We start from the raw sequence: 52,290 nt of genomic DNA, 5'->3' as shown, positions 1-52,290 counted from the left end.
AAATATAAATATTTTAACTTATAAAATTTGCTAATTAACATAGAATGTCAAGGTTTTAAACCTTGACAAGGATATTTCCTGTATGCTTTGTTTCGGGACATTATCAGACAAAGGAATGCTTTGTACAGAAAGCAGGGGGATCTTAATAATTTTCAATAACAAAGCCCTTTTGTATTCAAGTGAAAAGAATTAAATTGCAGTTTAAGTTTTTATTATGCTTACAAAAGAACAAATTGCTAAAAGGATTTCAAAAGAACTGAAAGACCGTTACTATGTAAACCTGGGAATTGGAATCCCTACTTTGGTCGCCAACTACGTTCCAGAAGGTATTTCCGTAGAATTCCAAAGTGAAAACGGAGTTCTAGGTATGGGACCTTTTCCTTTCGAAGGTGAAGAAGATGCAGATGTCATCAATGCTGGAAAACAGACGATCACTATTCTGCCTGGAGGTTCGTTTTTCGACTCAGCCTTCAGTTTTGGGATGATTCGCGGCCAGAAAGTAGATCTTACCATCCTTGGAGCTATGGAAGTTTCAGAGAACGGGGATATCGCCAACTGGAAAATTCCGGGAAAAATGGTAAAAGGAATGGGAGGTGCGATGGACCTGGTAGCTTCCGCAGAAAACATTATCGTTGCCATGATGCACGTGAACAAAGCTGGAGAAAGCAAAATCCTGAAAAAATGTACACTTCCGCTTACTGGCGTTAACTGCGTGAAAAGAGTAGTGACCGAGTTGGCAGTATTAGATGTGACTCCTGAAGGATTCAAACTGGTAGAAAGAGCGCCGGGCGTTTCAGTGGAACATATTGTACAGTCTACAGAAGCAGATCTTATCATTGAAGGAGAAATTCCTGAAATGCAATTCTAATATAATTGAAGATACTTTAAGAACGAAGTTCACGAAGCATATCATATAATTTTTGTTTCAAAACATAAAATAAAAAAGGCTGTCTCAATTTCTGAAACAGCCTTTTTTGTATTTTAAGCTCTACTAAATTTTAAACCTTCACTGGTAAGTCTAATATCTAGTGTCTTATATCTGACATCTATTTAGCATCCTGCGCCCCAAAAACCTTCTGTAAAATAGAAGTCGTTCTCATCGCTGGCGTATTTCTGATGCCGCTTTCTTTGTCTGCCACCATTTTAAAGACACCGTTGATGGTTTCTGTTGTAACATATTCATTAAGATCGGTCGTTACAGACTGTCCCGTAAACGTATTGTATTTGGAGATCAGATTTTTCCATACTGTATCCGCACCTACTTTTCCTAATGAAGCTTTCACTTTTGGCTGAAAGGCCGTAAACAGCTGACTTTGCGTCTTGGTCTGTAAATAATTGGTGGCTGCATTATCTGTGCTTAATAAAATATTTTTAGCATCCGTAATCGTCATGGAAGTAATCGCTTTGGTGAAAATAGGAGCAGCTTCCGTCACTGCATCTTCAGCAGCTCTGTTTAAGAGCTTTACCCCTTCATCAGCCAGACTTCCCATTCCCAGAGAACGAAGTGTGGTATCGATCTTTCTTAATTTTTCAGGCATTAAAATTTTTACCGCTTCATTTTTTAAGAATCCGTCTGTTAAAGCCAGTTTCTTTACCCCATCAGTTACCCCAAGGCTTAAAGCTTCTTTTAATCCCGAAGAAATCTGTGTTGAAGTAAGATTTCCCAGGTTGATAGGAGAAGTTTTGGCTGGAGCTGTCGTTGTGGTAGTCGTTGTTTGGGTTGTAGAATTTTTAGTTTGCGAAGGGTTATCAAGATCAACACCTGTTTTAGTTTTCACAGTAGACTTAATGATATCTAAGAGCTGTGCCTGCGAAGAAATTGAAAATAATAATCCTGCGGCTAGTAAAATGTTTTTTCTCATTGTATTTTTTTACAAATTTAGATGTTTTATTATTTAATAAGTTAAATAGGTAAAAGAGTTTTGGAAAATAATTATATTAGCTAAAACCTTAATCATACTCAGATGCAACGTTTTCTCTTTATATTTTCAACTCTTTTTTCCACAGTTTTTAATGCTCAGATGAAACCTAATTTAATTCCTTATCCTCAAAGTTTAACCCTGCAGGAAGGTAAATTTATCATTCCTGAAACCCTGATACTGAACGATAAACTTCCGAAAGAAGAGACAGAGTATTTCAAAAAACGTTTGGGTTCTCAGGTTAAATTTCAATCCATCAGCAGTACCGAGAAAGTCCATGTAATGTATATGCAGGTTCCACAGCCAAAAATTCCGGTTAATCCTGAAGGGAAGAAAGAAAGTTATTCTATTGACATTTCTCCAAAAGAAATTTTCATAAGTTCAGATACCAAACAGGGCTATTTTCTTGCCCTTCAAACCTTGATTCAGCTATTTGAAGAACATAAAGAAGACGGTGCTATTCCGGCTATGGAAATAAAAGACAGTCCAAAATTTGCCTGGCGCGGAATGCATTTAGATGTTTGCCGCCATTTCTTCAACGTTGATGAGGTTAAACAGTATATCGATTATCTTGCCATGTACAAGCTGAATACTTTCCATTGGCACCTTACAGACGATCAGGGCTGGAGAATTGAAATTAAAAAATATCCTAAACTGATCGGGATCGGTTCAAAACGTAAAGAATCAATGACTGGAGCTTACGTAGATAATACATTCGACGGAAAACCTTATGGTCCCTATTTTTATACCCAGGAGCAGATCAAAGATGTTGTTAAATATGCTCAGCAGAGACACATCACCGTTGTTCCTGAAATTGAAATGCCGGGACATGCTTTAGCTGCTTTATCAGCGTATCCGGAATTGGCCTGCACAAAAGGACCGTTTGAATCCGCCACAAAATGGGGAGTTTTTGACGATGTTTTCTGCCCGAAAGAGGAAACATTCACCTTCCTGGAAAACGTTTTGGATGAGGTTATGACATTATTTCCTTCCCAGTACATTCACATTGGTGGTGATGAATGCCCGAAAACAAGATGGAAAGAATGTGCCCATTGCCAGGAACTGATTAAGAAAAATAATCTGAAAGACGAGCATGGCTTGCAAAGCTATTTCATCCACAGAATTGAAAAATATGTCAATAGCAAAGGCAGAAAGATCATCGGTTGGGATGAAATTCTGGAAGGAGGTCTCGCACCCAATGCTGCCGTTATGAGCTGGACAGGCGTAAACGGGGGGATTGAAGCGGCAAAATCAGGGCATTTCGCAGTGATGACACCCGGTGCCTATTGTTATTTTGATCACTATCAGGGAGATCCGCAGTCAGAACCGAATGCTTTCGGAGGTTTTACCCCTTTAGAGAAAGTCTATTCCTATAATCCTGTTCCGGCAGAACTCAACGCAGAACAGGCAAAATATATACTGGGTGTTCAGGCCAATTTGTGGACAGAATATATCACAGATTTTAAGCAAGTGCAATACATGATTTTCCCAAGACTAATGGCGCTTTCCGAAGTGGGATGGGGAACATCAGACCCTAAAAATTATAAAGAATTTGAAAGCAGAGTAATTGGTAAGTTCAAGGTTTTGGATAAAATGGGAGTCAATTATGCCAGGAGTATTTACAATATCTCCGGAAAGGTTATTCCTGCCAGCAGCGCCATTGCTTATGAACTTACGGTATCACAGGATCCGAAAGGAATCCGGTATACAACAGACGGAACAGAACCCTCTCTGAACTCAAAAACTTATCAGGGGCCTGTCAATATTATTAAATCTATGACGGTTAAATCTGTCTATTTTGAAAACGGAAAGCTTAAAAGTGCTGTTTCTTCACAGGAATTTACAGTTTCGAAAACGACAGGAAAAAAAATCACATTAGACCAACAGCCAAGTGAAAACTATTCTTTTGGCGGAGCTTTTACTTTAGTGGACGGAATTATTGGAAATACAAGGCAGCTTGGCAAAACATGGCTTGGCTTTCAGGGAAAAGATGTTGTAGCAACCATTGATCTTGGGCAGAAGACAGGCTTTTCAGAAGTTTATTTTAATACCTTAGAAAACAAAGGAAGCTGGATTCATCTGGCGAAATCTGCACAGATTTTTGTTTCAGACGACGGTAAGAATTTTAAAATGATCAAAGAAATCGGAAAAGAAGAGATCCAGAGCTCAAAAGGGAAAATAAAATTGAACATAGGAAACCAGAACTCAAGATATATTAAGCTTAAAATAGAAAATGCAGGCATCATTCCTGCCGGAAATCCCGGAGCTGACTCAAAAGCCTGGCTTTTTGTGGATGAAATTGGCGTAAATTAGTCCTAAATCCGAAGGTATATCATGCAGAACGACATCCTCGCTTCAGAATTTGCCACGTCACCTGAACTTGTTGAAAAGCTCTATCAAAACGGGGTTGCTAAAACCTATAGAGAAGGAGATATTATTTTGGGCGAAAATGACTCCATCCGCTCCATTCCAATCATTATGAAGGGAATGATCAGAGTGATCAGAACAGACGAAGACGGGCGGGAAATTCTGCTGTATTACATCAAAGCCGGAGAAAGCTGCATCATGTCCTTTCTTGGTGGAATGCACAACGAAAAAAGCATCGTCAAAGCCGAAGTGGAAGAAGATACCGAAATCCTTTTCCTGCCTGTATACAAAGCTTCATTATTCATCAGAGAACATCCGGAATGGCTGGATTATATTTTTAAACTTTATCACAAACGCTTTGAAGAATTGTTGGAGATTATTAATGCCATTGCCTTTAAAAAAGTAGACGAAAGACTTTTGGACCTTCTGAATAAAAAATCTGAACTCACCAATTCTAGAACTATTGTCATCACCCATGAACAGCTAGCCAACGAACTGGGAACGGTGAGAGTGGTTGTATCAAGACTGCTTAAACAATTGGAAGAAGCCGGGAAACTGAAACTTGGCAGAAACAAGATTGCTCTTTTGTAAGATAACATCATCATTCTCATTCCGCCGGTATTCATTCCCCTCCTGTGGAGGGGTGGCGAAAATTCAAAGAATTTTTGACGGGGTGGTTAAAGAAGAAAATAATATTGAAATTAAATCATAAAATTTACAAAATCTATGATTGGTATTCTGTTTAACATCGAAAAACCTTTGATTTTCAAAAGACTTAAATGTATTTCTTTACGCTAATTTTTTACCTTTAAAAAAGTTTCCCCAAAAGCTCCTTGTGTAACAAAAGTAGCTGTAGTTCTCCTCAGCTATTCCCATTTTTACTAAGAATTAAATTAAGATAAAAAATGTTAGACCTTATAAAACAACCTTGGCCTTGGTATGTGGCTGGCCCTTTGATAGGACTTACCGTTCCTGCCTTATTGATTCTGGGGAATAAATCTTTCGGAATAAGTTCTTCATTAAGACATATTTGTGCGGCATGCATTCCGGCCGGAATCAACTTTTTCAAATACGACTGGAAGAAAGAAGCCTGGAACCTTTTTTTTGTTCTTGGAATCTTCTTTGGCGGAATGATCGCTTCCCACTTCCTGCTCAACACATCTGAAATTACCGTTAGTCCTAAGCTAAAAACAGAATTGGCAGGCTATGGTATTACAGATTATACCAACCTGGTCCCTGTACAACTGATGAATTTTGAAAGCCTTTTGACCCTTCGAGGATTTATCATGATGATTGTCGGAGGATTTTTAGTGGGCTTCGGAACAAGATACGCCGGAGGATGTACAAGTGGTCATGCAATTATGGGGCTTTCCAACCTGCAATGGCCATCATTAGTCGCTACAGTATGTTTTATGGCCGGAGGCTTTATAATGGCTAACCTTATTCTGCCGATCATCCTTTCTCTTTAACCCAACCTTTAAATAAAGATCAATCATGATAGAAAATACAGAATCCGATATCCGCCATCAGGATACAGCTTGTTCTAATGGAAGCAGCCTTCACCATCCCTGGTACTACAATTTGAAATATCTTTTGACAGGAATTATTTTCGGAATCATTTTCGTGAAAGCTGAGGTGATCAGCTGGTTCAGGATCCAGGAGATGTTCCGCCTGCAGTCTTTTCATATGTATGGAATCATTGGGAGTGCCATTGTGGTAGGAATGATCTCAGTTTGGCTGATCAAAAAATTCAATGTAAAAACCATATACGGGGAACCTATCAATATACCATCCAAAAAATTTAATAAAGGCCAGATTTATGGCGGATTGATCTTTGGTTTTGGCTGGGCTATTACAGGAGCATGCCCTGGACCTCTTTTTGCACAGATCGGAACCGGGGCATTGGCCGTAAGTGTCACCCTTCTCAGTGCTATTGCCGGAACCTGGGTATATGGTTATTTCAGAGATAAGTTGCCTCATTGATCATCAGAAAATAAGAAAAAGACCACGGGCTCGTTACCATGGTCTTTTTTCTTTTCTGATAGCCGGAAAATTGCTAATTTGGGAGTCAAATACATCCCACATGCAAAGTAGACGAAACTTCATTAAAAAAACGGCTGCCGCTTCTCTGGCACTTGCCGTAAATCCACTGGATCTGATGGCTAAGGAACGGCCAGATCATCATAATATAATAGGGAAACCTATCGTTCTTTCCACCTGGAATTTTGGTCTGAAAGCCAACGAAGAAGCCTGGACCATTCTGGGGAAAGGAGGAAAAGCGCTTGATGCCGTGGAAAAAGGAGTTCGTCTTGTAGAATTGGATCCCACTGAAAGAAGTGTCGGGTATGGCGGACGTCCGGACAGAGATGGAAGGGTGACCCTTGACGCCTGTATTATGGATGAAAACTATAATATTGGTTCTGTTGCATGTTTAGAGCATGTTAAAAATCCTATTTCTGTGGCAAGAGCCGTGATGGAAAAAACACCACACGTGATGTTGGTGGGAGATGGAGCGCTTCAGTTTGCATTATCGCAGGGATTTAAAAAAGAAAATCTTCTCACTCCGGAATCAGAAAAAGAGTGGAAAGAATGGCTGAAAACCAGCGAGTACAAGCCTGTTGCTAATATTGAAAATCATGATACCATAGGAATGATTGCTCTTGATGCCCAGGGAAACCTTTCCGGAGCCTGTACCACTAGCGGAATGGCTTTTAAAATGCATGGAAGAGTAGGAGATTCCCCAATCATTGGTGCCGGTTTATTTGTTGACAATGAAGTAGGAGCGGCCACAGCGACGGGTCAAGGTGAGGAGGTCATCCGCACAGTAGGAACACATCTTGTGGTTGAATTGATGAGACAGGGCAGAAACCCTCAACAGGCATGCAAGGAAGCGGTTGAAAGAATTGTCAATATTACTAAAAGAAGAAATAAAAATCTTAAAGATATTCAGGTTGGTTTTATTGCTTTGAATAAAAAAGGCGAGTACGGTTCTTATTGTATTCAAGACGGATTTAATTTTGCAGTATATGATCAGAAAGGAAACCGTCTTGAAAAACCGGAATTTGCCCTGAAATAAACCTAATTTTCTTACAATTTCAATCAAAAATAAATGTCAAAAATAGAAATAGCGTGTTTCAATCCCGAATCAGCAATCATAGCTTTTGAAAACAGAGCTGACAGAATAGAACTGTGTGATGAATTAAGCGAAGGGGGAACAACTCCGGATTTTGAAACAGTAAAAAGTCTCAGAACAAAAATAGATATTCCAATCTTTGTAATGATCAGGCCGCGAGGAGGAGATTTTACATATTCAGAGGCAGAGTTTGAGCAAATGAAAACAGATTTGACCTCTTTAAAATCTTTAAATGTTGATGGTTTTGTTTTTGGGATCTTAGACGAAAATGATGAAGTGAATGTAGAACAAAACAAAGCTCTGGTTAAATTGGCTGATCCTTTTCCATGTACCTTTCACCGCGCTTTTGACAGAGCGACCGATCTTGAAAGCTCTCTGGAAAAAGTAATTGATTGTGGTTTTAAGACCATCCTTACTTCAGGTCAGAAATCCAATGTTTCAGAAGGCAAAGAAAATTTGAAAAAGCTGGTTGAACTTTCCAATGGAAGGATCGAAATTCTGGTTGGAGGCGGTCTCCGGTCAACAAATATTGAAGAACTCAGAGAATGTACAAATGCAGGTTATTTTCATTCTTCAGCAATCACGGATGGAGGAGCTTTTGCCAGTGCAGATGAGGTGGCTGCTTTGAAAAACAAATAGAACGTGTACTTTTTAACGCAAAGGTTTATTTTGAAGAATGTTCAGTTTTAAGGAAGGCAAAGAATTCGACTACGTCGCTGATGAAGCTTTGTGGATCAAACGTTCGCTTAATCGGATCAATGCTAATTGATTCTTTCTCTGCAGACTTACAATATGCAGTATTGAAAATAAACCTTTGTGCTAAAATATGTAGAGTGTTTTTCAACGCAAAGGTTTATTTGGAAAATGTTCAGTTTGAGGAGAGCAAAGAATTCGACTGCGTCGCTGATGAAGCTGAATGAATAGAACGTTCGCTTAATCGAATCAATGCTAATTGATTCTGGCTTTGCAGACTTAAAACTGAACATTCTTCAAAATAAAACTTTGCGTTAAAAAATAATAAGTAATCTAATTATAAAACACAAATGAATGACGGAAAACGAACTATCCTATAAAATAATAGGAGCCGCCATAGAGGTTCACAGGAATCTTGGAGTCGGATTATTGGAAAACGCCTATGAAATAGCTTTGGCGTATGAATTGAAACAACTGGGAATGGATGTAAAACAACAGATTTCTTTACCTTTAAAGTATAAAGAAATTACTGTAGAAAATGCCTATAAAATTGACTTGATCATAGAAGATAAAGTTATCGTTGAAATAAAATCTGTTCTCGAACTGAATCCTGTTTTCTACTCCCAGGTATTGACCTATCTGAAACTCACCAATATTAAATTAGGACTTCTTATCAATTTCAATAGTGAGCTTATCAAATACGGGATTCACAGAATTGTAAACAAACTTATTAATGAATAAATCTATCCTTCTAGCTTTCCTTTTTATCCAAACAATTATGGCTGCACAGATAACAGGACGAAGTTTGTCTTCGGAGAAATGGCAGTTCAAAAACACGAAAGAACAAAACTGGCTGTCTGCAAAAATTCCGGGTACCGTTCATCTTGATCTGATGGATCATAAAATCATTCCGGACCCTTTCAAAGATGAAAATGAAAAAAAAGTACAATGGGTAGAAAATGAGAATTGGGAATATAAAACCAGTTTTAAAGTATCATCAAAAGAGCTTGGGAATAATCATGTAGATCTGATTTTTAATGGTCTTGATACTTTCTCAGAAATTTATCTGAATGGAAAGCTGCTGAAGAAAACAGACAATATGTTCCGGAAATGGGAGATTCCTGTAAAAAACTTTCTGAAAGAAGGAGATAACGAACTGAAAATTACATTCAAATCTGCAGTTGAAAAAGGAAAAGAACTGGCCAAGAAAGTTCCGTTTGCTATGCCGGAATCACCCAGGAGTTTTGTGAGAAAAGCTCAATATCAGTTTGGCTGGGATTGGGGACCAAGGCTCGTGACTGCTGGAGTATGGAAAGATATACAGTTGGAATTTTGGAATTTCGCGAAAATTGAGAATGTTAAATACCATCAGAACTTTTCCCCTGAAGTTTTGGATTTCAATTTTGAAGTAGAGATTAATGCGCAGGAGGCTGGTAATTATAGTTTGAAGATTAATGAATTGAACAAGACCATTTCTCTTAAAAAAGGAATGAATACAATTCGTGTTCCTTATGATATGAGTGGATTCAAACTTTGGCAACCCAACGGATGGGGAGCGGCGAATCTTCATGATTTTAAAATTGAACTTTTTAAAAATAATAAGGCTTTAGATCAAAAGAATATAAAAGTTGGTCTTAGAACGATCGAACTTGTTCAGGAAAAAGATGCAGCTGGAAAATCTTTCTATTTTAAGGTTAATGGAAAACCCTTGTATGCAAAAGGAACAAACTGGATTCCTGCCGACAGTTTTTCACCCAGAACATCCAAAGAAAAATACAGGAAACTGATCAAGGACGCCAAAGACGCCAATATGAATATGATTCGTGTCTGGGGTGGTGGTATCTATGAGGATGATGAATTCTACAAAGCCTGCGACGAAAATGGTATTTTAGTCTGGCAGGATTTTATGTTTGCGGGAAGTTTTTATCCGGCTGACGATGCTTTTTTAAACAATGTAAAAGAAGAAGTAAAAGATCAGGTCAACAGACTTCAGAATCATCCCTCCATTGCTTTGTGGTGTGGAAATAATGAGGTTGATGAAGCCATCGTTAACTGGGGTTATCAGAAGCAGTTCAAATATTCAAAAGATGATTCCCTTCAGGTTTGGAAAGATTATAAAAAGCTGTTTCATGAAGTGATTCCAAATGCATTACAGGAAAACCTGACTCCGGATAAAAATATCTACTGGCCGAGTTCGCCATCTATCGGTTGGGGGCATAAAGAAAGTCTCACAGAAGGAGATTCCCATTATTGGGGAGTCTGGTGGGGAGAGCAGCCTTTTGAAATCTATAATGAAAAAGTAGGCCGATTCATGTCCGAATATGGTTTTCAGGGAATGCCTAGCCTGGAAGCTGTGAAATCGATGTTTTCCGGAACCCCGGATCTGAACCTTCAGAATCCTACGGTCAAAGCTCACGAAAAGCATGGACGGGGTTGGGAGATCATCAATGAGTATATTAAAAGAGATTATCATCTTCCTGCAGATTTCGTGAAATACAATTACATTTCCCAATTGCTGCAGGCGCGGGGAATGAGAATCGCTGTTGAGGCTCATCGCCGGGCAAAACCTTATAACATGGGAACCCTATACTGGCAACTGAATGACTGTTGGCCGGTAGTTTCTTGGTCTTCCATAGATTATGCGGGAAACTGGAAGGCGCTTCAGTATCAAATGAAAAGAAGCTTTGAACAACAGGTTGTTTTGACTGAAGAAAAAGAGGGAATGCTAAATTTCTATGCGATTAATGATGGATTGAAGCATTTTAATGGTGTTAATGTAGAAATTAAAATACTAAGTTTTGACGGAAAGATTTTAAAAGAAACCAAAGCAACTTCAAAAGAGAAAATGTTGAAAAGTATTCTGAAATTTGATCCGGTTGAAATGAAAAATTTAATGACTGAATCCGATAAAAATAAAGTCTTTTTACAGCTTAGGCTAAGAGATGAGAATGGAAAAATCATTGCTGTCAATCATCATTTCTTTTCCAGGCCTAAAGATTTGCAATTGACAAAACCGAATATTAAGATTAAAAGAACTGCAACAGACGAGATTGAGATTTCCACAGATGTGTTAGCAAAAGATGTTTATCTGATAGGAGATGCTCACTGTAGTGATAATTTCTTTGACCTCCTTCCGAATACGTCAAAAAAAATCAAACTTTCAAAACCTTCGGAAAACATAGAAGTCATGAGCCTTTGGGATACCATGCAAGATAAGTAATAGAAGTAAAATTCAAAAGTATAAAATTTTATCTCCAATAAAATCCTTGCACCTTAAGAACATATAAGATTAAAAAATACACGTCTTTGTGTCATCCAATTATACAGAGTTCAATCTTCGCAAGCTTAAAAAATAAACCTGATACATCTAAAAAAGAAAAGCCTTCCACTACTACGGAAGGCTTCTCTTTATATAAAATGATGTGGTGTTATTTGATTATTGAACATACGCTACATAACTCTCATTAATCGCTCCGTTAGAAGTTTTTGCAAAGAATGTATAATCTATCCAGAAATGTCCGCTACTTCCCCAGGAAGATCCCCATGAGTTCTGAACCTTAAATGCCTGTTTGCTGTCATCATATCCGACAACGCAGATCGCATGTCCTCCATAGTTCTGACCGGAATGGGCTTTCCAGATCCATCCTGTGCTTCCCATATTGTAAAAACTGTCATCTACACTTACTGCAATGATCACTGGAAGATTCATACTCAGTAGATTTTTCACCCCTGCAATATCCGTTTTATTGACTGTTCCCCAACTGGTAAATTTATGCGTGCTTGCCGCATTTTTCTGTGTAGCATTAGGCTGGGTAGAACATCCTGCATCGGTGTAGGGCATTTCATTCCAGCTGCAGACCCCTTGATTTTTAATCAGATTAAGTCCTGCAGTAACATAAGCTCCCTGAGCGCAAGTACCTACTTTGATCTGGTTGTAGACATACTCAGGACTTCTGCTTTGCGTAACCCCCTTAAAGTTGCGTTCAAGTGAACTTGCTGCTGCATACGCCGTAGCCCAGGCAACACATGAACCTTCCGATCCCTGATTACCAACGGTTGAGCTCGGAATAGAGTAGCTGCTTGGAAGCGTAGTTTTAGCAGCCTCAGAACTTTTACCCTTAAATTTCAGCGTCAATGCATCTACATCTGCTTTTTGATAAGAGTTAAAAGTCTGTTCATCCACAAGTCTTGCTCCCAAAGCATATTGCTTCTGAGGAGTTTGCTCGGGATTTGAAGTTGTGATGTCCTCATTGGAATTACAAGAGGAGAGAAATAGCACACTTAGTGCTAAAGACATTAATTTACTTTTCATATTAAATATTTTTTGTGGTTTGTAAATATAATAATTTATTCAATATTTTGTGATTTATTTAGTAAAAAATATCAAAATTTAATATAAGGGTTTTAGTTTATTTGGTGATTAAAGTGGAATTAAGTATTATTAAAACGCGATATTCATTGAATTATATTGAGTATATTCTCTTTAAAATTATTTTAAATAAAAATTAGCTTTTTCAGTTTGTAAATAAAAAATCAACCGTAACTTCGTATTATATTTTAAAATAGTATGGTAAATTTTGTTCTGATTGCAGTGTGTATTATCGCAGGAATGGTATTCAAAGCAACAAAATCTATCCATCCCGATGCTCATAAAGGCATCAACACCTGGATTCTTTATCTTGCGCTGCCCGCAGTGTCTTTTAAATACCTGCCCAAAGTCAAATGGACAACAGAAATGCTGTTCCCGATTGCAGCTACCTTTCTCATCTCTGTTTTCTGTTTCTTCTTTATGATGTTTTACAGCAAAAGCAAAGGCTACTCAAGGCGTTCCAGAAGCACATTGGAACTAACGAGTGGATATAGCAATACTTCATTTATAGGTTTTCCGCTGATCAGTGCATTTTATGGCGAAAGTCTTTTAAGCATTGCCATTATTTGTGATCAGACCATGTTTTTTGCCCTTTCCACATTAGGAATCATTGCAGCAGTGAAAGGTGGAAGCAGATCCGGCAAAATAAGCGCTTTATTTATTCTGAAAAGACTGATTACCTTTCCACCCTTAGTAGGATGTATCGCAGCATTGGTATTATCGCAGTTTATTGATTTTACGCCGGCAGAACCGTTTTTTGATAAACTGGCCGCCACGGTAAGTCCATTGGCATTATTTTCGGTAGGGCTCCAGTTGAAATTCAATGGATGGAAAAAACTGATTCCACAGATGTCTGCTTCCATGTTATATAAGTTGATCTTAGCTCCGGCTATTGTTTTGGGATTGGCATTGCTTCTCAATATAAAAGGAGATGTAGCAAAAATTACCGTGTTTGAAGCCGCAATGCCTACCGTGGTCACCTCAAGTATTATTGCAGAACAGTTCAGACTCAATACCAAGCTTACCAATCTCATCATCGGTTTCAGTATTATTGTGGGATTCCTCACTTCTGCGGGTTGGTATCACATTACCGAATGGCTTTTCTAAAATTAATCCTCTACAGGTAGAATACTGTCATTCATAGCGAAGAAAAGGTTAATTTTAAAACCTTAAACAAAGAGAAAAATCAATGAGCATTGATTTGACTAGGTGAACGTTTTATCTATACATCTCATCATCGGCGCAGCCGGACTCTTTGCCTTCCTTAAAATCAAAAGCTCCAAATATCAGACTTTGCGTTAAAAAACTACATCGTATTACATTTGAAATAACCTCCCGCGGATTGTTAGTAAACCTTATTCAATAGGAAAGGGCTTTAGCCCGTTTAAATTATAATAATAAAGCAAACGGCTTTAGCCAAAATTTAAATTTCATCAGAGAAAAATCATTGTATTGATGGATAAATTGGTCTGAGTAAATAACCCATCACTTTATTTTAAGATTGCTACCGAGTGCCCCCTTGTAATGACGAAAGACAATCTCAATAAAAAATTGCAGTTCTCTAAAGAAAAATCTAATTTTACACTTTAAAAATTTCCCTTGCAATACGCCCAAATCGTTTTACCACTTAATTTAAAAGGATCTTTCACCTATAAAGTTCCTGAAGAACTAATGTCTGATATTCAGACGGGAATGCGAGTGTTGGTGCCGTTTGGCGGGAAGAAAATCTATACTGGGATTGTTTTTGAACTTCACGACAATGCCCCTGAAAATTTTGTGGCTAAGGAAGTCATCAGCATTTTGGATGACAAACCGATATTGCCTGAAGAACAGATCAATTTCTGGAACTGGCTTTCAGACTACTATCTGAGCAAATTGGGCGAGATTTACCGCTTCGCATTTCCTTCCTCTTTAAAACTGGAAAGCGAAACCTATTTAAAACTAAAACCGGGGATTACGGTTGATTTTGAAAACCTGGATGTCAATGAAATGTACCTTATTCAGGCTTTGGAAGTACGCCAGCTGATTAACCTGACCGATATTGAAGCATTCGTTCCTAAAAAAGATATCATCAAAACAATCAATTCACTCATCGATTTGCAGTATATTGAAATTGATGAAAAAATTGCTGAAAAATATAAAGCCAAAGAAGTAGCTTACGTAAAGATCAATGATGAGGTTTTGGGAAACCGGAACCTGACAGATATTCTTTTAAAACTGAACAAAGCTCCGAAGCAGAAAGACCTTTTCCTGGCAATTTTGGAAAAGCAGACGGAGCATCCCGATATTCCAATCAAAAAAGCAGAACTGTTTGAAGACGGATATTTCGGAAGTTCCCATTTTAAAGCCCTTGCAGATAAAAGTCTTGTTGAAGAATATTATATGCAGAAAGACAGGATCGAAAGCTACGAAGGCGAAATTGAAGCGCTTGAAGAACTTTCCGAACAGCAGAAGGAAGCTAGAGTTGAGATTGATGAAGCCTTTGAAGAAGGGAAAAATGTACTGCTTCACGGGGTGACTTCCTCTGGGAAGACCCATATTTATTTAGAGAAAATTGAAGAATGTATTGAAGAAGGGAAAAATGTTTTGTTCCTGCTTCCTGAAATTTCTCTGACTAAACAGATTACCCAAAGATTAGAAAAGAAATATGGCAGACAGCTTGGTTTCTATCACCAGAAACTGACGGATTTTGAACGTGTGGAAGTGTGGCGGAGAATCAAGCAGAATGATATTAAAATTCTTATCGGAACTCGGAATGCCTTATTTCTGCCTTATCAGAATCTGGGATTGATTGTAGTTGATGAAGAACATGATTCTGCTTACAGACCCAGAGAGGCTTCACCCAATTTCAATGCAAAAGATGCTGCGTTGGTCCTGGGAAATTTGTACGGTGCCGGAGTTATTCTGGGATCAGCCACACCTTCTGTAGAAAGCTATTATAACGCCAGAAAAGATAAAATAAAGTATATTTTCCTGAATGAAAGATTCGGAAATGTGAATTTACCCGAATACGAACTCATCAACTTTAAAGAGGCTCAGGATTCCAAAAAGGTGTCCGGGAATTTCTCTTTACAGCTGATTGATGAGATCAAAAAAACGCTTGATGAAAAAAATCAGGCCATCGTGCTTCATAACCGTCGTGGCTATGCCAATGTTATAGAATGTGAAAGTTGCGGCTATGTGAATTACTGCTCGAATTGCGATGTGGTGATGACGTATCATAAGGCGGCCAATGAAATGAAATGCCACTATTGCGGACAGAGAGCTTCAAAACCGAGAAGCTGCCCGAAATGTCAGTCAGAAAACCTGAATGAAAGGGGAGTTGGGGTAGAGCAGATTCATGAAGAAGTTTCCAAAATGTTTCCGGACCATGAAGTTGACAGAATGGATGTAGATTCTATGCGTAAGAAATTCGCGTACGAAAAGCTGTACGAAAAAATAGAAGATGGCGAAACCGATATCATCGTGGGAACACAGATGATTTCTAAAGGTCTTGATTTTGATCATATCGAATTGGTGACGATTCCGAAAGCTGATTCTCTGCTTTACGTGCAGGATTTCAGAGCTGAAGAAAGAGCTTATCAGCTGATCACACAGGTTTCAGGAAGAGCAGGACGGGTTTCCGGGAAAGGAAAAATTTTAATTCAGACCTATAATCCGGATCATTCTGTTTTTCAGTTGATCAAGATGAATAATCCTGCGAAAGTTTATAAATATATTCTTACCGAGCGTCAGAAATTCCACTATCCGCCGTTCACAAAACTCATTATGATTGAGCTTAAGCACAGGAAAGAAGACAAAGTGAACCGGGCTTCCCAGTTTTTAGGATCTATTTTAAGGAAATACCTTCCCGAAGAATGTGTTTTAGGACCAGAAAGAGCTCAGATTGCACGGCTTAATAATTTGTATCAGTTTCAGATTATGCTTAAACTTCCACGCGGCAAAAAGTATGATGAATTCAAAAAAATGGTTTTGTTAAGTTTGAATGAATTTGATGAAATTACTGCTTATCAAAGTATTAAAAAAGATGTTATTGTGGATTTTTAACAATTTTTAACAAACTTTACGGTCTTTTATAAGACCTCTTTAACCCTTTATCTGACAATAATTTCTACTTTTGGTCGTTGATTAAGTGTTTGGCTCTTTAATTGGATGATTTAACTTATCATTTTTTATAGCGTCAAACTATAGAAACCAAAAAAAGATAGATGGTAAATTACAGAAAATATATTTCAAGCGTAGCGGTATTGGCTTCTGGGTTTTTCCTTGCTCAATCTACCGTTTCTACAGTTCTTTACTCTCAGGCTTACGATAATCAAAGAAATACTTTGAACTTGCCTTCTCCCATTACTTCGGTAGCGGAGAAAACAATGTTGTCGGCCAAAGAGCTTGTAGACATTAATGTGAACACAATGATGGCGGATCCTGTGCTGAAAAATGCAACCTGGGGATTCGTAGTGTATGATCCGAAAACGAAGAAGGTGATCTCTTCGTACAACGAAAATACTCCTTTAGTTCCAGCTTCTACTACCAAATTATTAACAACGGAAACTGCTTTAAGCCTTTTAGGGGAGAATTACCGTTGGATGACACAGCTGGAATATTCAGGGACTATTGATGAAAATGGAGTTTTAAATGGAAATCTGTATCTCATAGGCAGTGGTGACCCTTCTTTAGGAACCAATAAAGCAGGTGCATGGTCTTACAGAGACATTATTTCAGACTTCATGAGCGGACTTTCCCGCGAAGGTATCAGAAAGGTAAATGGTGATATTATCATTCAGACAGCGCTTTTCAAAGGCAATATTGCAATGCTTCCGGAAAATGTTGTATGGCTTGAAAACAATAATTATTATCTGCCCGTAGGAACTACCCGCGAGATCAGCCCAGCCAACGAAAAGCTGATCGTGAAAAAATCAGGACTTACTTCTGATAAAAAGTATTTCTATGTTTCTCCTTACGCAAAACAAATGGTTTATGCCGAAAAGTATGAAGGCGATGGTGTTTTAACAACAAAACTTCCCGATGCTCCGGCTTATCTTGCCAATACGTTCAGAACAACACTGGTAAAAAGCGGAATTGGAGTAACAGGAAAAGTAACCCCTAGAATGACGGATGCAACTCCTGAGAGCCGAAAACTGGTTTCAGCGTATAAATCTCCTACATTGGGTGATATCATATTCTACACCAACCAGCACAGTGATAATTCTTTGGCAGAAGCTTTACTGAAAACGGTAGGTTTCCAGAAAATGGGAGATCAGACTTCAGAATCAGGAAGAGTAGTGGTAACGGACCACCTGAAGAATGAAAGTTTCGATATGATAGGACTGAATTATATGGATGGCAGCGGACTTTCAAGAAGCAATAATGTAACCCCAATTTCCCAGGTAAAGTTTTTGACCTCATTAATGGATGAGAAATATTACAAAACATATTTCACTTCACTGCCAGTAGGAGGACAATCCGGAACCCTGAAAAGAATGTTCATCGGAACCGGGAACGGACAGGTTTTTGCTAAAACAGGAACTTTGAATAAAGTAAAAACTCTGGCAGGATATCTGAAAACCAACTCAGGAAAAACATTGGTGTTTTCTTTAATGGTCAACAATTATTCAGGATCTGTAGATATGGTAAAGAAAAGAATGGAAAAAATTCTTGAGCCGGCTCTGGATCTTTAAAAAATATTAATTTCAATCTTCAAAAACCTTTTAATCAATGATTAGAAGGTTTTTTTTATCTTTGGCTATATCTAATATCCTGAGTATGAGAAAATTTTACCTTTTAGTTCTGGGACTTTTCCTTTCCCAGCAGTTCCGCAGCCAGACACAGGAGCAAAATATTGAAATGAAGGGTCTCATCGCAAAAGAAATGAAAGCTTTTACGAAGAAAATGATTACCTACAATATTAATCCCAATACTTTAAATTATGATCTCCAGTATCAGAGAATGAATCTAAATCTGGATCCTGCGGTGTATCAGGTTTCAGGTTCAGTGACTTCTCATTTTAAGCCTAATCAGAATATGAGCAGCATCTATTTTGATCTGTCTGATGTTCTTGTTGTTTCCCAGGTGCAGTACCATGGAACGAATCTGACATTTCAGCAGCTTCCAACAAAAGAAGTTAAAATAGATTTTCCAGCTTCAATTCCCGCCAATACTCTGGATTCATTAACGATCCATTACTCAGGTGCTCCTGTAACAGGGAATGGTTTTACAACCACTACCCAAAGCGGAACTCCTATTCTCTGTACTTTAAATGAGCCTTATTGGGCACAGGACTGGTTTCCGACGAAGCAGAGCATGAATGATAAAATTGAAAGGTTTGATTTTAAAATCATCACTCCTTCCCAGTATAATGTGGCTGCCAATGGAAAAATGATGTCTGAAACAACTCTTCCCGGCAGTCAGAAACTTACTTTCTGGAGAACGGCTTATCCTACAACAGCCTATCTGATCGCCCTTTCCATTACCAACTTTGTTAAACTGAATGATACCATAGGCAATCCGCCATTTCCCTTTGTAAACTATGTATATCCTTCCACCAATGCCAATGCAACAAGTATGAGCAATATTGAGTGGACCAAACAGATTATGAGTACTTTCGAGACCTATTTCGGACCGTATCCTTTCCGTAATGAAAAGTATGGCCATATGGAATTTAAATTTGGAGGAGGTATGGAACATCAGACCATGTCGTCCATGGGAAGCTGGAGCAAAGGTCTTATTGCCCATGAGCTGGCCCATCAATGGTTCGGAGATAAAGTGACCTGCGGGGCATGGAACGATATCTGGCTGAATGAAGGTTTTGCAACTTTCGGGGCTATTCTGGCCAATGAAAAATTACTCATGACCAGCGCTGAATTCAAGAATTTTATGCTGGGAGAGATCAACAATATCACTTCTGCTCCGGATGGTTCTACCTATGTTCCGGATGCTGAACTTTCCAATGTAAGCAGGATATTCAGCAACAGACTGACCTATGCAAAAGGGGCTTATATTTTAAGGATGATCAAGTGGATTCTTGGTGATGCCGTTTTCTATCAGGTGTTGAAGGACTACCATGGCAGACCTAATTTAGCCTATAGTTATGTGAGAACTGCAGATTTTAATGCATCATTGCTTCAGTCTACCGGAAAAGATTTTACAGGATTCTTCAATGACTGGCTTTATGGTGAAGGTTATCCTACGTATGCTACAAGATGGAGACAGACCGGAAACCAGATTCTGTTTAAAGTTTCACAGACCCAGAGCAGTCCTTCTGTAAGCTTTTTTGAAATGCCATTACCCATCAAAGTAAACGGAACAGGAGGGCAAACTGCTTATTTTGTTTTAAATCATACCTCTAATAATCAAGGTTTCTTAGAAACGGTTTCTTTCCCGGTTGCCAGTGTTGAATTCAATTATGAATATCAAATCCTGGAGAAAAATTCTACCGTTGTTCAGGATAACACCTTAAGCGTGTCGTCTGTAGAAAAAGACAGTTTTGCATTATACCCAAATCCGGCAAAGAATGAACTGTACCTGAAGGGAATTGAAAAGTCTGCGGATTATTCAATTCATGCTATGGACGGTAAACTGGTGAAAAAAGAAGCATATCAGCCTGGGAAAACAATCGGAATTTCAGAACTGGTTCCGGGGACTTATATTTTTACTATTCAGGAACAGCAGATAAAATTCATTAAATATTAAAAAAATGATAGTAATATCTGTTTATATTTAATAATATATCGTTTTTAATGAGGTTGATTGTTAAATAAAATAAATATGTGTTTGTGTTTATTATTTATAAAATCATGTATTACTGAAAATATAATGAAATAAATGTTGTTATAATTATAAATTCGCATTGTTTTTTTATATGAATATCTATTTTTGCATAAAATTAACCTTTTGATCACTGATTGAAAGGTTTTATCTATATTTATGCGCATAATTTTATTGGATATGAAAACACTTTATCTTTTGATTCTGAGCCTCTTGCTTCCGCAGGTATTCTACAGCCAGAATGAACTTGATCACAATATTGAAAAGAAAGGATTGGTAGCAAAGGAGATGAAATCCTTCTCCGACAAAATGGCTACTTACAATGTGAGCGCCAATACTTTAAATTATGATCTGCAGTATCAGAGAATGGATATTGTCCTGGATCCTGCGGTCTATAATATTTCTGGTTCTGTCACTTCTCATTTTAAGCCCACTCAGAATATGAGCAGCATCTATTTTGATCTTACAGATGCTCTTACAGTCTCTCAGGTAAATTATCACGGAACAAACTTAAGTTTTCAGCAGCTTCCAACAGATGAGTTGAAAATCGATTTTCCGGCTTCTATTCCTGCCAATACACTGGATTCCCTGACCATCAATTATTCAGGAGCTCCCTCTACAGGTTATGGTGCTTTTTTTAATGGTACTCAAGGTGGAACGGCGGTTCTTTCTACACTAAGCGAGCCTTATGGTGCACAGGACTGGTTTCCTACCAAGCAGAGCCTTAACGATAAAATTGAAAGATTTGATTTTAAAATTACCACTCCTTCACAGTACAATGTAGCAGCAAATGGTAAACTAATGTCTGAAACGATACTTCCCGGTTCAAAGAAGCTTACTTTCTGGAGAACGGCTTATCCTACAGCAGCCTATCTGATTGCACTTTCTATTACCAATTTCACGAAACTAACCAGTACCATTGGCAATCCGCCCTTTCCATTTGTGAATTATGTATTCCCTTCCACCAATGCCAATGCAACAAGAATGGCTAATATTGAATGGACGAAACAAATCATGACCACATTTGAAACCTATTTCGGGCCCTATCCTTTCCGTAACGAAAAATATGGTCATATGGAGTTTCAGTGGGGTGGTGGCATGGAGCATCAGACTATGTCTTCTATGGGTAGCTGGAGCAGGGATATTATTGCTCACGAGCTTGCTCATCAGTGGTTTGGTGATAAAATAACCTGTGCTACGTGGAATGATATCTGGCTGAATGAAGGTTTTGCAACTTTCGGAGAGCATGTGGCCAATGAGAAACTTCTCATGACGAATACTGAATTTATGAACTTTCTGGTAGGTCAGAAAAACTTAATTACAAGCAGTACCGGAGGAAGTACCTATGTTTCAGATGCTGAACTGTCCAACTCCAACCGTATTTTCAGCAGCAGACTTTCCTATGCGAAAGGTGGATATATCGTAAGAATGATCAAGTGGATATTGGGAGATGATGTTTTCTACCAGGCGGTGAAAGACTATCATGCCAGGCCAAATTTAGCGTACGGTTATGCCAGTACAGCAGATTTTAAAGCTTCATTTCTTCAGTCTACCGGAAAAGATTTTACAGAGTTTTTTAATGACTGGCTATATGGGCAGGGGTATCCTACGTATTCCATTAAATGGAGACAGACCGGAAATCAAATTTTGTTCAAAGCAGGACAGACGCAGAGTAATGCTTCTGTAAGTTTCTTTGAAATGCCGTTACCGATCAAAGTAAACGGAACCGGAGGGCAAACTGCTTATTTTGTTTTAAATCATACTACTAATAATCAGGGATTCCTGGAAACAGTTCCTTTCCCTGTTGCGAGTGTTCAGTTTAATTATGAAAATCAGATTCTGGATAAAAACTCTACAGTCGTTCAGGATAATACATTAAGTGTGTCTTCTGCAGAGAAGGAAGACTTTGCATTGTATCCAAATCCGGCTAAGAACGAATTGTTTCTGAAGGGGTTAGAACAGTCAGCTGACTATTCCATTCACTCTATAGATGGAAAACTGATCAGAAAAGAAGTGTATCAACCTGGAAAATCAATCGGGATTTCAGAGCTTGTTCCCGGAACTTATATATTGACTGTTCAGGAAAAAAATATAAAATTTGTCAAACATTAAAAATAGTCAGGAAGTTTGAAGCTGGAAGAGGGAAGTTATTGAAGCCAAAATCAGAACTGGATAACGTTTTATTAATTTTTCAATAAACTAGTCCTGAGAAAAGTCTCAAACTATCCTTGGCAAGGTTTTAAACCTTGCCAAGGATACAGAGTAATTTCCATCTTCTCATCTTGACAAATTTAAATTAAATAACAAAAACGGACTCATGGTCCGTTTTTTCATTTTTAGAAATAGCAGTCACGAAAAATTAATACCACAAAATGGCAAAAGCAGGTGAGAGTTTATCTGATAATGATCTGGAAAGTTTCACCAGCCGAAAAGATGCTAAAAAAGCGGATAGTAAAAATAGTGAGCACGCTCAGCAGATGTTATTGCAGACAGTAATTCCATTGTTAAAAATTTAAAGGTTAAATATGATCATGAAGAAACTTTCAGATCAGAAAGCTTTTTTGTTTTCTGGTAGCCCGTGATGCTCTTTTTCTGGCAGTTTTTACTTTGTATCTAAACCATTTTTCTTTAAAGAGTCTACGCATTATATTGTCAAAATTCCTTGTGAATACCATATTTTTGAAGCCACGCCATTTTTCGAGAAGACTGGAGGGAAGTGCTCTTACAGAAACAGAATAACCTTCGGTTTCATATTGTATGTAATGCCACCAGCCGGAAGGAATGTAGAGGGTTTCACCCGGCTTTAAGACCGCTTCGTAACCATCCAGATAAAGCAGGGCGGGAAATTCTCTGTAGTCGGGATCTTTGATATTGGGTAAGCTGTGGAAATTGTAGGGCAGCTTATACATCAGATCCGACTGCTCCCAGGGAAAAAGCCAGATTCTTTTAATACCGTGAAATTGGGTGATGAAAACGTGCGACATATCGATGTCGATATGATTTCTCGTGATAGAACCTTCACCTCCGAAAAACATAAAAGGCAGCCATTTCAGTATTTTCCCATTCGTGACATCATTATAATGGAGATCATCCTTAAGTTCCGGTCTGATGTTGAGGAGATTAAATAAAAAAAGTCTGTGTTCGGTAGGCGTGGTACTGATCAGATCCAAATATTCTGAAAAAGTAGTCTGTCCGATGGGGCTACTTGCCACTCTGTCCAGAGATTCCAGTTCGCTTCCGTAGATATTCACTTTGTGATCACCAGCTATTTCCTTAAAGTACTCATAATTCCATTTTTTGAAAGCCGGACTTTCAGGATCCACAAAATCTTCCATAATTACAGGAAATCGGGGCTTCATATAATTGTTTATAAAATCTTTCGGGCTTATTTTATTTACTTTTTCTATAGGAGTCAGTATCATATTCCTGAATTTAAAGAACAAAGATAAATATTATCCTACTAAATTAGTAGACTAATAGTGTTAAAACTTAATTTGAACCCTATTTTTAGAATAAAACTTTTAAAAGCTGATATTTTAACACCTTTTTATTAAATTAGCGCATCTAAAAAATTACTAAAAAATGATCTCTGAAAAATATCTTCAACATTTACAGAACGAACTGCAAAACATTGAAAATGACGGTCTTTATAAAAGAGAAAGAATCATCACTTCCCAGCAAAGCGCAGAAATAGAAGCTAACGGAAAAAAGCTTTTAAATTTTTGTGCCAATAATTATCTGGGCTTGTCCAACAATCCGGAGGTTATGAAAGCTTCTCAGGACATGATAGAATCTCACGGTTACGGAATGTCATCTGTGCGTTTCATCTGCGGAACACAGGATATCCACAAGCAACTGGAGAAAAAGATTGCCGATTTCTTAGGTCTTGAAGACACCATTTTATATGCAGCTTGTTTTGATGCGAACGGAGGTGTTTTTGAACCCCTGTTTACGGAAGAAGATGCTATTATTTCAGACGAACTGAATCACGCTTCAATCATTGACGGAGTACGTCTTTGTAAATCGGTGAGATACCGTTATAAAAACAATAATATGGCGGATCTGGAAGCTCAGCTAATCGCTGCCTCTGAAAAAGATCACCGCTTTAAAATCATCGTTACAGACGGAGTTTTCTCTATGGACGGTATTGTAGCTGACCTGAAGGGTGTATGTGACCTTGCAGATAAATACAATGCCTTAGTAATGGTAGATGATTCTCATGCTACTGGTTTCATCGGAAAAACTGGCCGTGGAACGCATGAAGCCAATGAAGTAATGGGTAGAGTAGATATCATCACTTCTACATTAGGTAAGGCTTTAGGAGGTGCTTTGGGAGGATTTACTTCCGGTAAAAAGGAGATCATCGATATGCTGAGACAGCGTTCCCGTCCTTATTTATTCTCCAATTCATTAGCACCAGGTATCGTTGGAGCTGCATTAAAGGTTTTAGATATGATCTCTGATGATACTTCACTTCGTGATCAGGTCATGGAAAACGCTGAGTATTTCAGAACGGAGATGGTTGCTAAAGGATTTGACATTCCGGAGGGTGATGCTGCGATTGTTCCGGTGATGCTGTATGACGCTCCCCTTGCTCAGAAAATGGCTGAAAAGCTTATGGATGAAGGAATTTACGTGATCGGGTTCTTCTATCCTGTAGTACCGAAAGGAAAAGCAAGAATCAGAGTACAACTTTCTGCTGCCCACACAAGAGCCCACCTTGACAAAGCGATCGTTGCTTTTGAAAAAGTAGGAAAAGAGCTTGGCGTTATTTCTTAATTAAAATAGTATATTATTTAAAACAGGTTTATGAAAAAAATACTTCTGATTATCGGCTTTGTATGTTTTCAAAGTTTCTCTGCGCAGAGCATTATGGATTTCGATCTTAAAAATGTAGAACTGCAGGGAATGAAACCTGCGACAATAAATAAAGAAATGAAAGATATCGGGATTACAAAGATCCCTTTTGTGACGGATAATCCCGATATCATTTCAAAAATAGAAGGCCCTGAAACAGCGGCTACCATCAAAAACTTCTACACGTTCACGTATAATAATCCGAAAGGAAACGATGGTGGAGTGATGGTGTATGAGTTTAAAACAAAAACCGATCTGGATGTCTTTCTTGCTAAAAATTTTGAACAGTCCAACGGAAGAATTTTAGTGAAAGGTCTGTTTTGCATTAACATCTGGAGCGATTACGGTTTACAGGTGAAAGGAAAGGAGACCCGTGAAGACCATTTGAATAAGCTTGAAAAATATTACGTTAATCTGGGTGCCAAAAGAGTAAAACTACAGGAAATGCCGCCTGTTGACGCTACCGATCAATAATTTTTATATTTACTGATGCTTTATACAATAATCAAAGCACTGCATATCATTTTTATGGTAAGCTATTTTGCGGGAATTTTCTATCTCGTAAGAATTTTCGTTTACTATAAGGATACAGACGAATTTGCTGACGAAAAAAAGAAAATCCTCAGAGAACAGTACACGTTCATGGCCAGAAGGCTATGGAATATCATTACCGTTCCGGCAGGTGTTATTATGGCAGTTTGCGGAATTGTGATGATCTTTCTGAATACGGGGCTGATGAAAATGCCGTGGTTTCATTTAAAACTGACTTTCCTGATCGGTCTTGCGATCTATCATTACTGGTGCTGGAAAAAAGTGCTGAAACTGAAAGAACTGAACGGAGCAACGATCGAAACGCCAAATATCAAACTGAGACAGGCCAATGAGATTGCTACATTCCTTCTGTTTCTGGTAGTGTTCACCGTGATCCTGAAATCTTCAGTTATTGAATACTGGTGGCAATTAATCACCGGATTTTTCGTTCTTGTATTTCTGATCATGATGACGGTGAAACTCGTTAATAAAAATAAAAAAAACAAATAATTGTTGAAGCAGAATGTATGCATGAGTACATTTTACCTTTTACATTGTACAAAAAAACTATGATTGCAATTTTAAAGAAGGAACTTTGGAGTTACTTTGGAAACTGGAGCGCGTGGGTGATTATCGGCGCATTCAGTTTGATAACCGCTCTTTTCCTGTTTTTTTTCGAGAATGATTCTAATATTTTCGATATCGGAATGGCCTCTTTGCAGAGCTATTTCGTACTGGTTCCATGGTTGTTGATGTTTAATATTCCTGCACTTTCTATGAAAACCTTTGCGGAAGAGCAGCAGACAGGAACACTGAACTGGCTGTTTTCACAACCTTTAAAAGTTTCAGATCTGGTAGCAGGGAAATTTCTTTCCGTATGGATTGTAGGGGTTTTATGCCTTATTCCGTCACTAATTTATCTTTATACCGTATATGTTCTGGGCGTTCCGGCAGGAAATATTGACCTTGGAATGACCTTTGGGAGCTATATTGGGCTGATTGTTTTAATTGCTGCTTTCTCAGGCGTTGGGATACTGGCTTCTTCTCTTTCTCAGAACCAGATTATGGCTTATCTGTTAGGGGTCTTCATGTGTTTTATCATGTACTTCGGAATAGAGCAGCTGGCAAGCTATAAGCTGTTGGGCGGTGCCGATTTTATCCTTCAGAATGTAGGATTTTATCAGCATTTCCTGGGCTTTACCAGAGGTCTTATTGATCTTAAGGATGTGGCTTATTTTATTCTGATCATCGGTGCTACGTTATTATTGTCCAACCATTTTATCACTAAAAAGAAGTAGCATTATGAAGAAGTTCAACATTAAATCTCCATTAGGAATTTTCTTAATTGCAGTGGTACCTTTGGTTATTCTGCTTGCGTATTCCGGGATCAGATTAGACTTAACAAAAGAAAAAAGATATACACTTTCTGAGAGTACAGTCAAAGTACTTGAATCGGTGAAAAAACCGCTTACGGTAGATGTTTATCTTGAAGGTGACTTTCCGGCAAGCTTTAAGCAGCTTCAGAGCGAAACCAGATTTATGCTGGAAGAGTTCAGGAAGATCAATCCAAAGATCGATTTCAAATTCATCGATCCTATTAAAACAAAAATGTCTCAGGATACGCTGATGGCAATGGGGATGCAGCCTTCCGTTCTTCCGGATGTGAAAGACGGTAAGATCTCGCAGATCACTCTTTTTCCGTATGCTGTTATAAAATATAATAAAAGAGGCGTTTCTATTCCGTTGGTGGTACAGCAGGCAGGAATAGACGCAGACCAACAGCTGACAAGATCTATAGAAGGTCTGGAATACAGCCTGGTTTCCAATATCAAGAATATTGCAGCGGACAAAAGAAAAAAGGTGGGAATCCTTGTGAATCATGACGAGCTGAGCCCTGAAGAATTTCACGGTTTTGTACAGCTGGCCATGGAAAATTATGATGCAGGTCCCGTGATCCCAAGAAATCAAAAAGAACTTACGCTGGAGGATCTTCCTTTACTAAAACAGATGAGCGCTTTGGTCATTGCGAAGCCTAGAAAAGCATTTACAGATAATGAAAAGGTAATTCTTGACCAGTTTATTATGAATGGCGGGAAAACCCTTTGGATGATCGATGCGGTGAACGCTGAAATGGATACGCTGACAAGGTCCCAAAAGGTAATGCCTTTCCCCGTGGATATCAATATGACGGATTTCTTTTTCAATTACGGAATCAGGATCAATCCGGCGTTGGTGAAAGATGTAAAGAAATTTGCACTGTTGAAACTGGTGACCGGTGAAGTAGGAGGGAACCCTCAGTATACAAGCCTTCCGTGGCCGTATTTTCCACTTGGAATTGCTGAAAATGACAATCCGATCACGAAAAATATCAACCCTGTAAAATTTGAATTCCCAACCTCCATTGATACCTTGGGCGGGAGAAAAAATATTAAAACAAAGGTTCTTTTTGAATCCAGCGAGAGAACACTTCTTAAACAAGTTCCGAATTATGTGGATCTTAAAGAAATTGCAAGTGTAGATAGTCTTGGACAGAGGGAGAAACCAAGTACACCAAAAATATTTGCTGTTGCACTGGAAGGGAAATTTAACTCTGCCTATGCATCAAGGATTGAAAGAAAGGGATATCCTGGTTTCAAAAGCCAGAGTCCTGAAAATAAAATGATCGTTATTGCAGACGGAGATGTCGGAAGAAATAAAATGCACAAAGGTGAGCCTCTTCCAATGGGAATTGACCGCCTTACGAATCAGGAGTTCGGAAATGAGCAGTTTCTGAGAAATGCTTTGGATTACCTTCTGGACGATAGTAACCTGATGGCGCTCCGAAACAGAAACATCGAAGAAAGACTTCTGGACAGGAACCGTATCACAGAAGAAAAAGCAAACTGGCAATGGCTGAATTTACTGCTGCCTTTAGTGGTGATTGGCTTGCTGGGAGGATTGTTCTTCTGGATGAGAAAGAGAAAATTTGGATAGCATATATAAAAACCACTGTGAAAAGCAGTGGTTTTTTATTTGTGTAGTTACAAGCGGGACGCTCGAGCCAGCGTTGGGATTTTACATCAATAGGAACGGACTTTAGTCCGTTTTATAAATAAAACATTCAATCCGGCTTTAGCCAAAATTTTAATGATTGATGAACTTTCTTAATCTAAACTTAGGTAAATTAATTTTCCAATTAAAATTGAAATTTTAGCTGTTAAAGAAAAAGAGAAGCTAGAAAGCTTCTCTTTTATATCATATCACGTTCTCAATTAAAGTAATAACTAGCTTTCCAAAACAGGAACAATATGCTCCCAATTCAGTTGTTTTGCATAATCCAGTGCTGTTTTTCCTTTCTCTGACTTCAAATTTTTGTCTGCCCCTGCCTCCAGAATAATTTTGACGGAGGTTAAATTCCCGGCGATGGTTTCCTTATGCAGAAGGGTAAGACCTTTTTCGTCTGCATGGGTTAGCTCATCCGGATATTCCTGGAGAAATTTAATGAATTCCCCTTCCATATTTTTACTCATGGGATGTTCCAGAAGATTTTCAGGTTTCTCTTTCTGCTCATTCACCACGAGTATCTCATTGAAATCTCCGAAATCAAGCTGCCATGCATCATCGTGCTCTTTTCTTTCATCCTCAGGCATATCTGCACGCATTTTGTGAATAGTAAATCCACCGTAAGCTCTCGGTATTACCTGTTCAGGGGATGAAAACAATTGAGATAATCCTTTCGGTTTCTTTACAGCTGGTGTGATGGCAAAAAGCCAGTCGCTGATTTCGTTCAGGGGAATTTCAAAATAATCCCCGGGCTGTATATTGGTAAGGTTATTCGGTTCATTCATCAGGAATCCGCTTACAATATCGCCGTCAAAATCAATTTCATTGATCCACATGTGTTCCACTGTATTTTCTCCTGTTTCAGGATCTTCCTGGCTAAAGGAGGCTTTTACACAGGCAAGGTCAAGGCCGGGTATAATCCTTCTGTTTTCCCAGGATTGCTCCCGCCAGAAATATTTAAAAGTTTCTCTTGCTTTTTCATACGCTTCGATCATTTTAGGGTCTTTCCCGTCTGTAAATATAAACGAATTCTCTTCCATTGTGATTGGGGATTGATAAAGTTAAATTTGGTGTTGATCAAAATGCCGGGTTCAAAAGTGTTCTGTAACGCTCTTAAACCCGGCATTTTTTATTTTGACTAAAATACGAAAAAACATAAACGGATGTTTGATGTTTTCGAAATTTTTTTAATGTTTTTCTATTCTTTAACTGCAGTTTTTGGAAGCAGTGCTGCGGTTTTATAATAACTTATATCTGCCTCAATCTTGCTCTGAAGATTTTTAAAAGTAGCATATTCATAATGTTCCCAGTCCAAATCATTATCAGGGTTAGGAGTTTTGTCTATGGCAAGCTCCAGTTTTCCGTCTTCCTGGTAGCTGAATTCTATAGCTGCATATTTTTCACCGTTTTCATCATAAGCATACCAGCATTTTGTTGTTCTTTCCGGTATAGGTTCCAGGGTTTTATTATCAAGGATTTGGGAGCATATAAAATTCTCAGGATCATCGTGGTGAAAAACTGTTTTTGAGATCAAAGGCTGCTCATCCACAGATAAAGAGTATATTTTATTGGTGGCAATAATGAAGTCTCCGGCATATTCCCTTTTCTCAATATCAAAAAGATCGGATTTTTCCTTTAGATAATTGATGATCTGCTCGTCATCTTCATCCTGATTCATAAAATAGTTAATGCTGTATATTTCATCTTCGGTAAGAAATTCAATCTCTTTAAGTACCTCAGAATCTTTTTCGTAATAATATAAATGATAGTCGTCCAATTTCTCAGCTTGCGCTTTTGAAATCACTTCTCCAAAAATGTTTTTGTATACTTTTTTCATGTTAGTCGTTTAATATGTTGTGTTATCATTGTGTCATCGTAAATAGGAAACATCTTACACATCCTGAAACCCCACAGCCTTTAGATTAAATTATCCTGCTTTGGTTAAGTTGGTTTTAGGAATTTTGTGCAATTTTATGCCGTCTTTTTTCAGGATTATTATTCCTGAAGTTTAATTAAAGCCGTTTATATTTATTTACAGTGGTGGTAGAAATTTGTTAATAGTAGGTCTGTATATATCCTGAGCGGAATCTTCATCCGCTGCATGAGTTAGTCAGCCTTTATTCTGGTTGTCTGGATGACATACCATTTGTATTTTTTCCCATAGGCATAGGTGCTGTCCATGAGTTTAAAATTCTTATCTCTGTACTCGGTTTTCATGGGTAGTTTTTTTGTGAGTTCAAATATATTTAAAATCAGAGAATTAAGGAATCATATCTGAGTTTTTATCATAATGATTTTTTGCTAAGAAGCCGGGGTAAATCAAATCCATCTCAGAAGCATAAATGTACGGAATCTCAGGATTGTGATTTTCAATAGCAGAAAAATATCCAAGGAAATCATTGTCAACACGGTGTATAGCTGTTTTCATATTGACCGTTTTATCACCGGGGAAAGTGAACGGGCGGTCTACGAAGAAGCGCTTATATTGGTCTAAAACATTCAGATCTTTAATGGCCATAAATTAAAAACATTTGAAAATATTTTCTATTTAAAGATATAAAAAGAATTAAACGTCCTTGATAAAATCCTCATATTCATAATAAAATCTTTCAAAACCATCCATTTTCTCCCAGAAAAACTCGAAAATTTCCTGCCATGAATTTTTATTGAATATTGAAACCTGATGTTTTTCAATCCAGATCTTACTGATTACCTTTCCATTGTCAAGGGTAAAATATTCTTCTTTGTGAAATTCTCCGATGAAATCTTTCAGAATATCTTCCAGAGACCATATTTTTTCATAGTAAGCATTCCGGAAAATCTCATCTTTCATTTCTATATCCAATGAGACTTCTGCCTTTTTATTATCGGCATTAAATTTAAATGACAAATCCTTGATCTTGGTATCATACAGGAGCCATTTTCTTGGAAAAGACTTTCCAAATGCCGTCCAAAACTCCTTTTTTAGCTGCTGTGCTTCTTGTTTACTGAACATATGAACAAACTTAAGGATTTAATGGGAAAAGGGCAAAAAAGTGAAAAGGATGAAAGTTAATTATTAGACAAGGTCATATTCATTTTTTCATCATGATTTCTCGATTTATCTAATTCAAACTATTTTCTTATTTTTGCTGTAATGCTTTCAAAAAAATCTCAATATGCTTTTAAAGCGCTTTCGTACCTTGTAGAAAAAAGGAATGAAGGCCCGGTCCTTATTTCCGAAATTGCGGAACATAAGAAGATCCCTTTAAAGTTTTTAGAAAATATTCTGCTCGAATTGAAAAAAGCGGATATCCTTGACAGTAAAAAAGGAAAGGGAGGAGGATACTTCCTGAGGGAAAATCCTGAAAATGTGAAACTTGCAAAGATTATCCGTTTGGTGAACGGACCTATTGCCATGCTTCCATGCGTCAGTTTAAATTTCTATGAAAAATGTGCTGATTGCAATGAAGACCATTGCGGACTGCATGATGTTCTGATAGAAGTACGGGACGCATCGTTGAATATTCTGGAGAGAAAAACTTTAATGGATCTGGTCGACTGACCCGGTCCTTTTTTTTTGAATAATTAGTCTACTTGTTTGGTAGGATAATATTTTTATTAGATATTTGCAGTGCACCGAATGACTCAATCAAATTAAAAACTGTTCTGCTGAAGGTTTTTAACCGTTTCTGACAGCCAGATAAATGAAAATATCTGATCTATGAAACCAGAATTGTAGCGACGGACTGTAATGATAGTGTAATATGATAATTTCAAGAAAAATTCAGATAAGACTTAATGTATTCTTTGTTACAGCTGTAGTACTGCTGATTACTGCTTTATCCATGTACGAATTAGGTTATATGGACGAGCTGCTGAATGTTTTGGCCAAAGACCATTACATTTTCTACTGGATGCTGCTGGTAGGTGTATTTGCTGAGATTGTAGCCGGATCCATGGGAATGGGGTATGGCGTGATCTGTACAACAACCCTTTTGTTTCTTAATATTCCGCCTCATATCGTAAGTGCCAGTATCCATTCTGCGGAAAGTTTTACGACAGCCGCAGGAAGTCTAAGTCATATCAAACTGAAAAACGTAAGTAAAAGCCTGGTTAAAAAACTGGCTGTTCCTGCTGTAATCGGAGCGATTATAGGAGCATTAAGCCTTACCTATCTGGGAGAGTATTATTCTAAGATTACGAAAACACTTATTGCTTTCTACACACTTTATCTGGGAATTCAAATTCTGTCCAATGCGTTTAAGGAGAAACAAAACCGGGCGATGAAAAGAAAAACCAATCTTACAAGGCTTGGTTTAATTGGTGGATTTATAGATTCATTTGCCGGAGGAGGCTGGGGCCCGCTGGTTACAGGAACCCTTATTAAAAATGCATTTACCCCAAGGTTTGCAGTGGGGAGTTCTACGGTAGCTAAATTCATACTCACCATTACAGCGGCTGTTACGTTCTTTCTTACTCTTGGAATTCAGCATTGGAATATCATTCTCGGTCTTCTGATAGGAGGGATCATTACCGCTCCGTTTTCTGCCATGCTTACGGCAAAGCTTCCCGTGAAGAAAATGTTTCTGGTGATTGGGATCCTCGTTATTGTGATGAGTTGTATAACTATTTATAAATCAGTTTTTAATTAAAAATAGATGGTATTTGTGGAAAAATAAAAGCTTCAAAAGCGTTTTTGGCTTTGAAAATATTTTACATTTACATCATTAAATAATAGACAATGAATTTACATGTAATAGCGCTTTTTAAGTTTAATGAAAACTATCTGATGGACGCTGTAGAACTTTTTCAGAATCTTGTGAAAGAGACCAGAAAAGAAGAAGGATGCCTTCAGTATGATCTTGTGGAGGACAAAGATAATAAAGGAACTTTTTTTATGGTTGAACTTTGGGAAAGCGTTGACCACCACAACAGGCATAATGGACAGGATCATCTTCTGGATTTCCGTAAAGATGCTTCAAAAATCATGGAAAGCTCTGTAGAGGTATATAAAGGGTTTAAAATTTATTGATTTTAAAGATTTAAAGATTCAAGCATTTAAAAATTGAAAGATTCAGTGGTTACGGAAATTGTAGTCTTTTAATCTTTCAATCTTTGAATTAAAAATACCATATAAAAGGCGGTCTCAGAATACTGAAACCGCCTTTTGATTAGAAAAAATAGAAAGTATTAAATTATGAGTTTATTTTATGATAAGTTTTTTTGTTTCCGTACTGCCTCCGAAAGTTATTTTTACCAGATAGTTTCCGGCAGTAAGGTGAGATAAGTCCAGATCCTGCTTGTAGAAACCAGCCTGGTTGGTCAGTTCTGCAGTATATACTTTTTCCCCGGTAAGATCATAGACTTCTATGCTTCCTTTGTTGTTGGCTTTTTCTTTAACATCGAAAAGAACAGTTACCTTTTTGTCAGCCGTTGTAGGGTTAGGATAGATCCCGAAAGAAGCTTTTTTGCTGACCTCAGTTATCCCTAGGCTTCCCGTTATTTTTTTGTATTTGAAGTACATATTTCCTGTTGATGCACCTCCATTGGTGATAAAATACATTCTGTAATAATCATTTCCTTTTTTGATATAATAAACCAGATCGTTGTAGGCTGTACCTATTCCTTTCCATGAATGGCCAATTGTAGTGATATTAGAAGCGAAATTGGTGTCAGCAGGCATGGTGAATGTAGAAGTTTCCTGTGTTTCCGGTCTCACTTTTGCCACCTTAATGTTGGGGTTCTGAATGACTCCCGAAAGTGGGTACATCATGATGTTATTATAGAATGTATAATACTTTGTGAACATGAAATCCCATGAATTTTTAGAAGGTTCTAAGTTCGCAACTTTTGCACCTGTAGTGAAAGAGAAATAGTTGAAATAAGCATCATCCGAGCCGTTTGCTATAGTTCTTGTTTCTGTAGCGTCCCATGATGTTCCGTTCCACTTGGAATATTTGAAAGTATAGCCTCCGAAATAATCAAGAAGAGCTAGTTTAACGTAAGTGCCATCAAGGTATTTCAATACGAAAATAATTTTTCCATCCACATGATGTGTTCCTCCATTGTACTGGCCCCATCCGTATGGAGCAGACCCTTGTTCAAAAGCACCTTCCTGGATAGAGGTAGTCTGGTCAGGATTGTAAATAGGCTCTCCCCAGTTTGAAATATTAGAAATATTGATATTATCCCAGTCAGCAAGATTGTTGGATGCTTCATATACTTCAATATCTTTTGCATCATTAATTCTTGACCCAAAACTGGTCATTGAATTTCTATAAAAAGCAATATCCCATGTATTGGCTGGCTGAGAAACAGTCGTGTTTCCGGATAAACCAAAAAAGACACGATTTTGATACTGCGCTCCCATCGTCATATCGACCTGTGTGTATCCCCATGCATCTGTTTGTGCCAATACAGTCTGTTGAACTGTAAGAGCGAATACGGAAGCCAAAAATAGTTTTGTTTTCATAACTGATTTTTTAAATTCTTATTTAGAATGATTCTACAAAATTATATAATTATTTTTAATCAGTCTAAATAAAAACATGACATTTATCTTGTTTCATTATAATTGATACTACAGAATAATAGGGCTTAGGACCAAAAAAAACCGGCCGGAAATCTTCCGGCTGGCTTTATAAAGGTATTGATGTCTAATAAACCTTATTTCTTGATAAACTTAGATTTTACTCCTGATCCTTCAGTGGTTTCAACAAGCATATAATAAACGCCTGTCTGAAGAGTACTGATATCAAATTTTTGTCCTTTTAATTTTCCTTCGGCCACTTTTTGTCCTGCTGCAGAGTAAACCTCAATATTTTTAGGTTCTGTTCTTGTGATAAATTCTAAAGCAGTGTTGTCTGAACTTACAGCAAATTTAAAGTTCTCTTTTACGGTAGAAGTATCATTTACTCCCAAAGCGGTAGAAGCCTTATATACTACATCATCAATTTGAATAGCAACGTGAGTAGCACTAGGAGTAAATTTAAAAACAATATAAGAACCTGTTGTCGAGGGAATATTAACGCTTATGTTCTGAATGACTCCAATTGTAGTAACATTGATAGGATTTCCTACAGAAACAAAAGTCGACATATCGCTAGGGTTTGTTGCTAATCCGATCTGGATGATTCCGGGTCCCGGAGATGGAGATACCAATGTAGTGGTAAATGTTAAAACTTTATTTCCTGTCAGATTCTCGATCTGAGGAGTAATAAGATAAGAAGGAGCTGTCGCATTATTACCTGCATAAGATTGGATAAATCTCTGTGTATTATCATTTTCCAGAGCAGCTACAATCATTCTTGGGGGTGCCGGTGGAAATGCACCCGTAATAGGAGCTACCACTGCAGCCCATCCTCCCTGTGGAAAAGTGGTCGTCCCGGTAGTAAAGTTGTTGAAATTTTCATTAAGCGTCGCTACTTGTGCATTCGCCGTAAAAGCCGTCAACATTAATGTTCCTAAAAGTAGTTTTAATTTCATAACGTTATTTTTATTTAGAATTATTCTACAAAAATAAGTATTTATTTTTAACTGTTCTAAATAAAGCATTATATTTGCCAAAATTTTTACTCTATGAAGAAGAAGGTGCTTTCCGTTCTATCATTATCCATTGCCTTTTGGATGAACGCACAAGAAAAAGATTCTCTTAATAAAAACAAAATAGAGGAAGTTGTCATTACAGGGCAATATACACAGCAGTCCATCAATAAATCAATATATAAAGTTGACGTTATTGATGCCCAGCAGATCAAAAATATGGCGGCAACCAATGTGGCGGATGTTCTCAATCAAAGTCTTAATATCCAGATTACGCCAGACACCCGTTCGGGTAATTCTACAGCCAATATTATGGGGCTTGATGGAAATTATGTAAAAATATTAATCGATAATATTCCGGTAGTAGGAGATACGGGACTGGGAAGTAACATCGACCTTACCAAACTCTCTCTGAACAATGTAGAAAGGATTGAGATTGTAAAAGGAAGTATGGGAGTAGAATACGGTAATGGAGCAGTAGCAGGAGTAATCAATATTATTACAAGAAAAACAAGTACGAAAAAAGTGGCTGTAAAAGCATCACTTCAGGAAGAAACGGTAAGAAATAATTACGATCTTAAGAAAAAAGGAAACGGAAGACATATTCAGAACTTTAATGTAGATTATAATATAGATAAGAATTGGTTTGCGAATATCAGTTTCAACCATAATCAATTCATGGGGTATGAAGGCGAGAGCAGAGGCTATAAATATTTCGGGACAGATCCTGAGATAAAAAGAGGCTACGAATGGAATCCGAAGGACCAGTATGATGCTTCAGCATTGGTAAGATACGCCAAGAACAAAACTTCATTTTATTATAAGCTTTCTTATCTGAACGAAAAATTTAATTTTTACAATCCCGAAATGAGTAGAATTCCTCTGAACGATGGGCTGGGAGGCGTTGTTTACCAGAGCAGGGATAGAGAATACAATACCAACAGATGGATTCATCAGTTCAATATTCAGACGAATTTTGGAGATATCCGCTATATGGGGGACTTTTCTTATCAGACCCAGGATAGAAAATATTTCGATTATAACTACGATATTCCTAATAGGTCTGTTACAAGTAAGGATGAAAAAAGATCTTATTATCAGACAGATATCGTCTATTCAAGAGGAATGTTCAGTAATTTCCTGAACAATAAAACCTTTGATTTCCAGCTTGGTTATGAACTAGATTATACAAACGGTCAGGCAGCCCTTATTGCCGGACAGTTTTTTGGGGATTCTGTGAAAAGAAATATTTTCACTTACTCCAATTTTATTTCAGGAGAATGGAACATTTCAGATCAATTTTCATTAAGACCAGGAGCCAGGCTTTCGGTAAGTGATATGTTTGATAATCAGTTTAATTATTCTCTTTCTGCAAGACTTAAAACCTCTGAAAATTCAAATCTGAGAGCTGTTGCCGGTACAGCCAATCGTTTTCCTACTTACGACGAGTTGTTTACCTACTTTGTGAATATTAATCATGACCTTCAGGGAAATCCTGATCTGAATCCTGAAAAAGGATTTTCAGCCGGCCTTTTCTGGGATCAGAATTTTTCGGCGGGTAATGATTGGAAAATAGCGTATGGCGTTAATGCACTCTATCTTGACGTACAGGACAGAATAGAAATGGTGATGGTAAAAAAACCTTCCACCTATAAATATATGAACCTCAATACCTATAGAAATATGCTTTTATCTGCCAACATAGATTTTAGAAAAGATCAGTTAGCATTTTCTTTAAGAGGTTCGGTAAATGGCACTTCTGTATCATTGAATGAATTGGAACACACTTCTCCTACCGATTTCCAATATCTTGTACAGGCAGGTGCATCAGCCAACTATAAACTGAAAAATATAGGGACCGGTTTTTCATTGTATTATAAATATACAGGTCCTGGAAGAAATTATGTTCTGGAGAATGATACCGAAGGTTTCAGACTTGGTAAGACAGACGGTTTTCATATGATGGATTTCATTGTAAGTCAGCCTTTCTGGAAAGATCATATGGAAGTGTCTGTGGGAGTTAAAAACATCTTCGATGTTACAAGTTTGAACTCTACAGCAAATGCAGGATCGGCTCACACTGCAGGGGCAGACCGTATTAATTTATATTACGGAAGAAGCTATTTTGCAAGATTAATCTATCAATTTTAAAACATAAGCTATCATTATGAAATATTTAAAAATACTATCCCTTCTGTCCATTGTTGCTTTGCAGTCATGCCTTGCAGCAGATGAAGATCCGGTGCCGGTGGCTCCCCTTACAGGATCAGTAGTGGATGTTGCCGTAGGAGGACCTACAGAGCCTAACCAGGTGTGGATTGATTTAAGTGATTACCAGAATGCGGTCACCAATACCAGAACCAGCTGGGATCTTGGATTTTATACAGGAGATGCATTCCGTGTAGTGATCAATGGATCTATAGCGATGACAGTTGCGAAAATTCCGAATGCTACAGACATCAATCTGGTAAAGGAAGCAGATGTTACTGCGCTTAAAGCAGAAGCTCAGGTTGGAACATTTAGTGTGGCCAATATGCAGTACGTGGATAATCCAATTGGAAATTTCCTGACACAAACTACAGGAATTGATGCCATTAAAGAAAACGATGCCGAAAATCCAATCTATCTGGTCAACTTAGGAAGAGATATTCCACCTTCAGCCAATATCGGAGCTGGATCTGTCAATTTATCCGGATCTGCAAGAGGCTGGAAGAAAATTCAGATTCTACGTGCCCTGAACGGATATAAAATACGTTATGCTGATGTAGCAGCAACGACTTATCAGGAATATGTTATTCCAAAAGACACCGAATATAATTTTACCTATTTCAATCTTAAAACCGCAACTCCCGCTAAGGTACAACCGAGAAAGAAAAAATGGGATCTGGCATTCACAACCTTTACCAACGAAGTGTTCTCGGCCCCAACCACCAGTGCAGGAAGCTATTTCTATGCTGATTTTATTATCACGAATACCTTGGATGGCGTTGGAGTATACCAGGTAAATACCGGAGGTAATCTCGAACAGGCGTATAATGCATTCAAATTAAGTGATATAGACCAGTCTAAATTTGTTTTTAACGATCAGAGAGCTCTTGGAGATAAGTGGAGAACGACTACCGGAACGCCTGATATACCGCAGCCATTTGTGTACTCAGACCGTTTCTTTGTCCTTAAAGATGCAGAAGGATTTTATTTTAAACTGAGATTCAATGCCATGAAAGACAAAACAGGAAACCGAGGCTTTTCTAATTTTGAATTTGACCCCTTATGAATAAATTAAACAATAGTATATCATGAAAAAATTAATCCTTGCAGCTTCCATTTTGATGGCAGTCTATTCTTGCAAAAAAGAAGAAGGTACTAAAAAAGAAAATACAACAGAAACATCTGCTGAAGCTCCGAAAAGCAACAACAAAATTGTTACATTAAGCGGCGGAGTTACAGAGATTGTAAGTGCATTGGGCCACGAAAAAGAAATCGTTGGAACAGACGTAACCAGTACATATCCTGAAACATTAAAAGCTACAGCTAAAGACCTTGGACACGTAAGATCTATGACGATAGAGCCGATCATGGCAGTAAGTCCGACCTTGATTTTAGCTTCAGAAAAAGATATCAATCCTGAATTAATGACTAAGATCAAATCTTCAGGGATAAAAGTTGAGGTGTTCAAGCAGGAATATACTGTAGAAGGAACTAAAAAGCTGATTGCTGATGTAGCAAAAGCAGTAGGAAATACAGATTATCAGAAATTAAATGATAAAATCGATGCTGATTTAAAACAAATTCAGCCTATCGCTAAAAAACCAAAAGTACTGTTCATCTACGCAAGAGGAAATATGTTGATGGTTTCTGGTAAAAATACCCCTATGGCCGCACTGATTGGTCTTTCGGGTGGAGAAAATGCAGTGAATGATTTTGAAGATTTCAAGCCCCTAACACCCGAGGCTGTTGTTAAAGCTAATCCAGACGTTTTATTTTTCTTTTCAACAGGACTTCAGGGTGCCGGTGGAAACGAAGGAGCTCTTAAAATGCCGGGGGTAGCTCAGACTAACGCAGGTAAAAATAAGAAGATCATCGCAATGGACGGAGGATTGGTTTCAGGTTTCGGACCTAGACTAGGAGAAGCAGCAGTAGCATTAAACAAACTTTTAATTGAGAACACAAAGTAAATTATACTTTTATCTAACTATAGGTGCCGTACTGCTTGCGATCATAGCAGTACTGGCACTTAATACAGGAGTCTACGATTTTGGAGGAACATCACCCTTCAAAGTTTTGTGGCAATATATAAAAGGGGACCCGGGCTTATCTTTAAGCGACAAATATGTGATTTGGGAGGTAAGAGCATCCAGAATTGTCATGGCCATTTTAGTAGGAAGCATGCTTGCTGTTTCAGGGACAAGTCTGCAGGGATTATTCAAAAATCCTTTAGCGACCGGTGAAGCGATAGGTTTAACTTCCGGAGCCACATTGCTTGCGGCCATTGCCATTGTTTTAGGAGGACATTTCAAACAATATCTTCCTGAGGTAGTACAGTTTTCACTCGTAGGTATTTCCGCTTTTTTAGGTGCTTTATTAGCCATGATGCTGGTGTACAGAATTTCTACAAGCGCAGGTAAAACCAATGTTGTCATGATGCTGTTAAGCGGTGTGGCCATCACATCCATCGGCTTTTCGATTACAGGATTTCTTATTTATATTTCGAAAGATGAACAGTTAAGAGATCTTACGTTCTGGAATATGGGAAGTCTGGCCGCTGCTACCTGGACAAAAAATATCATTTTGGCCGCTGTGATTGTGATTTCTTATATGATTTTACTTCCAAAAGGAAAAGCATTGAATGCGATGATGTTAGGAGAAAGAGATGCTCAGCATTTAGGAATCAATGTTGAGAAACTGAAAAGGCAAATTGTGATCATCACCTCTTTAATGGTGGGAACCTGTGTGGCATTTTCAGGAACGATTGGCTTTGTAGGTCTTATTGTACCTTATATTTTAAGACTTTTATTTAAATCAAATTATGTTTTCATTTTACCATTGTCTGCAGTTTTGGGAAGTATTTTACTGTTGATAGCCGATACATTCAGCCGAAGTATTGTAGCACCGTCAGAATTGCCGATTGGTATTTTGACTTCATTGATTGGAGGACCTATTTTTATCGCCATTTTAATTAAATTTAAAAAATCACTCTAATGATAAAAGCGCATCAGATCAATTATCTTCACAAGGATTTTCATATTCTTGAGGGCGTTGATGTCTCTTTAGGATATGGAGAATTTTTAGCGATTGTAGGACCCAACGGAGCAGGGAAGTCAAGTCTTCTCAGTGTTTTGGCCAATGAAATAAAACAGGGGAAACAGGGAATTTTATTTAAAGATAAATCCATTGCAGACTGGGAAGTGAAGGAATTGTCTCAGCATAAATCTAAATTTTCCCAGCATAATTCCAACGAGATTCCTCTCGACGTAAAAGACGTGGTCATGATGGGGCGTTATCCGTACTTCGATTCGCAGCCACACAAAGAAGATTTTGAGGCGATGAATAAAATGATGTACGAAACAGATGTCTATCATTTGAAAGACAGGGAATACAATACATTGTCCGGAGGTGAAAAACAGCGGGTCCATCTTTCAAGAGTAATGGCCCAGCTGGAAAATGAGATTGCCCATAAACTGGTATTTCTGGATGAGCCTCTGAATAATTTAGATGTAAAACATCAATACAAGGCTTTAGAAATTATTAAAAACTTCACGAAAAAAGCCAACAGTGCCATCGTTGTGCTTCATGACCTTAATCTTGCAGCACAGTTTGCAGATAAAATTTTACTGATGAAATCAGGAAAGGTATCCGCATACGGAACGCCGAAGGAAGTATTTACCGCTGAAACAATCAGTGAGGCGTACAATTTTCCGTGCACCATCTGCGGACACCCTATTACAAATAACCCAATGATCATTTTTGGATAACCATGGAAAAAGATGAATTAAAAATCCTCGCGCAGAATCTCGCCAATCCACAGGGAGAAAAAGGGATAGAGATCGGTGAGATGATGAATGCTACCAACATCAGCATGACATTAGAAAGTATCAAAACACTTTTGATAGAAGATGATGAACACATCCTTGAAATAGGACACGGAAATGCGGGACATCTTAAACATATTTTAAACAGAGCCCACAATCTGAAATATACAGGAGCCGATATTTCCGAAACCATGTACAATGAAGCCAAAAAGCTGAACAAAGACTTTGAAAGCCAGGCCGGTTTTGTACTGTATGAAGGAAAAAAACTTCCCTTTGAAGACAAAACCTTTGACAAAATATTTACTGTCAACACAGTCTATTTCTGGGAAAATCCGGTTGAGTTTCTCAATGAAATCTATAGAGTTTTAAAGAACGATGGAACCTTCGTTCTTACTTTCGGACAGAAAAAATTCATGGAAACACTCCCGTTTACGGAATATAATTTCACCATGTACAGCAACTCCGAAATGGAAGAGCTGGTTGCTGAAAGTCACTTTAAAAGAATGAAAATTTCCGAAAAAGAAGAAGATATACAAAGCAAGTCAGGAAACGAAACCATCCATAGAATTTATACAGTTTTAACCATAAAAAAATAAAATAATGAGCACGTTAGTTAATGATCTAAAGGAAAAATGGGAGGCTCTGAAGGCAGAAAATCCACATATCAGAATAAGAAATGCTGCGGTACAGTTAGGCGTAAGCGAAGCTGAATTATTAGCAACAAGCATAGGAGAAGGCGTAACCATTTTAAACCCTGAATTTCCGGCTATCCTTACAGAAGCAGAGAAATTGGGAAAAGTAATGGCTCTTACCCGTAATGACGAATGTGTGCACGAAAGAAAAGGAGTGTATCAGAATGGAGACTTCAGCAGCCCGCATGCACAGCTTTTTGTAGGAGAAGATATCGACCTTAGAATATTTCTGAACCATTGGAAATCTGCATTTGCAGTAGTGGAAGGAGACAAAAAAAGCCTTCAGTTTTTCGGAAAAGACGGTCTTGCCCTTCATAAGATTTATCTGACGAAAAACAGTGAGGAAGCAGCTTTTGATACTATTGTAGAACAATTCAAAGCAGAAGATCAAAGTCAGGCTTTAACGGTTGAGGCGGTTGCTCCAAAAGCTCCGGAAAAAGCAGATGCTGAAATCGATGCTGAAGGATTTAAAAAAGCATGGACAGAATTAAAAGACACCCACGATTTCTTTATGATGACAAGAAAATTCGGGGTAAGCAGAACTCAGGCATTAAGATTGGCACCGGAAGGATTTGCTAAAAAGATCGACAATGCTAAAGTGGTGAATGTTATTGAAGATGCTTCAGAAAAGAATATTCCGATCATGGTATTCGTTGGAAACAGAGGAATTATCCAGATTCACACAGGAAACGTGAAGAAAACACTTTGGCACCAGCAATGGTTCAATGTAATGGATCCTGACTTCAATTTACATTTAGATGTTACGAAAATTGCTGAAGCATGGATCGTGAAGAAACCTACTGAAGACGGAGAAGTAACGGCTATTGAAGTTTTCAATAAAGAAGGAGACTTCATCGTTCAGTTCTTTGGAAAAAGAAAACCTGGAATCCCTGAACTGCAGGAGTGGAAAGATCTTGTGGCAGAATTAGAAAAATAATAATTAGATGATTTTGAATGGGCCGTTTTGTTTTTTTAATTCAAGGCGGCCTTTTGTTTTGAAGCAGATAGCTGGATTTGCTGAAGAATAAATAAACTGCAATTTTTTTAAACCACAAAAGTCACAAAAGCTAATTAAACACTTTAGTTATTTTTAAAGTTAATATATTGTGCATATAAAGTACATTTAAGTTCTGTGAAAATCTTTGATTTTCTGGTTATGTGTTCTTATTGTTTTCAAAATAGTAAAGCTTTTGAAACTAAGGTATGCTAAAGTGTTTAAATCAGTTAAAAGTCTTTTGTGACTTTTGTGGTTTATAATCAACATAAAAATTTGTGATATTTGTAAAGAATCATTTGTATAATTTGTGTTTAAATAAAATAAAAATGAAAAATATTTTCATAGCCATTTTACTGGCTGGTTTCTGTTCTCTAAGCGGACAGGATTTTAAAGCTTACCAGTTTTATGACAAAAAAGGAAAAGAAGTAAAAACAGACAAGCTGATTAAAGAACTGGCTGAGTATGATGTTGTTTTCTTCGGAGAAAATCACAACAGCTCTGTGAACCACTGGCTTCAGCTGAAAGTGACAGAAGGTTTGTTTCAAAAGAAAAACGGACAGATCATTCTGGGAGCCGAGATGTTTGAAAGAGACAATCAGGCTCAGCTGACTCAATATTTAGAAGGGAAATTTGATGCTAAAACATTCAAAGATTCAGCCCGTTTATGGAATAATTATGCCACCGACTATAAACCGTTGGTTGATTTCGCTAAAAACAAAAAGGTGAACTTCATCGCGACAAATATCCCGAGAAGATATGCTTCTCAGACCGCAAAAGAAGGGCTGGAATCTCTGAATAAACTAAGTGACAAAGAGAAAGCCTATATCGCTCAGCTTCCTATTAAGATAACTTTGGACACTCCGGGTTATCAGGAAATGAAAGCGATGATGGGGGATCATGCAGAAGGAACGAAAGTGATGAATTTCATTTCAGCACAGGCTACAAAAGATGCTACCATGGCTGAATCTATCCTGAAATGGATGCAGACCGGGAAAACGTTTATCCATTACAACGGAAACTATCACAGCAAAGAATTTGGAGGGATTTATTGGTATATCAAGCAGAAAAATCCTAACCTTAAAATGGCAGTGATCTCTGTTTTTGAGTCTGAAGATCCGGAACTGAAAGTACCCGCAAAAGACTATATTCCAACAGATTTCAACCTGATCATTCCGGCTGATATGACGAAGACATTTTAAAATTCAATAGGAACGGGCTTTAGCCCGTTTAATTTTATAAAAATAGCCAAACAGGGCTTCAGCCCAATTATATGTTTGAAACACATTAGCTATCTTTGTATCTCCAAATAATAAAAATGAAAAAAATATCTTTTCTGTTTATCTTTTTTATCGGCTTCATTAATGCTCAAAAATTGACCCCAAACGAAACCTCAATTATTAATCAGGGAGATATTACTACAGCATTACCGATTTACCAGACTACAGATTCTCATCAGCATAAAACTTTATTAAGTCTTTCAACAGAAATTGATCCGGTTGATCCCAATACCGCAACTTTGGTCAAGAGAATGAAAGAATCTCTCTTATCAACTGATGGCGGAGTAGGCATTGCAGCACCACAGGTTGGAATCAACAGAAAAGTGATCTGGGTACAGCGTTTTGATAAAGAGGGAAATCCTCAGGAATATTTCATCAATCCTGTGATTGTCTGGAGATCAGAATTACAGAATCTGGGACCTGAAGGAGACTTATCCATTCCCGAGTTCAGAGATCAGTTTTACAGAAGCAAAGTAATTCAGTTAGAATATGTGGATTTGAAAGGGCAGAAGTATTCAGAAATCGTAGAAGGTTTTACGGCTGTTATTTTTCAGCATGAGATAGACCATCTTTTCGGAATCTTAATTTCAGATAAAAAGGAAAAAGAGAAAAATGATTCTTATAAAAAGGTGGATGCTTTTAAGAAGAGTGATTCTGTAACGAGATAATAGTTTTGTTCCTCAGTATAAATTCAATCTTTCTTTGTGTTTTCCCCATACTTTTTTTAACAGAATTGTTACTTTTTATTTCTTGTATATGTACATCTGGGAAAATTATTACAGCCAAAAAAAGTTCCATATTGACCATTTCTCTCTATAAGATTTCCACCGCAGTTGGGGCATAAAACATTTTTATTGATGTTAGAATTAGCTCGTAGTGTTTTATCTTTATTTCGATTGTTTGTTTTTGCCGTTAGAATTTTTGTGACAATTTCGTTTTTAGTGTGTTCGTTAATGTGGTAGTGATCATATTTTTTAATTGTTTTGACTAACTTATTGATATAAACAACGTCAGTATATGTTTTAGTTTTAAGCGTTGCTCTTTTTGTAAAGGTAATGATTGAATAATACCTCAAATATTGATAATTTTTCAATACGTGTTTTAAAGCATAAATATGACCTTGATTTTGTAAAATAGGATTATAAAACTTACGTCTGTATTTATAAATAGCCTGAATCCAGGATTTATCTTTTTCGTAGCCTAAAATCCAACCTTTGTAATTCTTCGTTTCGATAACAAATATTCCATAATTTGAAACAATAATATGATCTATCTGTGAAGTGGAGCCTTTAATATTGAATTCAATATTATTCAGAACAGTGTACTTTTCTTTATTTAGTCTTTTTAGAGCTTTTGAAGCTTTATTCTCACCAATAAACCCTTTTATTTTTGGAGTATAGTATTTAATTAATAGAAATAAGATAGCTAGGGCTAATAGAGAAATAATTAAAAAACTAATATCCATGATGTTGGTATGCTATTTCTGTTAATGTTTTTTAGGTTGCCGTTAGTAAATAAAAAATCTGTCTCCAAAGAAACAGATTTTTTATGAAAAAGGAATTAAACTTAGTTATTCGTCACCGCAATCTTCACTTCAATATTACCTCTTGTCGCATTAGAATAAGGACAAATCTGGTGAGCCTGATCAGTTAATGACTGGGCTTCTTCAATAGATACACCCGGAATATTGACATCTAGTTCTACCGCCAGTCCGAAACCTCCGTTTTCAATCTGTCCGATGCTTACCTGAGCGGTTACTGTTGTTTCACCAGTTTTTGCTTTAACTAAACTGATTACTCTGTTTAGAGCACTGTCAAAACAAGCTGAATATCCTGCTGCAAAAAGCATTTCAGGATTAGCAAAATCATCATTACCACCGCCAAGGGCTTTAGGCATTCTTACTTCAACATCCAAAACTCCGTTTTCACTTTTTACGTGACCGTTTCTTCCTCCCTGTGCTGTTACTTTTGTTGTGTATAACGTTTTCATTTATTTTTCTATTTTGTTTAATATTTTTAAGATCGTTTCTTTGAGGTGGAGCAGATCTTCCGTCTCTACACCTATTTTATTCTGAATTTTTCCGGGAATTTCACAGGCTTTCTGCTGAAGCTGCTTTCCCGATTCCGTTAAAAAGACTTCAACCACTCTTTCATCCTCTTTTTTTCGCTTTCTGTCGATGATTCCTTTAGCCTCAAGCCTTTTCAGAAGAGGTGTTAAAGTTCCACTGTCCAGAAACAGCTTTTCACCAATATGGTTCACTGCAAGACCGTCATTTTCCCATAGTACCATCATCACAAGATATTGTGGATACGTAATGTCGATCTCATCCAGAAATGGTCGGTAAAGTCCAGTAATCTCTTTCGCAATCACATAGAGCGGGAAGCAGATCTGGTTTTCTAATTGTAACGATTTTGAATTTTCCATAAGGCTGAAGAGGTAAGATATGATGAATGTATTATTTTTTGATGATGAATTCCTCCATAGGAACTCTCACTTTCTTCATGGTAGAAAGCCAGTCATTCGCTGCATCCCTGTAACCAAGATATAAAAGGCTTACACTTTTTAATCCCAATTCTTTAAGGTTAAGAATTTCGTCAACCACTTCATTGCTGAAACCTTCTGCCGGTGTACTGTCAATTTTTAATTCTGCAGCCTGAGCCATTGCTAAACCTAACGCAATATAAGTCTGACGGGCGGTGTGAGCAAAATGCTCTTCTGGAGTCTGAACTCCGTACATTTCTTTGATCTTATCCGTATAGCTGCTGAAACGGCCTCTTGGTAAATCTCTTACATCCGTATGATGATCGTAAACTTTATCTATTTTTTCATTCGAATAGCTGTCCCATGCAGCAAATACCAAAACATGTGAACTGTCTCTCATGACTTCAGGATTCAGCGCTCCCTGAACCATCTTCTCTTTTAATTCCTGGTTTTCTACAACGATAACCCTGAATGGCTGAAGTCCCGATGAAGTGGGAGCTAGTCTTGCAGCTTCCAAAATAGTGTTAAGATCTTGTTCTGATACTTTTTTTGAAGAATCATATGCTTTTACAGCATGTCTCCATTGTAAGTCTTCTATTAATGACATTTCTTTTATTTTAAATTATACTTCTTGGTATGATTATTTCTGAAACTGAACTCAGAGATTAAAATCACAGGACAAATGTATAACTAATTAAATTGTGTACAATTTAATTTTGATAGATTTAATTTATAACAATTTTAGAGAAAAACAAAAGGTCTGGAAGGAAAGCAACAGGATTCAACAAGAATCGGATTTTTTAAGAAGTTCTTTAATTGAAACTTTGCAGTATAATTTTAAACAAGAAACAATGCAGAGATTTAAAAACAAAACAGCCCTGATTACGGGGGGAACGAATGGGATGGGATTTGCGACAGCACAGCAGTTCATCAATGATGGTGGAAATGTAATCATCACCGGGCGAAGTGAAGAGAGCGTACATAATGCTTTAAAAAAACTGGGTGAGCAAGCATCAGGTATCGTTTCGGATGCAGGAAGTATGAAAGATCTTATGAACCTGCGGATGGAGGTAAGAAAATACACAGAAAGCATCGACGTACTTTTTGCCAATGCAGGTTACGGAAAATTTTTTCCTATCGAAAATGTGGATGAAAATCATTTTGACGAACTTTTCAATATGCTGGTAAAAGGTCCTTTCTTTACTGTTCAGCAAATGTTACCATTGATGAGAAAAGGAAGTTCTGTTATTTTCAATACTTCTGTGGCTACTGAGATTGCCATGCCCAATTTTTCAGTGTATTCTGCGGCAAAATCAGCAGTACAGTCTTTTATCAAGACCTTCGCTGTGGAACTTACAGAACGTGGAATACGGGTAAACGGAATCAGCCCGGGCCATATTAAAACCAATATTTTTAATAACACAGGCTTGAATGCAGAACAGATTGAAGATGCAGTTCATCATATTCTTCCTACGATTCCTTTCAAAAGGCAGGGAGAGCCCACTGAAATTGCCAATGCTGTATTATTCCTTGCTTCGGAAGAAGCTTCTTACATTCACGGTGCGGAACTTAAGGTGGATGCAGGAATTTCCGTCATACGATAAATTAAAAATCCCCATCATGCTTTGTGATGGGGGATTTTGAGGGAGGTCATCTGATTTTTTCATCAGTCTGCTTTTAAGTGCAGTATTTTGAGCAAAAAGAGGTGCTACTTCTTTGAAGGAATTTCATTGATTTGTTTAATAATATTGGTCTTGTTTTCAATACCGATATTATAGGCTTTTCCTCTTTTGTGGCTCTGGCTTGTTTTTTCCAGAAGGGTTTTATAATCATCTGCCTTTTTAGACAGATAAAAGATTTGCGGACTTATTCCGATGGATACTCGTGTGAATTCTTCCGGTTTCTCCGGATCCTCTGCAACATTAGTGATGACTGAGTTATTATACCAGGTCAGGTTCTGTGAACTTGAACTGCCGGAACAGGATGTGATCATAAATAGTATTAATAGTATATAAGTCCAGACTTTCATAGAAAAAATATTTAGTAAATAACTCCTGCAATTCATTGATGATAAAGAGCAGGAGCTGTATAAGTTAATTAGAATCCGCAACCTCCAACGTTTGGAGCTGGTGAAGGAGAACATCCTGAAAGTGAAGAGAATATGTTCAGTACACAATTGGTGTTCACCAGGTTGTTGTCATACAGGTAAGAGGCGCTAGGGCTTCTGTAATAAACATTTCCTGCTGTGTTGGCATAAGATGATACAGATGCAGATCCACAGCTCGTATTGATGCATGCATTTCTCCATGCGGTATCCGTAACAGGTCCGCTAGGGAAAAGGGAAGGATCAATAATTCTTTTTTCAGTAACCCCTGAAGCATTTTTATAGCTTACCAGAATGGCAACGTGGTAACTCCAGGCTACACAGCAAGTCCCTGTAGAGGCTTTTAGGTTTCCGTATACAAACTGTTTCTCACAGTCGTAGCCATTGTTGATCAGGATTTGTCTCATTTTGTGAGCTCTTGCATAGCATCCGTCAACAGGATATCTGAATGTGATACATGGTGAAGAAGCCGTTGAAGTACCGCAAGCCTGATTTTTGATCAGTGTAAACATGCTGTTTAGGGTAGCTATGTTGGGTAAAACACTGGTTAATTTTCCCGCCTGATCTTTAGCCTCTTTTGTGAAAACAGATTTGAAATAGCGTACATCATCCTCGCTTCCTTTCTCTACTTTTGCAATTTCATGTGTGTTAGGCTTGATGAAAACCTGAATAGGAGATTCATTTTTCAGCGCTTCTCTGATCAGGCTGATGTAATTTTCATTCTCTTTTGTTGGGGTTATGGTATAGAATTGTGCGGTAACAATAAATGAAACTTTTAAAGTTCCGTTTTCATCTTCTATCCCTACCGGAACTGTTTTCCCCAGATCCGTAAGATTTTTGGTGCTGGTTTCGTTCTGACTCATTTGCTGTTCTGCGGTGGAGTCTGTACAGGCATTAAATGACAAGGCTGCCACAAATACCATCATTGATAACAGAAATTTTCTCATAATTTTCATAGTTTGGTGGTTAGTAATAAATGTATTATCTAAGTTTTGGTGTGTGTTGCTTTTTGAGCGAATCATTTACTGAAAAATAGTTCACTTTAATGTGATATTAAAAGTAGACAAAAATACCATACCAGCAAATTATTTTATGATAAAAAAATAATTATTTTAACATATGTTTGTCTAAAACCTGTGTTTTACGTGTTTAGAGTAGGGTTTCAATATCAATATGTTAATAAAAATTCAGTAATCATAAAAGAAATCCCGCACACTGCAATGACGGGATATATATGTATTATAGTTTAATAGAATTATCGTTGGCTCTTGATCAGGTTGCTTTGTAAGACGATATCTCTTATCAGTGCTTCCTGGTAGTAGTACAGATCACCGTCTTCACTCATCTGGTTTTCCATGACAATGATGCTGACATCCGAACCGGGAACGTATACATTGAGAGAGGCAAAACCATCACCCAACCCTGTATGGCCTAAGTAGGGAATACCTCTGTATTGTACGATACGGATATTATAACCGTAACCTGATTTCTCTTTTCCAAATACATCATGCTGTGAGAGGATAGAATAGGTAGTCATCAGTTGATAGCTTTTAGTGCTCAAAATTTTCCCTTTATGAAGAAGTGAATTCCAGAGTGCCATATCTTCAGCGGTGGTAACAACGCCGTCAGCGGGCATATTTTCGTTGTTAATAAATGAATTCTCAACAGGCGTGAAATGATTATCCTTATTCATATGACCAGTCACCAGATTCCTGCGGCTATCCTTGGAATAGCAGAAAGTATTTTTCAAATGAAGCTCTTTAAATAAATCGGTTGCCAATTGGATATAGGAGGTACCGGAAACATTTTCAATGATCTTTCCTAAAAGAATATTCGACAGATTACCGTATTTGAATTCAGTGCCAGGTTTGAAAAGTAATGGTTTCTCTGTGTCCACAATTCCGTGGCTGTGATTCAATAGCTGATGAACGGTGACCGAGTCTGCCCAGGGCTGTGTCAGAGAGGGAAGATATTTTTTGATAGGAGCCTGCAGATCCACTTTTCCCTTTTCAAATTGTTTTAATAATAATACAGAAGTGATCTGTTTGGTATTAGACATGATCTCGAATTGATCATTCATCTTCAAAGGAACTTTCGTCCTGCTGTCTTTGAAACCATAGGCTTTAGAGTATTTGATTTTTCCGTTTTGGGTGATCAGAACCACTCCGTTGAAAGGCCTTGGAGAGGTTGGAGACTCGATTAAACTGTCGATCCTGCTTATATAATCGTTTTTTTTACTTTGTGCACATGATTGAGAGGCTGTGAAAAGCAATCCTGCAGTGCAGAGGATTCTGATAAATGGCTTCATTTGGTTTTTTAGCTTAAAAAAAATTAGAGGTGATGTTAAAATGATAAGGAAGATCAAAAATAAGTTTTAAAATAATATAATGAATGGAAAATTTTTGAAATTTAAACTTGCTTATTCTCTTTTGTATACACCATAAAAAAACTGGCTATACAATGACAGCCAGTCTCTATTTCTAATCGGGAGTGTATTATTTCTGAATAAGC

At 37.6% G+C, this 52,290-nt stretch carries 50 protein-coding genes (1 of these 50 running past the window's edge); 33 read left to right on the top strand and 17 right to left on the bottom strand.

Going from position 1 to position 52,290, the window contains the following annotated elements:
- Nucleotides 1–214: 214 nt before the first annotated feature.
- Nucleotides 215–868 (top strand): CoA transferase subunit B, encoded by a 654-nt coding sequence (locus NZD88_RS15895; RefSeq protein ID WP_169235966.1) that lies wholly within the window; start codon nucleotides 215–217, stop codon nucleotides 866–868.
- A 178-nt stretch (nucleotides 869–1,046) separates the two neighbouring features.
- Here NZD88_RS15895 and NZD88_RS15890 read toward each other — a convergent pair whose 3' ends face one another.
- Nucleotides 1,047–1,862, bottom strand: a complete 816-nt coding sequence (locus tag NZD88_RS15890; protein WP_259830422.1) for a DUF4197 domain-containing protein — start codon at nucleotides 1,860–1,862, stop codon at nucleotides 1,047–1,049.
- Nucleotides 1,863–2,021: 159 nt separating this feature from the next.
- Between NZD88_RS15890 and NZD88_RS15885 the strand changes: the two genes are divergently transcribed.
- The 8 genes from NZD88_RS15885 (at nucleotide 2,022) to NZD88_RS15850 (ending at nucleotide 11,332) form a co-directional block, all read left to right on the top strand.
- Nucleotides 2,022–4,232 carry a glycoside hydrolase family 20 protein gene (locus NZD88_RS15885; protein ID WP_259830421.1) on the top strand — a complete coding sequence of 737 codons (2,211 nt, stop codon included), beginning with the start codon at nucleotides 2,022–2,024 and terminating at the stop codon, nucleotides 4,230–4,232.
- A 21-nt stretch (nucleotides 4,233–4,253) separates the two neighbouring features.
- Nucleotides 4,254–4,877 (top strand): Crp/Fnr family transcriptional regulator, encoded by a 624-nt coding sequence (locus NZD88_RS15880; protein WP_259830420.1) that lies wholly within the window; start codon nucleotides 4,254–4,256, stop codon nucleotides 4,875–4,877.
- A gap of 314 nt (nucleotides 4,878–5,191) precedes the next feature.
- Nucleotides 5,192–5,755: a YeeE/YedE family protein gene (locus NZD88_RS15875; protein WP_259830419.1), complete on the top strand. Its 564-nt coding sequence runs from the start codon at nucleotides 5,192–5,194 to the stop codon at nucleotides 5,753–5,755.
- Nucleotides 5,756–5,780: 25 nt separating this feature from the next.
- Nucleotides 5,781–6,269: a YeeE/YedE family protein gene (locus NZD88_RS15870; RefSeq protein ID WP_259830418.1), complete on the top strand. Its 489-nt coding sequence runs from the start codon at nucleotides 5,781–5,783 to the stop codon at nucleotides 6,267–6,269.
- Nucleotides 6,270–6,369: 100 nt separating this feature from the next.
- Nucleotides 6,370–7,362, top strand: coding sequence for an isoaspartyl peptidase/L-asparaginase family protein (locus tag NZD88_RS15865; protein WP_259830417.1), 993 nt, complete (start codon nucleotides 6,370–6,372; stop codon nucleotides 7,360–7,362).
- A 33-nt stretch (nucleotides 7,363–7,395) separates the two neighbouring features.
- A complete protein-coding gene (locus tag NZD88_RS15860) occupies nucleotides 7,396–8,058 on the top strand; it encodes a copper homeostasis protein CutC (RefSeq protein ID WP_259830415.1) in 663 nt (220 codons plus the stop codon).
- A gap of 408 nt (nucleotides 8,059–8,466) precedes the next feature.
- Entirely contained in the window at nucleotides 8,467–8,853 is a 387-nt protein-coding gene (locus NZD88_RS15855) for a GxxExxY protein (RefSeq protein WP_259830413.1), read from the top strand.
- Entirely contained in the window at nucleotides 8,846–11,332 is a 2,487-nt protein-coding gene (locus NZD88_RS15850; RefSeq protein ID WP_259830411.1) for a beta-mannosidase, read from the top strand. Before NZD88_RS15855 ends, NZD88_RS15850 begins: the two co-directional genes overlap by 8 nt.
- Before the next feature lie 216 nt (nucleotides 11,333–11,548).
- Here NZD88_RS15850 and NZD88_RS15845 read toward each other — a convergent pair whose 3' ends face one another.
- Entirely contained in the window at nucleotides 11,549–12,424 is an 876-nt protein-coding gene (locus tag NZD88_RS15845) for a C1 family peptidase (RefSeq protein WP_259830409.1), read from the bottom strand.
- A 255-nt stretch (nucleotides 12,425–12,679) separates the two neighbouring features.
- On the opposite strand from NZD88_RS15845, the gene NZD88_RS15840 reads away from it, so the two are divergent.
- The 6 genes from NZD88_RS15840 to NZD88_RS15815 all read left to right on the top strand — a co-directional run bounded on the left by NZD88_RS15840 (nucleotide 12,680) and on the right by NZD88_RS15815 (nucleotide 22,761).
- On the top strand, nucleotides 12,680–13,588 hold the full coding sequence (locus tag NZD88_RS15840; RefSeq protein WP_169235958.1) for an AEC family transporter: 909 nt from the start codon (nucleotides 12,680–12,682) through the stop codon (nucleotides 13,586–13,588).
- Between the two features lie 492 nt (nucleotides 13,589–14,080).
- Nucleotides 14,081–16,528: a replication restart helicase PriA gene (gene priA, locus NZD88_RS15835; RefSeq protein ID WP_259830408.1), complete on the top strand. Its 2,448-nt coding sequence runs from the start codon at nucleotides 14,081–14,083 to the stop codon at nucleotides 16,526–16,528.
- Between the two features lie 161 nt (nucleotides 16,529–16,689).
- Nucleotides 16,690–18,159: a D-alanyl-D-alanine carboxypeptidase/D-alanyl-D-alanine endopeptidase gene (gene dacB / locus NZD88_RS15830; RefSeq protein WP_259830407.1), complete on the top strand. Its 1,470-nt coding sequence runs from the start codon at nucleotides 16,690–16,692 to the stop codon at nucleotides 18,157–18,159.
- An 85-nt stretch (nucleotides 18,160–18,244) separates the two neighbouring features.
- Nucleotides 18,245–20,170 (top strand): M1 family metallopeptidase, encoded by a 1,926-nt coding sequence (locus tag NZD88_RS15825; protein WP_259830405.1) that lies wholly within the window; start codon nucleotides 18,245–18,247, stop codon nucleotides 20,168–20,170.
- A 255-nt stretch (nucleotides 20,171–20,425) separates the two neighbouring features.
- On the top strand, nucleotides 20,426–22,357 hold the full coding sequence (locus NZD88_RS15820; protein WP_259830404.1) for a M1 family metallopeptidase: 1,932 nt from the start codon (nucleotides 20,426–20,428) through the stop codon (nucleotides 22,355–22,357).
- A 260-nt stretch (nucleotides 22,358–22,617) separates the two neighbouring features.
- The gene (locus NZD88_RS15815) at nucleotides 22,618–22,761 is read left to right on the top strand and encodes a hypothetical protein (protein WP_259830403.1); all 144 of its coding nucleotides are present in this window, start codon (nucleotides 22,618–22,620) and stop codon (nucleotides 22,759–22,761) included.
- A gap of 27 nt (nucleotides 22,762–22,788) precedes the next feature.
- Here NZD88_RS15815 and NZD88_RS15810 read toward each other — a convergent pair whose 3' ends face one another.
- The gene (locus tag NZD88_RS15810; protein ID WP_259830402.1) at nucleotides 22,789–23,667 is read right to left on the bottom strand and encodes a cupin-like domain-containing protein; all 879 of its coding nucleotides are present in this window, start codon (nucleotides 23,665–23,667) and stop codon (nucleotides 22,789–22,791) included.
- Between the two features lie 160 nt (nucleotides 23,668–23,827).
- Between NZD88_RS15810 and kbl the strand changes: the two genes are divergently transcribed.
- From kbl to gldG, 5 genes are read left to right on the top strand one after another with little or no spacing between them, the layout of a single operon-like run.
- Nucleotides 23,828–25,024: a glycine C-acetyltransferase gene (kbl, locus tag NZD88_RS15805; protein ID WP_259830401.1), complete on the top strand. Its 1,197-nt coding sequence runs from the start codon at nucleotides 23,828–23,830 to the stop codon at nucleotides 25,022–25,024.
- 30 nt (nucleotides 25,025–25,054) lie between these two features.
- Nucleotides 25,055–25,576 carry a hypothetical protein gene (locus NZD88_RS15800; protein ID WP_259830399.1) on the top strand — a complete coding sequence of 174 codons (522 nt, stop codon included), beginning with the start codon at nucleotides 25,055–25,057 and terminating at the stop codon, nucleotides 25,574–25,576.
- A gap of 15 nt (nucleotides 25,577–25,591) precedes the next feature.
- Nucleotides 25,592–26,143: a CopD family protein gene (locus NZD88_RS15795; protein ID WP_169236760.1), complete on the top strand. Its 552-nt coding sequence runs from the start codon at nucleotides 25,592–25,594 to the stop codon at nucleotides 26,141–26,143.
- Nucleotides 26,144–26,202: 59 nt separating this feature from the next.
- A complete protein-coding gene (locus tag NZD88_RS15790; protein ID WP_259830398.1) occupies nucleotides 26,203–26,931 on the top strand; it encodes an ABC transporter permease in 729 nt (242 codons plus the stop codon).
- Between the two features lie 4 nt (nucleotides 26,932–26,935).
- A complete protein-coding gene (gene gldG, locus NZD88_RS15785) occupies nucleotides 26,936–28,606 on the top strand; it encodes a gliding motility-associated ABC transporter substrate-binding protein GldG (RefSeq protein ID WP_259830397.1) in 1,671 nt (556 codons plus the stop codon).
- Between the two features lie 290 nt (nucleotides 28,607–28,896).
- Here gldG and NZD88_RS15780 read toward each other — a convergent pair whose 3' ends face one another.
- The 4 genes from NZD88_RS15780 to NZD88_RS15765 form a co-directional block, all read right to left on the bottom strand.
- A complete protein-coding gene (locus NZD88_RS15780; RefSeq protein WP_259830395.1) occupies nucleotides 28,897–29,715 on the bottom strand; it encodes a DUF2314 domain-containing protein in 819 nt (272 codons plus the stop codon).
- 158 nt (nucleotides 29,716–29,873) lie between these two features.
- Nucleotides 29,874–30,512 carry a hypothetical protein gene (locus NZD88_RS15775; protein WP_259830393.1) on the bottom strand — a complete coding sequence of 213 codons (639 nt, stop codon included), beginning with the start codon at nucleotides 30,510–30,512 and terminating at the stop codon, nucleotides 29,874–29,876.
- A gap of 423 nt (nucleotides 30,513–30,935) precedes the next feature.
- Nucleotides 30,936–31,193 carry a hypothetical protein gene (locus tag NZD88_RS15770; protein WP_259830392.1) on the bottom strand — a complete coding sequence of 86 codons (258 nt, stop codon included), beginning with the start codon at nucleotides 31,191–31,193 and terminating at the stop codon, nucleotides 30,936–30,938.
- A 48-nt stretch (nucleotides 31,194–31,241) separates the two neighbouring features.
- On the bottom strand, nucleotides 31,242–31,670 hold the full coding sequence (locus NZD88_RS15765) for a DUF4268 domain-containing protein (RefSeq protein WP_169236768.1): 429 nt from the start codon (nucleotides 31,668–31,670) through the stop codon (nucleotides 31,242–31,244).
- A 141-nt stretch (nucleotides 31,671–31,811) separates the two neighbouring features.
- On the opposite strand from NZD88_RS15765, the gene NZD88_RS15760 reads away from it, so the two are divergent.
- The 3 genes from NZD88_RS15760 (at nucleotide 31,812) to NZD88_RS15750 (ending at nucleotide 33,689) form a co-directional block, all read left to right on the top strand.
- A complete protein-coding gene (locus tag NZD88_RS15760; RefSeq protein WP_259830390.1) occupies nucleotides 31,812–32,219 on the top strand; it encodes an RrF2 family transcriptional regulator in 408 nt (135 codons plus the stop codon).
- A gap of 202 nt (nucleotides 32,220–32,421) precedes the next feature.
- Complete coding sequence (locus NZD88_RS15755; protein WP_259830388.1) at nucleotides 32,422–33,309, top strand: sulfite exporter TauE/SafE family protein; 888 nt, start codon at nucleotides 32,422–32,424, stop codon at nucleotides 33,307–33,309.
- Between the two features lie 89 nt (nucleotides 33,310–33,398).
- Nucleotides 33,399–33,689: a putative quinol monooxygenase gene (locus tag NZD88_RS15750; RefSeq protein ID WP_169236771.1), complete on the top strand. Its 291-nt coding sequence runs from the start codon at nucleotides 33,399–33,401 to the stop codon at nucleotides 33,687–33,689.
- Nucleotides 33,690–33,860: 171 nt separating this feature from the next.
- Here NZD88_RS15750 and NZD88_RS15745 read toward each other — a convergent pair whose 3' ends face one another.
- Nucleotides 33,861–35,129, bottom strand: coding sequence for a T9SS type A sorting domain-containing protein (locus NZD88_RS15745; RefSeq protein WP_259830386.1), 1,269 nt, complete (start codon nucleotides 35,127–35,129; stop codon nucleotides 33,861–33,863).
- Nucleotides 35,130–35,323: 194 nt separating this feature from the next.
- The gene (locus NZD88_RS15740; protein ID WP_259830384.1) at nucleotides 35,324–36,142 is read right to left on the bottom strand and encodes a T9SS-dependent choice-of-anchor J family protein; all 819 of its coding nucleotides are present in this window, start codon (nucleotides 36,140–36,142) and stop codon (nucleotides 35,324–35,326) included.
- 93 nt (nucleotides 36,143–36,235) lie between these two features.
- Between NZD88_RS15740 and NZD88_RS15735 the strand changes: the two genes are divergently transcribed.
- The 9 genes from NZD88_RS15735 (at nucleotide 36,236) to def (ending at nucleotide 45,862) form a co-directional block, all read left to right on the top strand.
- Nucleotides 36,236–38,350 (top strand): TonB-dependent receptor plug domain-containing protein, encoded by a 2,115-nt coding sequence (locus NZD88_RS15735; RefSeq protein WP_259830382.1) that lies wholly within the window; start codon nucleotides 36,236–36,238, stop codon nucleotides 38,348–38,350.
- Between the two features lie 16 nt (nucleotides 38,351–38,366).
- A complete protein-coding gene (locus NZD88_RS15730) occupies nucleotides 38,367–39,473 on the top strand; it encodes an HmuY family protein (protein WP_259830381.1) in 1,107 nt (368 codons plus the stop codon).
- A gap of 22 nt (nucleotides 39,474–39,495) precedes the next feature.
- Nucleotides 39,496–40,374 (top strand): heme/hemin ABC transporter substrate-binding protein, encoded by an 879-nt coding sequence (locus NZD88_RS15725; RefSeq protein ID WP_259830380.1) that lies wholly within the window; start codon nucleotides 39,496–39,498, stop codon nucleotides 40,372–40,374.
- Nucleotides 40,358–41,398 (top strand): FecCD family ABC transporter permease, encoded by a 1,041-nt coding sequence (locus NZD88_RS15720; protein WP_259830379.1) that lies wholly within the window; start codon nucleotides 40,358–40,360, stop codon nucleotides 41,396–41,398. The genes NZD88_RS15725 and NZD88_RS15720 overlap by 17 nt, the downstream gene beginning before the upstream one ends.
- Complete coding sequence (locus tag NZD88_RS15715) at nucleotides 41,398–42,171, top strand: heme ABC transporter ATP-binding protein (RefSeq protein ID WP_259830378.1); 774 nt, start codon at nucleotides 41,398–41,400, stop codon at nucleotides 42,169–42,171. Before NZD88_RS15720 ends, NZD88_RS15715 begins: the two co-directional genes overlap by 1 nt.
- A gap of 2 nt (nucleotides 42,172–42,173) precedes the next feature.
- Entirely contained in the window at nucleotides 42,174–42,824 is a 651-nt protein-coding gene (locus tag NZD88_RS15710) for a class I SAM-dependent methyltransferase (RefSeq protein ID WP_259830377.1), read from the top strand.
- A gap of 4 nt (nucleotides 42,825–42,828) precedes the next feature.
- A complete protein-coding gene (locus NZD88_RS15705) occupies nucleotides 42,829–43,857 on the top strand; it encodes a hemin-degrading factor (protein WP_259830375.1) in 1,029 nt (342 codons plus the stop codon).
- Between the two features lie 386 nt (nucleotides 43,858–44,243).
- Nucleotides 44,244–45,116, top strand: a complete 873-nt coding sequence (locus NZD88_RS15700; RefSeq protein ID WP_259830373.1) for a ChaN family lipoprotein — start codon at nucleotides 44,244–44,246, stop codon at nucleotides 45,114–45,116.
- A 116-nt stretch (nucleotides 45,117–45,232) separates the two neighbouring features.
- Nucleotides 45,233–45,862: a peptide deformylase gene (def, locus tag NZD88_RS15695; RefSeq protein WP_259830371.1), complete on the top strand. Its 630-nt coding sequence runs from the start codon at nucleotides 45,233–45,235 to the stop codon at nucleotides 45,860–45,862.
- Between the two features lie 68 nt (nucleotides 45,863–45,930).
- Here def and NZD88_RS15690 read toward each other — a convergent pair whose 3' ends face one another.
- The 4 genes from NZD88_RS15690 to NZD88_RS15675 form a co-directional block, all read right to left on the bottom strand.
- Nucleotides 45,931–46,659: an NERD domain-containing protein gene (locus tag NZD88_RS15690; RefSeq protein WP_259830370.1), complete on the bottom strand. Its 729-nt coding sequence runs from the start codon at nucleotides 46,657–46,659 to the stop codon at nucleotides 45,931–45,933.
- 101 nt (nucleotides 46,660–46,760) lie between these two features.
- Nucleotides 46,761–47,183: an organic hydroperoxide resistance protein gene (locus NZD88_RS15685; RefSeq protein WP_259830369.1), complete on the bottom strand. Its 423-nt coding sequence runs from the start codon at nucleotides 47,181–47,183 to the stop codon at nucleotides 46,761–46,763.
- Nucleotides 47,184–47,618: a MarR family winged helix-turn-helix transcriptional regulator gene (locus NZD88_RS15680; RefSeq protein ID WP_169235379.1), complete on the bottom strand. Its 435-nt coding sequence runs from the start codon at nucleotides 47,616–47,618 to the stop codon at nucleotides 47,184–47,186.
- A 31-nt stretch (nucleotides 47,619–47,649) separates the two neighbouring features.
- Entirely contained in the window at nucleotides 47,650–48,282 is a 633-nt protein-coding gene (locus tag NZD88_RS15675; protein ID WP_169235380.1) for an NAD(P)H-dependent oxidoreductase, read from the bottom strand.
- 244 nt (nucleotides 48,283–48,526) lie between these two features.
- Here NZD88_RS15675 and NZD88_RS15670 point away from each other — a divergent pair, with 244 nt between their 5' ends.
- Nucleotides 48,527–49,279, top strand: a complete 753-nt coding sequence (locus NZD88_RS15670) for an SDR family oxidoreductase (RefSeq protein ID WP_259830365.1) — start codon at nucleotides 48,527–48,529, stop codon at nucleotides 49,277–49,279.
- A gap of 104 nt (nucleotides 49,280–49,383) precedes the next feature.
- On the opposite strand, the gene NZD88_RS15665 is transcribed toward NZD88_RS15670, so the two are convergent.
- From NZD88_RS15665 to lipB, 4 genes are all read right to left on the bottom strand, one after another.
- Nucleotides 49,384–49,668, bottom strand: a complete 285-nt coding sequence (locus NZD88_RS15665; RefSeq protein WP_169235382.1) for a hypothetical protein — start codon at nucleotides 49,666–49,668, stop codon at nucleotides 49,384–49,386.
- A gap of 104 nt (nucleotides 49,669–49,772) precedes the next feature.
- Nucleotides 49,773–50,726: a protein-glutamine glutaminase gene (locus NZD88_RS15660; protein ID WP_259830363.1), complete on the bottom strand. Its 954-nt coding sequence runs from the start codon at nucleotides 50,724–50,726 to the stop codon at nucleotides 49,773–49,775.
- A gap of 308 nt (nucleotides 50,727–51,034) precedes the next feature.
- The gene (locus NZD88_RS15655) at nucleotides 51,035–52,087 is read right to left on the bottom strand and encodes a serine hydrolase domain-containing protein (RefSeq protein ID WP_259830361.1); all 1,053 of its coding nucleotides are present in this window, start codon (nucleotides 52,085–52,087) and stop codon (nucleotides 51,035–51,037) included.
- 187 nt (nucleotides 52,088–52,274) lie between these two features.
- Nucleotides 52,275–52,290, bottom strand: the end of a protein-coding gene (gene lipB / locus NZD88_RS15650) for a lipoyl(octanoyl) transferase LipB (RefSeq protein WP_169235385.1). Its footprint extends 713 nt past the window's final position; the window shows 16 of its 729 coding nt (coding positions 714–729); its start codon lies beyond the right edge, outside the window; it ends in the stop codon at nucleotides 52,275–52,277.

The sequence above is a fragment of the Chryseobacterium pyrolae genome, assembly GCF_025153485.1.
GTDB lineage: Bacteria > Bacteroidota > Bacteroidia > Flavobacteriales > Weeksellaceae > Chryseobacterium > Chryseobacterium antibioticum.
The sequence above is the reverse complement of the archived record's forward strand: the minus strand, read 5'-3'. Positions and strand labels throughout refer to the sequence as shown.

Excerpts from the sequence above, each read along its gene's own strand:
- NZD88_RS15715 (WP_259830378.1), top strand. The coding sequence starts at position 41,398 with ATGATAAAAGCGCATCAGATCAATTATCTTCACAAGGATTTTCATATT.
- NZD88_RS15760 (WP_259830390.1), top strand. The coding sequence starts at position 31,812 with ATGCTTTCAAAAAAATCTCAATATGCTTTTAAAGCGCTTTCGTACCTT.
- NZD88_RS15820 (WP_259830404.1), top strand. The coding sequence starts at position 20,426 with ATGAAAACACTTTATCTTTTGATTCTGAGCCTCTTGCTTCCGCAGGTA.
- NZD88_RS15705 (WP_259830375.1), top strand. The coding sequence starts at position 42,829 with ATGAGCACGTTAGTTAATGATCTAAAGGAAAAATGGGAGGCTCTGAAG.
- NZD88_RS15800 (WP_259830399.1), top strand. The coding sequence starts at position 25,055 with ATGAAAAAAATACTTCTGATTATCGGCTTTGTATGTTTTCAAAGTTTC.
- NZD88_RS15890 (WP_259830422.1), bottom strand. The coding sequence starts at position 1,862 with ATGAGAAAAAACATTTTACTAGCCGCAGGATTATTATTTTCAATTTCT.
- NZD88_RS15725 (WP_259830380.1), top strand. The coding sequence starts at position 39,496 with ATGAAAAAATTAATCCTTGCAGCTTCCATTTTGATGGCAGTCTATTCT.
- NZD88_RS15675 (WP_169235380.1), bottom strand. The coding sequence starts at position 48,282 with ATGTCATTAATAGAAGACTTACAATGGAGACATGCTGTAAAAGCATAT.
- NZD88_RS15870 (WP_259830418.1), top strand. The coding sequence starts at position 5,781 with ATGATAGAAAATACAGAATCCGATATCCGCCATCAGGATACAGCTTGT.
- NZD88_RS15895 (WP_169235966.1), top strand. The coding sequence starts at position 215 with ATGCTTACAAAAGAACAAATTGCTAAAAGGATTTCAAAAGAACTGAAA.
- NZD88_RS15860 (WP_259830415.1), top strand. The coding sequence starts at position 7,396 with ATGTCAAAAATAGAAATAGCGTGTTTCAATCCCGAATCAGCAATCATA.
- NZD88_RS15755 (WP_259830388.1), top strand. The coding sequence starts at position 32,422 with ATGATAATTTCAAGAAAAATTCAGATAAGACTTAATGTATTCTTTGTT.
- NZD88_RS15770 (WP_259830392.1), bottom strand. The coding sequence starts at position 31,193 with ATGGCCATTAAAGATCTGAATGTTTTAGACCAATATAAGCGCTTCTTC.
- NZD88_RS15865 (WP_259830417.1), top strand. The coding sequence starts at position 6,370 with ATGCAAAGTAGACGAAACTTCATTAAAAAAACGGCTGCCGCTTCTCTG.
- NZD88_RS15670 (WP_259830365.1), top strand. The coding sequence starts at position 48,527 with ATGCAGAGATTTAAAAACAAAACAGCCCTGATTACGGGGGGAACGAAT.
- NZD88_RS15790 (WP_259830398.1), top strand. The coding sequence starts at position 26,203 with ATGATTGCAATTTTAAAGAAGGAACTTTGGAGTTACTTTGGAAACTGG.
- NZD88_RS15795 (WP_169236760.1), top strand. The coding sequence starts at position 25,592 with ATGCTTTATACAATAATCAAAGCACTGCATATCATTTTTATGGTAAGC.
- NZD88_RS15885 (WP_259830421.1), top strand. The coding sequence starts at position 2,022 with ATGAAACCTAATTTAATTCCTTATCCTCAAAGTTTAACCCTGCAGGAA.
- kbl (WP_259830401.1), top strand. The coding sequence starts at position 23,828 with ATGATCTCTGAAAAATATCTTCAACATTTACAGAACGAACTGCAAAAC.
- NZD88_RS15840 (WP_169235958.1), top strand. The coding sequence starts at position 12,680 with ATGGTAAATTTTGTTCTGATTGCAGTGTGTATTATCGCAGGAATGGTA.
- NZD88_RS15745 (WP_259830386.1), bottom strand. The coding sequence starts at position 35,129 with ATGAAAACAAAACTATTTTTGGCTTCCGTATTCGCTCTTACAGTTCAA.
- NZD88_RS15660 (WP_259830363.1), bottom strand. The coding sequence starts at position 50,726 with ATGAGAAAATTTCTGTTATCAATGATGGTATTTGTGGCAGCCTTGTCA.
- NZD88_RS15690 (WP_259830370.1), bottom strand. The coding sequence starts at position 46,659 with ATGGATATTAGTTTTTTAATTATTTCTCTATTAGCCCTAGCTATCTTA.
- NZD88_RS15875 (WP_259830419.1), top strand. The coding sequence starts at position 5,192 with ATGTTAGACCTTATAAAACAACCTTGGCCTTGGTATGTGGCTGGCCCT.
- NZD88_RS15775 (WP_259830393.1), bottom strand. The coding sequence starts at position 30,512 with ATGAAAAAAGTATACAAAAACATTTTTGGAGAAGTGATTTCAAAAGCG.
- NZD88_RS15845 (WP_259830409.1), bottom strand. The coding sequence starts at position 12,424 with ATGAAAAGTAAATTAATGTCTTTAGCACTAAGTGTGCTATTTCTCTCC.
- dacB (WP_259830407.1), top strand. The coding sequence starts at position 16,690 with ATGGTAAATTACAGAAAATATATTTCAAGCGTAGCGGTATTGGCTTCT.
- NZD88_RS15780 (WP_259830395.1), bottom strand. The coding sequence starts at position 29,715 with ATGGAAGAGAATTCGTTTATATTTACAGACGGGAAAGACCCTAAAATG.
- NZD88_RS15880 (WP_259830420.1), top strand. The coding sequence starts at position 4,254 with ATGCAGAACGACATCCTCGCTTCAGAATTTGCCACGTCACCTGAACTT.
- NZD88_RS15810 (WP_259830402.1), bottom strand. The coding sequence starts at position 23,667 with ATGATACTGACTCCTATAGAAAAAGTAAATAAAATAAGCCCGAAAGAT.
- gldG (WP_259830397.1), top strand. The coding sequence starts at position 26,936 with ATGAAGAAGTTCAACATTAAATCTCCATTAGGAATTTTCTTAATTGCA.
- NZD88_RS15735 (WP_259830382.1), top strand. The coding sequence starts at position 36,236 with ATGAAGAAGAAGGTGCTTTCCGTTCTATCATTATCCATTGCCTTTTGG.
- NZD88_RS15710 (WP_259830377.1), top strand. The coding sequence starts at position 42,174 with ATGGAAAAAGATGAATTAAAAATCCTCGCGCAGAATCTCGCCAATCCA.
- NZD88_RS15815 (WP_259830403.1), top strand. The coding sequence starts at position 22,618 with ATGGCAAAAGCAGGTGAGAGTTTATCTGATAATGATCTGGAAAGTTTC.
- def (WP_259830371.1), top strand. The coding sequence starts at position 45,233 with ATGAAAAAAATATCTTTTCTGTTTATCTTTTTTATCGGCTTCATTAAT.
- NZD88_RS15680 (WP_169235379.1), bottom strand. The coding sequence starts at position 47,618 with ATGGAAAATTCAAAATCGTTACAATTAGAAAACCAGATCTGCTTCCCG.
- NZD88_RS15750 (WP_169236771.1), top strand. The coding sequence starts at position 33,399 with ATGAATTTACATGTAATAGCGCTTTTTAAGTTTAATGAAAACTATCTG.
- NZD88_RS15685 (WP_259830369.1), bottom strand. The coding sequence starts at position 47,183 with ATGAAAACGTTATACACAACAAAAGTAACAGCACAGGGAGGAAGAAAC.
- NZD88_RS15825 (WP_259830405.1), top strand. The coding sequence starts at position 18,245 with ATGAGAAAATTTTACCTTTTAGTTCTGGGACTTTTCCTTTCCCAGCAG.
- NZD88_RS15655 (WP_259830361.1), bottom strand. The coding sequence starts at position 52,087 with ATGAAGCCATTTATCAGAATCCTCTGCACTGCAGGATTGCTTTTCACA.
- NZD88_RS15700 (WP_259830373.1), top strand. The coding sequence starts at position 44,244 with ATGAAAAATATTTTCATAGCCATTTTACTGGCTGGTTTCTGTTCTCTA.
- NZD88_RS15765 (WP_169236768.1), bottom strand. The coding sequence starts at position 31,670 with ATGTTCAGTAAACAAGAAGCACAGCAGCTAAAAAAGGAGTTTTGGACG.
- NZD88_RS15730 (WP_259830381.1), top strand. The coding sequence starts at position 38,367 with ATGAAATATTTAAAAATACTATCCCTTCTGTCCATTGTTGCTTTGCAG.
- NZD88_RS15740 (WP_259830384.1), bottom strand. The coding sequence starts at position 36,142 with ATGAAATTAAAACTACTTTTAGGAACATTAATGTTGACGGCTTTTACG.
- NZD88_RS15855 (WP_259830413.1), top strand. The coding sequence starts at position 8,467 with ATGACGGAAAACGAACTATCCTATAAAATAATAGGAGCCGCCATAGAG.
- NZD88_RS15665 (WP_169235382.1), bottom strand. The coding sequence starts at position 49,668 with ATGATCACATCCTGTTCCGGCAGTTCAAGTTCACAGAACCTGACCTGG.
- NZD88_RS15850 (WP_259830411.1), top strand. The coding sequence starts at position 8,846 with ATGAATAAATCTATCCTTCTAGCTTTCCTTTTTATCCAAACAATTATG.